Raw genomic sequence first — 57671 nt, 5'->3', positions numbered from 1 at the left:
ATGGTTTCAAAGAGCTTAGGCTTCATACTGGAAAACGAAACGATTTTCGAGAAGTTATGAATGAAAGCTGTAATAACTATCGTGTTAAACGAACGATAGGAGATATTAAATTTGCAAATGTGTTTGTTCTGGGAGAACTATTATTCATTTTTGTTATTGGTATTGTAGTTTTCGTATTTCCAGAAATTTTTGTTAATATGCCGAAAGAGACGATAAGTAACTATGTAATCGTTTTTCTGTATATGACAGGTCCAGTTAATGAAATACTGGGCGGTATCCCTCAGCTCGTAAATGTACGTATTTCTTGGCAACGTATTCAACAAATGGTGAAGAGTGTAGATCATATAAAGGCAAATGAGCAAATCGCGACAACAAAAGAGTACTTAGATGTGCCAATTTGTTTGCAGCTACAAAATGTAAGTTATAAGTATAAGAATAAAGATGGAGATTTTACTGGTTTTGGTATTGGTCCAATAGACATGGAGTTTAATTCTGGAGAAATAGTCTTTATTGCTGGTGGTAATGGGAGTGGAAAATCTACTTTATCAAAACTGATTACTGGGTTATATGAACCTAATGAAGGTAACATTTTATTAAATGGAAAAGAAATAGCTCCAGAGGAATTGAATCAATACTATTCAGCTATCCTGAGTGATTTTCATGTTTTTGATAGGCTATATGGAATTAATACAGAAGGAATGAAAGCAGAAATCGATCATTATTTAGAACTTCTCCAACTGAGTGACAAGGTTGGCATTGAGAATGGGCGCTTTACTACTACGCAACTATCAACTGGACAAAAGAAAAGGTTGGCATTGCTGGTTACGTATTTGGAAGATCGACCTATACTTTTATTTGATGAATGGGCAGCAGATCAAGATCCTGGTTATAGACGCTTCTTTTATGAAGAATTGTTACCTCAAATGCGAGCGAAGGGTAAATGTATTATTGCTATTACTCACGACGATCAATATTTTCATTTGGCAGATAAGCTTATAGTGATGGAGATGGGAACTGTGAAAATGAAGAAAACAAAGGAGGCATTATCATGAGTAAGGAAATTAAATGTGTTGTTTGGGACTTAGATTGTACAATTTGGGATGGTGTTTTATTAGAGAGTGGTACAGTTACTTTAAAACCTGGAATTTATGAAATTATATGTGAATTAGATCGACGTGGAATACTGCAATCAGTTGCTAGTAAAAATAACTACGAAGATGCAATAGCTAAATTACGGGAATTTGGAATAGAAGAGTATTTTTTATATCCGGAGATTCATTGGAACTCTAAATCTAGTTCCATTGAGAAAATTAGAAAAAATTTAAACATAGGTATTGATACTTTTGCGTTCATTGATGACCAACCGTTTGAATTAGAAGAAGTACAGAGTGTTCATAATGATATTCTGTGTATACATGTAAATGAATATAAGTCGTTATTAGACTTGCCACGACTACAACCAAAAAGAATTACAGAAGATTCACGTCGTCGAAGACTGATGTATTTAGAAAATCTTAAGAGAACGAAGGATGAAGAAGAATATGAAGGCCCAAAAGAAGAATTTTTAGCTTCACTTGGGATGAATTTTGTGATTAGTGAGGCTCGTGAGGAAGATTTGCAGCGTGCAGAGGAGTTAACAGTACGTACGAATCAATTAAATTCGACTGGTATTACCTATGATTATGATGAATTAAACTATTATCGTAATCATCCAGATTATTTATTATTAGTTTGTGAGTTATCAGACAAATATGGCTCCTATGGGAAGATTGGTTTAACACTTGTAAAAAAGACGGAGGAAGCCGACTGTCTAAAACTTCTTCTCATGTCTTGTCGTGTAATGTCCCGTGGCGTTGGTACTATACTCCTCACATATCTAATGGAAAGGACAAAACAGGCAGGTAAACGCTTTTTGGCTGAGTTTCGACAGACTGACCGTAACCGTATGATGTTTGTTACGTACCGATTAGCTGGATTTAAGGAAACTAGCAACGAAAATGGAATATTAATTTTAGAACATAATCTTGAGAATATAAATCCTTATCCTCACTATATTAATATACAATTTCCGGAAACACCAACGGATGTGGATAGAGGGGAAGTGGAAATATGCAACAAACAATTGTAAAGCATTCTCTTACGCATCCACAAAAAAGAGTTTGGTATAATGAACAAATTTATCCAAACACATCTATGTATAACATCGGAGGGATGGTTCTTATTAATGGGGAAATTAATTTTACAATTTTAGAAAAAGCAATTCAATTATTCATTAAGAAAAATGATGGTTTACGTCTACGGATTTTTCAACAACATAGAGAACCCCACCAATATATATCACCATTTGAACCTACATCAATACGTTTAATTGATTTTTCTAATCATCATAATCCAAGTTTAGAAGCTAGAAAATGGGCCCAGGATGAATTTCAAAAACAAATTCCACTTGAAGGAGGCCCTCTGTTTGAATTTGTGCTCTTGAAAATAAGTGATGTAGAAAGCTCCTATTTTGTTAAGTTTCATCATATTATAGCTGATGGTTGGACAATCCAACTTATGACGAGTCAAATTATCGATTTTTACTCTAAGTTAAAGAATGATGAGCATATAAATGATACGGTTGAATCTACTTATCTGTCTTATTTACAAGCAGAGGAGAAATATCTGGAATCCCCTCGATACGTAAAAAATAAGAATTATTGGAATGAGAAATTTATGAATCTGCCAGATTTCTTTTTATCAAAAACATCTCATTCTCTAGAAGGGAAACGAAAGATATTTTTAATTGAAAAAGAAAAATCGGTTGCTCTACAGTCTTTTATACAAAAACATAGAATATCTATGAATACATTATTTTCAACCTTTATGCTTATTTATATTCATAAAATGTATGATCAATCAGACATAATCATTGGATCTCCTGTACTAAATCGTTCCGGTGTACTAGAAAAGAAAATAGTAGGTATGTTTACTAGCACAATGCCGTTACGGTTAAATGTTGATGGAGATGAGAGTGTTCTATCTTTCATTAAAAGAGTAAATCATGAAATAAAACAATGTCTATTTCACCAGCGTTATCCTTATAACTTATTGGTAAAAGACTTGCAATTGACTAGTAAAGGATACGATGGTTTATTTCAATATAGTGTGAATTACTATAATACAAAACTTAAAAATACTATTGATGGATTTTCTTTAGAAAACGTGGAGTTTTACAGTGGTTACCAAGCCTATTCATTGCAGTTAGTTATTAAGGAATGGGCAGATGAAGGTTTAGAAATTCAATATGATTATAAAGTCGCGGATTTTGAAGAAGATCAAATCAATTGTATGCATGAGAGGTTTTTAGCTTTAATAGAACAAGTTTTACGTAATGAAGATCAATCGATAAAAGAATTATCTTTGTTATCGGATGATGAGCAAAAGTTTATGTTAGAGAAATTTAACAATACAGCTGTTGTGTATCCGAAAGAAAAAACTATTCAAGAATTATTTGAAGAACAAGTAAAACAGACACCAGAAAAAATAGCAATTCAACATGCTGATAGATCAATGACTTATCTTGAATTAAATAAGAAATCTAATCAGTTAGCAAGAAAGTTACGAGAAAAAGGAGTCAAAAATGGTCAAGTCGTGGGTATACTAGCTAAACATTCACTTGAGATAGTAATTGCAATTTGGGGAGTTATTAAGGCTGGAGGTACATATTTGCCTATAGATCCTTCCTACCCAGAGGACCGAATTCGTTATATTTTGAATGATAGCGGCACAACATTACTTTTAACTGACTATACAAATGAGGGTAATTTAGAATATTTAGGTGAGAAAATTAATATATGTGATCAGAAACTTTATGAAGGAGATAATGCCAATCTAACCCTAGTAACTGCACCAAATGATCCAATATATATAATTTATACCTCTGGAACCACGGGGAATCCTAAAGGAACTGTAATCACTCAACGTGGATTGGTTAACTATATTTCCTGGGCTAAAAAGAACTATATTAGTAGTGAGAATGATGTTTTTGCATTATATTCATCCGTTTCTTTTGATTTAACAGTAACTTCAATATTCACTCCTTTAATAAGTGGTTTATTGTTAGTAATATATCATGATAATGAAGATGAGTTTATTTTGTCAAAAATACTCAAGGAAAATGTAGTAACAGTGTTGAAAGTTACGCCTTCACATTTAGCATTGTTAAATAACTATTCACCCCCAAGAGTTTCATCTCTTCGCAGATTGATTGTGGGTGGAGAGGATTTGAAAACCTCAGTAGCCGAAAAGATATATGATCTTTTTAGCGGTAAAGTTGAAATAATTAATGAATATGGACCAACTGAAACTGTGGTTGGATGTATGATTCATCGTTATGATCCAGATCTAGATCGAAGAGCATCCGTACCAATTGGTACACCAGCTGATAATGTTCAAATATATTTATTAGATAAGAATCTTCAGCCGGTTCCTATTGGTGTAAAAGGAGAAATTTATATATCGGGTGATGGGGTAGCTAAAGGTTATTTAAATCGTCCGGATTTAACAGCGCAACGTTTTTTATCCAATCCATTTATTTCGAGTGAGAAGATGTATCGAAGTGGTGACTTAGCTGTCATGTTGCCAAATGGATTAATTGAGTATCAAGGACGGATGGATTCTCAAGTGAAAGTTAAAGGATATCGTATTGAAATAGGGGAAGTTGAGAATGCACTGTTACAACACAAGTCTGTTAAAGATGTAGTAGTGGTGAATTGGCAAGGTGAGGATAATTCAAATCATCTAGTTGCTTACATTGTTTTGAAAGACAGTGTTCAAAATATAGAAATACGCAGTTTTATTTCGCATATGCTACCAAGTTATATGATTCCTTCATTTTTTATCTATATGGATCAGCTACCGCTTACTATCAATGGAAAGGTAGATCGTCAAGCGTTGCCAGATCCGATGTTAAATAACGGTTCTAATCATACTCATTTAGAAGAAGTAGATGAAGATGTTACTGGAATGGTTAGTGAAGTTCTCATGGAAATATTACAGACTGATAGAATCGAATTGCATAGTAATTTTTATCATTTAGGTGGAGATTCTATTAAAGCGATCCAAGTGAGCGCTAGATTACAAGAACTGGGATGGAAAGTTAGAGTTAAAGATGTACTAAATTATCCAGTTATAAGTGAATTGGCAGCAATGTTAGTTAAACAAAAAGATGTTACAGTCTCACAAACATTGGTAACAGGAAAGGTAGAGCCTACTCCTATTATGCGTTGGTTCCTTGATCAACAGTTCAAGAACCCGCATCATTGGAATCAATCGGTATTACTGTCTTTGAAGAAGCCGGTTAAAGAAGAATATGTTAATAAGATGTTAAATACGATCATGCATCATCATGATTTGTTACGGTTAAGGTATGAGGATAAGCAGGATTACTTCTATTATGACGAAGATATGTCCATTGTTGATTCTAAGGTTACCATGTTTGATTTGTCTGAAATTCCAATTGAAATGGCTTTGAATCAGGTTCATATAAAAGGTGAAGAGTTAAAAGGAAGTTTAAATTTGAATGTAGGACCATTATTTAAAGGGGCCTTATTCCAGCTTTCAAATGATCAACAGTTGTTATTATTAACTGCACACCACCTTATTGTTGATGCTGTGTCCTGGCGTATTTTAATTGAAGATGCAAACCGATGTTTGAATAGCTTGTATTTAGGAGAAGTTCCATCGCTACCATTAAAAACTAACTCTTTCCAAGATTGGTCTGAAGCTTTAAATAGTCGAGGAGTTAATTTAGTACATGCTGAATTAGATTATTGGGAATCCATAGATAACACGCTAGATAATAATTTTCAAATTAATAGAGAAAAAGAAAATAGTACTGTTGAAAGTTGTACGACTCTTACCTTTACATTGAATGCAGATGATACAAGAAAACTATTAACTACTGCAAATGTGCCTTACAATACACAACCAATGGAGTTGTTACTTGCTGTGTTGACAGAAAATTTAGGTAAATATACAAACCAAGATCAAATTAAATTTGAGTTAGAAGGTCATGGTCGAGAGGAATTATTTGAGCATCTTGATATTTCACGTACAGTAGGGTGGTTTACAACGATGTATCCTATTGTATTACAAGTTTCGCATAATATTGCTAATCAAATAAAGAGTGTTAAAGAAGAGGTTCGTAAAAGACCTAATAAGGGAATTGGATATGGAATTCTTAAAGAGAAGTTTCCTTCTTGCAAAGATTTAACTCAAAATATAATTCGTTTTAACTATTTAGGAGAGATAGATAATTCTCTCGGGGATGGATGGTTTACTATTGTTGATTATCAAAGTGGCAGTGAACAATCAAAAGATAATCATATTACTGCATTATTGGATATTGTGGCCATGGTTAAGAATAAAAGCTTAGAAATTCATGTGACATTTAGTACAAGTCATTTTCAAAAGAATTTTGTAGAAAATTTATTTTCAGATTATCTAGAACGACTACAGACATATATCCAATCCTGTTGTCAAATGCAAACAAAAGAATTTACTTCATCAGATTTTGAAACCTTAAACCTTAGTGATGAAGAAATTGATAATTTGTTTGATTAAACAACTATTTGATGAAAATTTTATTTAATAAAGGAGAAGTCACTTGAGAAAATTAATGAAAGATTTATCGCCAGGATTGAATAGTAACAAATATTTGGTTTGTGTTCCTTATGCTGGGGGCTATTCGAATTCTTTTTTACCTTTAAAGAATTATTTACCGAAAGATATAAAACTTATTTCATTTGATCCTCCAGGCCATGGTCCTAATCTTTCTCCACTAGTTGATAACATAGATGATCTTGTTAATTTATATTTAATGGAGATGCAACCAATTTTAGAGGGAGAGGTTACATTATTTGGCCATAGCATGGGAGGAATTATAGTTCACCGTATGGCTCAAATTTTAGAAAGTAAGGGCATAAATCCTAAAAATGTTATTATCTCTGCTATGAATCCACCGGAAATAAGAAGAAAAACAAATCATTTAGATGATAAAGACTTTATAGATTATATAAAGTCTTTGGGAGGATTACCAGATGAAGTATTACAACATCAGGAGCTTTTAAACTATATCCTTCCAGTTATTCGATCAGACTTTCGTGCCATTGAGAATTATATAAATGATGACACAACATTGTTGAAAGCGCCCCTATATATTATTAGTGGAACAACAGACTCTAATTATACAGTAAAAGGGGCTAAGAAGTGGGTAGAATGGGGCAATGAGGTTCATTTTCTAATAGTTAATGGTGGTCATATGTTTTTACTACATCAAGCTGACATCGTGGGCGAGTTAATTATGAAAATACTAGATAGGGTAAAATCTGTGAAGTAAAAAAATTAAGAGATGTATCTGAGTAAGAGAAAAGTGCATTTCTATGCTTTATGTGAAACTTCTATCGTTAAAGTAGCAATCTAATTGGTCGTCATTGGGAGTTTTATTACTGAGGAAGAAAACTCCCAATGACGAGTATGATTGTGCCCCCTCATGATAAAACGGATAGGTCTATGGGGAACATAACCACTAAATATGTAGTATTTAGTATCAATATCATAGAGAATGGTGGGAAGAAAAAATGCTTGATAAATTTACCCAGCAGGTTTTATTATCTAGTGAAAAATTTAAAAAAGAAAAAGAATATTGGTTAGACAAGTTATCAGGTGATGTTGAGTTAAGTAGATTTCCTTGTGATTGTCTGTCTTTAAATAATATTCAGGCTTCTAAAGAAAGTTATTATTGTCAATTCCCATCGGATATTGCGAAGAGAGCTGTAGCAATTAGCAATAATTCTGATATGTTACTGTACACTATTTTATTATCATGCGTGAAATATCTCTTAAGTAGATATACCGATAAGGATGATGTAGTAATTGGAATGCCAGTTTTTAAACAAGGTCAAGAAGAGACGGTTTTTCAAAACAACTTTTTATTATTACGTACTCAAATAAATCAAGAAGATAATTTTAAAGAAATAATATATAAAATTAAAGAAACAATTTTAGAGTCAAATGAACATTGTCATTTTCCTTTTAATAAACTTACTCAATTATTAAGTCTAGATGGAGAGAGTAATAATCTTCCCTCATTAAATACAATAGTAATGTTAGATGATATTCATTGTTATGAGAGTACAGATAAAATAAACTCTGATATGGTTATTAGGTTTATGAAAAATGAAGAACAGTTAAAGGTTCAAGTGGATTACAATTCTACTTTATATAGTGAAGGATTAGTTAGTAGAATAGTTAATCATTTATATAATATTTTAGATATATTAATGAAAGATCCAAATAAATCTGCAATGGATCTAGATGTAATGCCTAAAACAGAAAAGAATCAAATATTATTTGATTTCAATCATACGACTAGAGTTCATAAAACATTACTTTGTGAGACTGTAACAGCTCCTCAATTATTTGAAGAGCAGGTAAAACAGAATCCTAATCAAATAGCGATTGTATGTAATGGAAAAGAAATTACATATAAACAATTGAATATAAAAGCTAATCAGTTGGCGAGAAGGTTATTAGACCAGGGAGTTAAAAGAGAATCCATTGTTGGTGTGATGATGGAACGCTCTATTGAGATGATTGTAGGCATATTAGGTATCTTAAAAGCGGGTGGGGCGTATTTACCGATTGATACCGAGTTACCAAAACAAAGAGTGGAATATATGCTGACAGACAGCGGGTGTTCACATGTACTAACATATCAAAACTCTATTATAAAGGGAGTAGCATTTCAAGGTAGTGTAATAAATCTAATGGATATTCCTTTTGAAGAAGAACAATTAGAAGATTTGCAGATAACGATGGAACCTCAAAATTTGGCATATGTTATTTATACATCAGGTTCTACAGGCCAGCCCAAAGGGGTAATGATTGAACATCGTTCCTTAACTAATTTTTTGTGTGCAATGTATGAGGACTTCTCTCAAGATATAGGGATAACTGATAATGTACTATTCTCAAGTAGTATTTCTTTTGATGTTACTATATTTGAAATATTTGTCCCATTGGTATATGGAGCAAGAATGACTATTTATCAAGGTGAGAAGTTTGATGTACCAAAACTTGTACAAGTCATTCTTGAGGAACAGGTCACGTTAGCATATATTCCACCTACCTTATTAAATGAAATATATGATTATTTTGTAAGGGCGAATCAGAAGATATCGTTAAATAAACTTTTCGTGGGAGTAGAACCAATTAAAACAGAATTACTCGCAAAATACGATCATCTATTTAGGGGGAACCTCCAAATATTAAATTTATACGGACCTACAGAGGCTACAGTCTGTTGTACATCTTATGAATATGAGAGGGATAAAGAAATTACAACACAAAACGTACCAATAGGTTCGCCATTGTTAAATACTAAAATTTATATATTGGATTCATTTCACAGGCTACAACCTATAGGTGTTCCAGGAGAAATATGTATTTCTGGCATAGGGTTAGCTAGGGGATACATCAATCGAAAAGAATTAACAGCAGATAAATTTATTGATCATCCATTTGAACATGGTGAGAAATTATATAAAACAGGAGATATAGCGAGATGGCTACCTGATGGTAACATAGAATACTTGGGACGAGTTGATCATCAAGTGAAAATAAGGGGATATCGAATAGAACTAGGTGAGATAGAAGCAAGTTTGTTAAAATATGAGACAATCAAAACCGCCGTAGTAATACAGCGAGAAGATGAAAGTGGAGAAAAGTATTTATGTGCGTATGTAGTTACCGAAAAAGATATTCCTATTCCAGAGGTAAGAGCATATTTAGCAACCAAGTTACCATATTATATGATACCTCAACAAATCATATCCATTCAAAACATACCGTTAACACAAAACGGAAAAATAGATAGAAAAAAATTACCTCAACCTATTAATAATTTGAAATCTAGTCATCTAGAGCCGACAAATTCTACAGAAAGAAAATTAGTTGAGATTTGGAAAGATGTATTAGGAATACAAAGGGTAGGAATACGGGATAATTTTTTTGAGATAGGTGGTCATTCATTAAAGGCTGCTAGGCTAATTTCTATCGTTAATAAAGAATTTAATGTGCAATTATCTATTAAATCCCTATTTAAGTTTCCTGTTTTGGTTGATTTTTCAAAATGTATATTAGAAATGGAAAAAAGTAATTATATTTCCATAGAACCTGTAAAACAACAAGAATATTATTTAGCTTCTACGTCACAAAAGAGAATATTTATAGTAGATCAATTCGAAGATGGTACAAATACAACTTATAATATGCCCACAATACTTAAAGTAGAAGGGGATATTTGTAAAGATAAGTTTGAAAATATATTTCAATCTTTAATTGAGAGACATGAAATATTAAGAACTTCTTTTCAAATTTTAGATGGGGAATTAGTGCAGAAAATTGAGCCTAATGTAGATTTCAATATTGAATACGTTCATGTAAATGAAAAAGATGCGGATAATTTAATACATGAGTTTATAAGTCCATTTGATTTATCAAAACCTCCATTATTAAGGGTGTTGCTTTTAAGGATAGCAGAAGAAAGACATATCCTTGTAGTAGATATGCATCATATAATATCTGATGGTTTATCAATGGGGATATTAATAAAAGAGTTTGTAGAATTGTATAAAGGAAATGAGCTTCCAAAATTGAGAGTGCAGTACAAAGACTATGTGATGTGGCAAAATGGACCTTACTATAAGAATCTAATTAGTGAACAAAAGAATTATTGGTTAACAACTTTAAAAGGAGAACTCCCGGTTTTAAATTTTCCAACCGATTTTCAAAGACCGACTATACAAAGCTTTAAAGGTAATGTTTGTTCTTTTAATTTGGGAACAGATTTAACTTTTAAAGTAAATAAGTTAGCAACTGAAACTGGTACCACGCCATATATGATTTTATTGGCCATTTATAACATACTTTTATCTAGATACACAGGTCAAGAAGACATTATTGTAGGTTCGCCTATTGCTGGAAGGTCTCATTCTGATACTAATCATATGATTGGTATGTTTATTAATACTTTGGTAATGAGAAATTATCTAGAAAATGACGATGAGTTTATTGAGTTTTTGAGTAGATTAAAACTCAATACATTAGAAGCTTATGAAAATCAAGACTATCCTTTTGAAGAACTATTAGAAGGTTTAGACTTGCATAGGGATACAAGTAGAAATCCATTATTTGATACCATGTTTGTTTTTCAAAACATGGATATGAATCCAATATCTATTGGTGAATTAGAATTTACACCGTATCCGTTTAAGCAGTCAGTTTCAAAATTTGATTTGTCATTAGTAGCAACGGAAATAGATAATAACATTCATTTAAAAGTAGAATATAGTACTAAGTTATTTAAAGCGGAGACAATAGAAAGGTTAATGGTACATTTTACAAATATAGTTGAGGCAGTAACTAATAACCCTAGAGTACGATTGCGTAATATTAATATGTTATCTATAGAAGAAGACCATTGTATTATGAATGAATTTAACAAAAAAGAGAATTCAAATTCTAATCATTTATTAGTGCATAAAATGTTTGAAGAACAAGTAAAACGGAACCCTAATCAAATAGCCGTTGTATGTAATGAAAAAGGAATTACATATAATGAATTAAATATAAAAGCTAATCAGTTGGCGAGAAGGTTATTAGACCAAGGAGTTAAAAGAGAATCCATTGTTGGTGTGATGATGGAACGCTCCATCGAGATGGTTATAGGTATATTAGGTGTCTTAAAAGCAGGTGGGGCGTATTTACCAATTGATACCGACTTACCAAAACAAAGAGTGGAATATATGCTGACCGACAGTGGGTGTTCACATGTATTAGTACATCAAAACTCTATTATAAAGGGGATAGAATTCCAAGGTAATGTAATAGATCTAATGGATATGTCTTTTGAAGAAGAACCAGGAGAAGACATGCACATGATGATAGAACCTCACAACTTAGCGTATGTTATTTATACATCAGGTTCTACAGGACAACCTAAAGGAGTAATGATTGAACATCGATCCTTGACTAACTTTTTGTGTGCAATGTATGAAGATTTCTCTCAAGATATAGGGATAACTGATAACGTTCTATTCTCAAGTAGTATTTCTTTTGATGTTACTATTTTTGAGATATTTGTCCCATTGATATATGGCGCAAGAATGACTATTTATCAAGGTGAGAAGTTTGATGTATCAAAACTTGTACAAGTCATTCTTGAGGAACAGGTTACATTATCATATATTCCACCTACTTTATTAAATGAAATATATGATTATTTTGTTAAAGATAACCAGAAGATAGTGTTAAATAAGCTACTTGTGGGAGTAGAACCCATTAAAACAGAATTACTCGCAAAATACGATCATCTATTTAGGGGGAACCTCCAAATATTAAATGGATACGGACCTACAGAGGCTACAGTTTGTTGTACATCTTATCGATATGAGAGCAATAAAGAAATTACAACACAAAACGTACCGATAGGTTCGCCATTGTTAAATACTAAAATTTATATATTGGATTCATTTCATAGGATACAACCTATAGGTGTTCCAGGTGAAATATGTATCTCTGGCATAGGGTTAGCTAGAGGATACATCAATCGAAAAGAATTAACAGCAGATAAATTTATTGATCATCCATTTGAACGAGGTGAGAAACTATATAAAACAGGGGATATAGCAAGGTGGCTACCTGATGGTAACATTGAATACTTGGGCCGAGTCGATCATCAAGTAAAAATAAGGGGATATCGAATAGAACTAGGTGAGATAGAAGCGAGTTTGTTAAAATATGAGACAATCAAAACGGCCGTAGTAATAGATCAAGAAGATGAAGCTGGGGAAAAGTATTTATGTGCATACGTAGTTACAGAAAAAGATATTCCTATTCCAGAGGTAAGAGCATATTTGGCAACAAAGTTACCACATTATATGATACCTCAACAACTCATACCAATTCACAATATACCATTAACACAAAATGGGAAAATAGATAGAAGTAAGTTACCGAAGCTAAATACACTGGGCAATAGTAATTATGTACCACCAAGAAATGAAATAGATAGTAGTTTAATTGATATTTGGAGTAGTATATTAGGCGTAAATAGTATTGGTATAAATGATAATTTCTTTGAATTAGGTGGTCATTCTCTTAAGGGATTAAAGTTATTCGAAAATATCAAGAGAATGTTTAATGTGCAACTGCCATTAAGTTTATTATTTCAAAAGGCTACTATTGAACAATTAAGTGATGTAATAAGTAGGAATAAAAGAATAGACAGTGAGTGTTTAATTCCAATTCAAAATGGGACAAACAAGGATAGTCAATGGTTCATTATTCATGGACAAGGAGGGGGTATATTAAACTATTATGATTTGGCTAGAGAATTAGGAGAGGATAAGACTGTATATGGGTTACAATCTATAGGATATGATGATAATAGATTTCCATACTTATCTGTAGAGGAAATGGCGGTAAGATATATAGAAGAGATTAAACAAGTAAAAAAAGAAGGGCCATATACCTTATTAGGATGGTCTTTTGGAGGAATAGTTGCATTTGAAATGGCTAGAAAATTAGAAGAAATAGGTGATAAAGTTAGTTTTCTAGGTTTACTTGATGTTCATCCTATTGAACAAGGTAAGGAGATTCTTAGTTTAAATATTAACAATGCATTTGAAGAATTGGAAAAATTCAATGATCAGTTAGGGATTGAGAAAATTAGTTTTGAGCAAATGAGTGAAGAACAATTAATAGAATCTTTACTGAAAAAATTTACATTGAATGAAAATAGTTGTCAGCAAAATTTTGAAGATCCAATGATGAATAAGTTAAAAGTAATGATAGCTAATAGATATGCATACCTAAAATATAATTGTAAACAAAAAATAAAAGCAGATATCTTTCTATTTAATGCATCTATTAATGACATTCACCCACTAGTAGATTATAACAGATGGAATGAATATACATCAGGGGAAGTATATGCTTTGCAAGTGCCAGGTTCCCATCTGAGTATGTTAGAGAAACCGCATATTCATGAATTGGTAAAGAGTATAAAAATGAGTTTTAAACAAATGCTCTTATTAGCACATGTAAATAAGTGAAATGTTTTTTTAAATTGTACACTATTAATTTTGTAAAAGTCTCATAAACTCATGTGTAACATATTATGAGACTTTTTTCTTTGAGCCCATTCACTAATAAACATAAAGGGATTAGAAAATAAGTGGAAAATATGAATGTAAAATAGAATATTATCCTCTGAAAATGTTTTTTACTAATCAAAAATTAATAGGGATTATTCATTGAGAGTTTTTTATATTTATATAAGAGGTTAGGTGGGAAGGAAATAATGAATATATATAAGGTACGTGTGCCAGGAAATATAGAACATAATATTATGCAGAAACTTATGAGTTTGGTCTCAAAAGAAAAGCAGATGAAAATACAGAAATATAAAAGAAAGCCTGACCAATATAGCGCCTTAATTGGAGACATTATAATAAGATATTTAATTACTACAAATTTCTCAAAAGAAAATAAAGATATTAAATATAAATACAATGAATACGGAAAGCCTTATGTTGATGAGTTAAACAATTTTCATTTTAATATATCACATTCCGAAAATTGGGTTGTTGGAGCTATTCATGAGGAAGAAGTAGGAATAGATGTAGAAAAAGTCCGGCCCATAGATACTACAATGATTAAAAATATATTTACTGAGGAAGAATTTAATTATTTAAATTCATTAAATGTAGAACAACAATTAGATGTGTTTTATGAATTATGGACTATAAAAGAAAGCTTTGTTAAATGGATAGGGAAAGGACTAACTATACCTTTAAACTCTTTTGTTATTAAAAAAAATACAATATTTTATGGTGACATGCTATCTAATGAGGTTTATTATAAAAAGTTTACTATTGGTATAGATTATAAGCTTTCTTGTTGTGCTTCTTTAAATAGTTTTCCAGAATCAATAATTGAAATTGATTTTGTTGATTTGTGTAATTACTTTATAGAAGATAAGCATTCTTACATAGTTTAAAATGATCGGTATTTCCTTAAGGAAAGAAAATTTTCGGAAATTTAATTTTGAAAATTATAAAAGCAAAGATCTGAATAAGTAATTAAACTTGCTGGAGATGCAATCATTTTACGCTTAATAGATTACTTTGTGTATATATTAGTATGCCATTCATTGTTTGTTTACTTAGATCAATGGTTGCAATAACAATTGTTAGCGTTATAGCTGTAACAATTAAGAGGTTATCATAACTAAAAATAGCGAGCCAGTAGAAGGAGTATATCTCTTTTAAAGAGGGCTCTTTAATGACTGCAGCAGTAATTTGTATCTTAACTGACAATCCGGAAAACGATATTTTTGAATGGGTGGATTTTTTAGAAGTGGGCTATAAAAGAAACAGCCAACATTGTATGTATATTATTAGTAAAAAAGATAATTCGAGTATGAATTGACAGAAAATTGATAAAAGAATTGAGAAAGCTGAAAATTCTGTATTTTGAGTATATTTTTGGTGTTGTAGTGTGTAATATATTCAGCAGAGCTATATCATAAAAAATAGGAATATAGACTAACAATAGAATTATATGTAAGTATTTCTGAGTAAAAATAGTATTCGAGTTCATATAGGCTATATATCAACTGCTATACATTAGTTTAAAAACAAATATAGAAAAGTGTGGTAATGGATCCACATGAATTATATTTGCAATCTATTATTTTTACCTTAGCTGTTTAGTAGTTTGTATTTACATACATATGTAAATACATTTTTGTTACATGCAATTATTCAAAAGGGAGGTAATATAATAATGGCTATTCGAAAACATTTAATTACTCTTGAGGATCTTACTGATAGTGATATTAACCAAATTGTAACTCGTGGGGTAGAGTTTGCCACAGGTAAATCGCAACCTAATCAAATATTAGCGGGAAATATAATTGGGATTTACTTCCGTAAAACATCGACTAGAACTCGATCGGCATTTTCTGTTGCAGCATTAAAGATGGGTGCACAAATTGTAACGTATGGTCCAAATGATTTGCAAGAAAATACAGGGGAGTCTATAGAAGACACTACTCAAGTACTTTCGCGAATGCTGGATGCACTAGTAGCAAGAACTGCAGATAGTCAAAAGGAAATGGAAAAGCTGGCATCTCAAAGTCGTATGGCAGTCATTAATGCAATGAGTACGGAAGAACATCCAACACAAGCGCTAACAGACTTAACAACAATGAAACAAAAATTTGGTGAAATAGCTGGATTACGGGTTTTATATATGGGAGAAGGTAATAACAGTGCTGCAGCTCTAGCTCTTTCTTTATCTCGTTTTCCAGGTACGGAGTTATATCTTTTTACACCTGCTGGTTATGGAGTGTCTCCAAGTGTGCTTGAAAAATCAAAAGAATATGCACGATTATCTGGTGCTAAAGTTATTGAATGTCATGATATAAAAATGTTACCTAGTGAAGTGGATGTTGTATATACAACAAGGTGGCAAACAACAGGGACAAGCAAAATAGATCCTTTATGGAAAGATGCATTTAATCCATTTGCAGTGACAGAGAGAATTTTGACTTTATATCCGGAAGCTACTTTCATGCATGACCTCCCAGCACACCGGGGGGAAGAAGTAGCAGCAACAGTTATTGATGGACCGAAAAGTATTGTATTTACCCAGGCCGAAAACAAGCTAAATAGTGCTATGGCAGTACTTGAATGGTGCTTAGCTTATCGATACTAAAGAATCTAGCATTTATTGTCTTTCAGGTATAAGTTCTATTTGAAATACATTCTAAAGAACATTTACAACTATTTATCTTTAATTATTTTTTTAGATTTTAACCAAGAAAGGAAGCAAATTATGCTCAAGAAATTAGAGAGTTTAGAAAGGGTAATCGGCAACACACCTATGATTAAATTAGAGCATGAAAAGATTAATCTGTATGCAAAACTAGAATATCACAATTTAATGAATAGTGTTAAAGTGCGTGCTGCTCACCATATTTTAAAATCAGCAATAAGTCGCGGTGAAGTGACTGAAAATTCTACAATTATTGAATCTTCATCTGGTAACTTTGCGGTTGCTCTTGCTACTCTTTGTAGGTATATTGGTCTGAAATTCATACCAGTTATTGATCCAAATATTAATGATAGTTATGAGAATTTTTTGAGAGCAACTTCCTATCAAGTAGCTAAAGTGGGTGAACGAGATGAAACAGGTGGCTATTTATTAACGCGTTTAAATAAGGTGGAAGAACTTTTAAATACTATTCCTAATGCATACTGGACAAATCAATATAATAATGCTGATAACTTTGAAGCCCATTATCAAGGAATTGGTGGAGAAATATCTAATGATTTTAAACAGTTAGATTATGCCTTCATTGGAGTGAGTACTGGAGGAACTATCGCTGGGGTATCTACACGATTAAAAGAAAAATTCCCTAATATTAAAATTATTGCGGTAGATAGTCAAGGGTCCATTATTTTTGGTGATAAGCCTCGTAAACGGTACATACCAGGAATTGGTGCCAGTATGGTGCCTGGTATGGTTAAAAAAGCACTGATTGATGATGTAATGATTGTACCGGAGGTTCATACTGTTGCAGGTTGTTATGAGCTATTTAATAAACATGCAATATTTGCTGGTGGATCATCAGGGACTTCATATTATGCAATCCAAAAGTATTTTGAAAATAAGGATGTTCAAAATACACCTAATGTTGTTTTCTTGTGTCCTGATAATGGACAAGCTTACACATCAACTATTTACAACGTAGAATGGGTAGAATGGCTTAATACACAAAAATCAGTAGAAGACCAATTAGTTTCTTTATAAAAATGATATAGAAATGAGGAAGCAATTATGATGTATTTAAATACCAAACATATCAATGAAATGGGTGTTAATTGGGAAGAAACAATAAATGTCATTTCAAAGGCAGTAAAAAGTCTTGATTCAGAAGATTTTTCTCAGCCAATTAAGCCATACTTACGTTTCGATGATCCGGCTAATAGAATTATTGCTATGCCAGCTTATATTGGAGGAGAATTTAAGGTTTCAGGAATCAAATGGATAGCTAGTTTTCCGAAGAATATTGAGAAAGGTATTCAACGTGCCCATTCAGTTACTATATTAAATGATGCTATGACTGGAAAACCATTTGCGACGCTTAATACAGCAATGGTCAGTGTAATACGAACAGCTTCTGTTACAGGGTTAATGATTCGAGAGTTTGCCAAGTTAAGAGATTTAAATAATGCTAAAGTTGGAATTATTGGATTTGGACCTATTGGTCAGATGCATTTAAAGATGGTAACTGCCCTATTAGGCGATAAAATCGAAAGTGTTTACCTATATGATATCAATGGAATTAAAGACGAATTAATTCCTGAGGAAATTTATTCTAAAACTCAAAAGGTTAATGCTTATGAAGAAGCCTATAATGATGCTGATATTTTTATTACTTGTACTGTTTCTGCAGAAGGTTATATTGATAAGAAACCTAAAGATGGAGCGCTACTACTCAATGTTTCTCTTCGTGATTTTAACCCTGATATCTTAGAATATACAAAATCCCTAGTTGTTGATAATTGGGAAGAAGTCTGTCGTGAAAAAACTGATGTTGAAAGGATGCACCTTGAAAGAGGTTTGCAAAAAGAAGATACAGTATCAATTGCTGACGTTGTAATCCGAGGAGCACTGCAAAACTTCCCTTATGACAAAGCAATATTATTTAATCCAATGGGTATGGCCATTTTTGATGTAGCCATTGCTGCTTATTACTATCAAAGGGCTAGGGAAAAGGAAATTGGTGTTTTATTAGAAGACTAGTAAAATTATTAAAGCGCAGTTTGAAATAATTGTCTAATAGCTGCTAAATATCGGTAAACACGACTAATCATTATAGAAAATTAGTTATTTGATAAGCTTAGAATTTATGTAATTATTTGAGGAGCTGTTTTTATGAGTGAAATTATTTCGGCCTTAGATCTCTTACATCCCAAGCAAATTCGCTTTCATGAATCATATGAACACAAACGATTGGAACAAATTTGTCGTGTAATGGAAAGCGAAGGTGTTTTACGGAATCCTCCCTTAGTATCTGAGCTTAGTGATGGTAATTATCTGTTACTTGATGGTGCCCATCGTATGAAGGCTATGATGGCATTAGGTTGTAAACGCGTTGCTGTACAGGTAGTACCTGATGAAAAAATAAAAATTCGTGCTTGGAATCATTTATTACCAATGGGGGAATGGGTAAATAATTTAAAGAAAGAACCTACAATAATTTGGTCAGATAGGATTATTGCTAATAAACGTTTGCTTGCAAAAATTACAGAAGCAAATAAACAAGAACAATTTTTATATGCAAGGGATCTAAATAGCGATTTATTTAACCATTTAGAGATATGGCATCGTATTGTCGGCTTATATCAACATGAGTATACGGTACGCCGTCATTCAAATGATACTGAGGTCTGTCCTCATTCAAATGAAATATTGATGAGTTATCCAGAATACTCATTGATGGAACTGAAAAAGGTAATTGAAGCGAAGTTTTTAATGCCAGCGGGAGTTACTCGTACGACGCTTAGTGGTCGGTTATTGAATTTACGTATACCACTTCATATATTGCGTACGGAAGTATATCCTGCTGGTGAATGGGAAACGTTATGTGGAAATTGGTCAAAATGTTTACGCCTTTATGACGAGCCAATATATGTTTATGATGCATAATACATTGTTTAATGATTATAATGTATATTTTTTATTTATTTGTAAAAATTTCATTATATGACTTATATTAATTCCAAAATATTTTTATTATGTTATAAAAACGGTTTGAATTAGTATTTAAGACTAATCTAAGAGAGGTTTGTTATCGGATGGGGTAAATATTACCAAAAAGGATAAAGTGGAGATCTCTAAAAAATTAAAAACTTTCTTGGGTGATCAATATTCACTTGAATTAGGAGATTACATAAGTTTTGAGATACTTGAATTTATAATAAAAGAATTAAATCCACATTTTAATCTAGCTACAAAAAATAGGTTGGAAAATCTCTTAAAAAATATAGAGAAAGAGATATATAGTGAATTAGTTTCACATGAAAATAACAAGGTATAGGTAATAGTATATGTATTTAAATGTAGAATAGTATAAATCTATACCTACATAAGGTGTTGCTATTAATTTGGTAGAATAGTGAGGAACAAGAGAATTGGTAATATACAATTTTTAGAAGAGATGGAATTGAGAAGTGAACATACTTACAATTTCATCTTTTTATTTTTGACACGCTTTTTGCAATTAAAGTATGAAAAAGGTAGCTGTATAAAAGTACAGCTACCTTTTTAAAAAATTTCGTATACAAGAACAACTTTAGCGTAAACTTGCGCTTAATGGTACTTGAGAATAAACTGTGAAATTGTTACCATAAGTACCATGTTTAGAAAATGAGGAAGAAATTGAACTGTTCCAATTCTTGTAGATAGATCCAGATATATCTGCTCTTAGAAGTACGTTTGAAAAGCTAGCTTGGCTAAATGAATTACGTCCAGTATCTTCAACGCCCTGAACCATTTTTACTGGTTCGTATTGAGAAAATGAGCCATATACAGGCTGATTTGTATATCTAGGGATTCCATTTACATACATAGTAACCGTACCATTGCCGTTATTAATTATTTTAAGGTTTACTCGATCACCATCTTTAATTGATGTATCATATTGTGTGTTCCAATACTTATTGTTTTGACCTGATTCATTATATCCTGAATTAAGAAATACTTTATATCCACTTGGTGTTTTTGAAATATCACCTTCAACTTTAGATGCTCCAATACCTAAATACCAATTCACATATCCATCCTTAACAACAACTGATTTTGGTAGGTTTATATCAGCTGCAATTCCAGTATAATTACTATTTGTAACACTTTTTACAGCACCTTCTGTAGCTGCAAAACTTGTAGTTGAAAACATTGATAGAGAAATTAGAAGTGAACCGACTAGATACATCATTTTTTTCTTACTTTTCCTTAATACTTGATTCATTTTTAAATCCCCCTTATTTTTAATTATTAAATTGTATTAAAAGTTGACCAACTAACTAAGACTTACAAACCAAAGATACATTAGGTTTAATTAGATGTATATATTTTCCTGTCATAAGTTATTGAAATGTCAAGTAAATTAGATGTTTCACATTTATCAATATAGGGGGAGTTGACAGCATGAAGTGTTATGTCTATTTAAAATTATGAAGGTTTTGTTAAAAATAAGATTAAAGCTTATAAATTTGTTGGGTATAATATGTATTACGATTTATTTAGGAGAGATAAATATGAATGGAATACCAGGAGTTTTTCAAAAGATATATTTGAAATTCTGAGAAATAAAATAAAAACAAATGAAATAAATGAATTGCTTGTGTTAAAGAATTTATTGGAATAGTTAGTAGGTAAAGGGAAATATATGATTTAAAAGGCGTGGAATTCTCATATAAAAAGAAGAAAGGTGGGCAGTTATGGAAAAGACAAGATCAAAGTTAAATAATGCAACTATTGAAGGGGGTATAGAGACATTAAAAGATGAAAATGAATGTTTACGTATGGAAATCGAATATTTAAAAAAGTTAAAGGCCTTACTTCAAAAAGAGAAGAAATTACAGAACAAGACTAAGTAGAAGTTTTAGTCTATCATTCTACGTACAATTATAGTAACGTGAATAGTCCGAAACAAATTTGTTTCGGACTAAGGGTTCAATATTCAATCCGGTGTATTCACCATTTTTATAAAAAGTTGAATTTTCTGATTTTATAACTAAGAAAAATGTATTACATTAATTAATAGATACTTCTACAGAGACACTAGGAATTGTTGGTGCTGGTGTATCTCTACCATTAGAAGAAGATTGTTGAGGTGCATGTAAACTATTCGTGCTATATGCTAATGCACTTATTACTACCATTTTTTTCGTTAATAATAAGAATATAATGAATATTTAAAGTGTCCTTATTCTGTTGATATAGTCAATTTGTTTTAAAACAGACCGTCTGTAATAGACGGTCTGTTGTTTGTTATGGTTTGCGACTGCTATTCTTTTACTCAACTCATATTATATTTAGTTGAAGTATTGAGAATAGAAGAATAGGAGTAGAAAAATTAATGTTTTTCCAAATAATTTATTGAATAGACTTAAAGGGATAAACAGCTCTCCTATGGTAAGGCTTTTGAGTTTATTCCTGTTTGGGTTTTTTAAAAATTCTTTAAATGTTTGAAAGTTTATTTTATTAATGAAAGACCAACTTGGCATAGCTTTTATGTCTGAATCTATTTTGAAAATGATATGAATACTATGTGTATGAAAGCTGCCTATACTTAAAATAAGCATAAATCCTAAAATAATGAACCAAGTCATTTTTTAGCACCTCCTTTCAGTATTTAATATTAAGATATTAATAACGGTGAGGAAGTGTGCTATTGTCCATGAAAAATATTGAGAAATTGTTGAGGAAACGTTGAGACTGTTGCAATGCAATCGATCGTAGGATAGTTAACTATGCTTGTCCTGTTATATTTGTTAAAAAAGGAAAGAGAACAGTTGCGTAGACTGTTCTCTTAAGGAGCGGAAGTGCTGAACATAAGTGCTGAACATTTTTCAATGACAATGATTCAAGCCTTCCAATTATAGTGTGTACAAATAATTACAATTCATACAAAGAGGCAGGTGTAAATTATTCATACATTAAAATTACTTTATTATAGATTGAGTGTATTACAAAGTACAAAGAGCACTTTTCAAAAGTGCTCTTTGTAAGGCGTACCATTAAGGACTTGAAAGAGGCATCATTGTCAATTCGAAAGGAGATATCTATATACAACATATGAAGATGATTTGAAAGGGTGACGATAAAAACAAAAAGACCAGTAAGGATGTACCGATTGCTCAGATTCAAGGAATTGGAGAGGGGGATTTATATTGTTAGGGAATTTTTTGAATGCTATTCCATTATGATAAACTATGAAGATGAATAATAAGAGTGAAGTTGTAAATTTATCATCTATAGTGTAATCTTCACCATTTGAAATAGGAACTCTTAAAATGTTATCCTGAGAAACTAGATGCGATCAATCATGTTGATAATCAAGTGCTTCGTCCTTTGTAGAACCTGGGGAGGCATATGCCGCTGTAATTCTTCAGTAAACGTAAGCATTTAAAGATTCATAAAGAAATGCTATCCCTTCCTATAATTCTACAGAAAGGATAACATTTTTTTGCTTTATGGGTGCTATAAAACTTTAGCTTGATAGCGCTGTGATAATGCCCCATTTAAACAAATTTCCCTTTTCCATACTGATAATGCCCTTTTTTAGAGTCATCCTATCAGCATGTCGAAGATTAGGAGATTACTTGCAAGAGTCTTGGAATTAATGCAACCGTGCTGTGTTATAATTCTAAAGTACTGACATTTCATGTAGGACTTATAGATGTCGGTTTGACATATGAAATGTAAAATCAATCCGTCATTTTGAAGGTTCAGGCTACCATTATTTAAACTAACATTCACACTAAAAGAAGTACAAGGAGGAAGGTATATCTATTAAAATAGTGAGGTATACCAAATTAGAAATGAACATTAAATTTAATAAAAAAGTAGTAGCATTCACGGCAGGATTAACGGTATTATCTTCACCATTGGTATCGTTTGCAGAGGAACAACAATCAGTAAACAATAAGCAATCTACAAGCCTTCAAGTGCAAGAGAGCACAGACCAAATTCAAACAACAGATGAACAGGCTTTAAAAAGTATTGAAGCTAGTTTTGAAGAGGTAGACGGACGTGGTGGAGGTACTGTCGACAATAAGAAAGCAGATAGTCTTCAACGCTCAGAGGGTATTCATGAAGAAACAGGCACATTAACTGTTCCTAACAATTCAAACAGAACAAAACGTAGTCTGTCTCCCATATCACCTAGCACCTCTAGTACAATAAACGGTGTTCCATTCACTGAATGGATTGTTCCAACAGGTAACGATAATATTCGTCCTCAAAACTACATGAGTCCAAAGTATATTACAATTCATGAGACTGATAATACAAGTGTAGGAGCAGGTGCTAGAAACCATGCTCAATACCTATATAACCAAGCAGTAGGTAACACGGACCGAGCTGCATCGTGGCATTTTACAGTAGACGATAAAGAGATTTATCAACATCTACCATTAAACGAGAACGGATGGCACGCAGGAGACGGTGATGGTCCAGGTAATAGAGAATCTATTGCAATTGAAATCGCAGTTAACAGTGACGGAAACTACAGTAAAGCAGTAGATAACGCTAAGAAACTTGTAGCTTATTTAATGAAAGAAACTGGTGTACCGTTAAATAACATTGTAAAACACCAAAAATGGAGCGGTAAAATCTGCCCTGCTAACATGATTAATAATGGGCAATGGGATGTATTCGTAAATAGCGTTGAGGGATATTATAATAATCTTTATCAACCAAAAGATGACATTACAGGAGGTTGGTATGAAGAAGCTATTCGAGAGTTAAATAGAAGAGGTATTATGATAGGGGAAGGAAACGGAGTTTTCGCACCCAATAGAGCGATAACAAGAGCCGAATTTGCTCAATTAATCTCTAAATCTCTAAACCTGCCAGCTGGAGATGCTTCATTTAAAGACCTAAACGATGCAAATTCAACTTTACGAGATGGTATTAAACGTACTGCAAGTGCAGGTATCATTCAAGGTAGAGGAGATGGTTATTTTGACCCAAACACACCTATTACAAGAGAAGAATCAGCAATTATTGTAAACAAGGCTTTACAGTATAAAGGTATATGGGGACCAGTTGTAAATCTACCATTCTCAGACAAAGACCAAATTAGCTATAAAGAAGATGTACAAAGATTGTATGGCTTAGGTATTGTCAAAGGTAAGGGTGAAAATCAATACGACCCTAAAGGAACAACAACTCGTGGTGAAACAGCAACATTCATTCTAAATATGCTACAAGTAATTGAAAATGGCAGTGTTGAAAAGGTAGTTGGAACGGCTCAAATTAATGGTATTGGGGTAAATGTTCGAAGCGGGTCAGGTACAAACTATTCTATTGTTAGAAAGACAAGTAAAGGCGAAAAAGTTACAGTATATGAAGAAAAGAATGGTTGGCTAAGAATTGGAACAGGTCAGTGGATTTATTATGACTCTAGTTATATCGATTATAACAGATTATAAAAGACTAAATACTTAAAAGAACAGGTCATATTTGGATATATAACTTTCTCTCAGGTTGTGAAGAAGACTTTCTTCACAACCTGTTTTTGTGACTGGCCCCTCTATTACCTATCAATACTGATGAAAAGAGGAGAAGGAGAGATTCATTATGGTGCTGGAATTGGGAAATCATCGTAATTAGCGTGTATGCAATTAGAGGCTAAGGTTTTTCTGATAATTAAGTGGAGGTCACTATACGTACCCATCCAGCCCATATTTTGAAATATTTTAAAACGAAAAAATGAGCTGGATGGGTAAAAGTTAGCACAAAATTTCGTTCTGAGGGTACTATAAAACCTTCGCTTGATAGAAAAGAGATAACATTAACTTTGTTGCCTAGAATTGCTCGTGCTAGATGTGGGTAGATTCAAAATTTATAGGCTTTATTAATCATCATTTGATTCACCTTCATTTTGGTAGGTGTCTCCTTGGTTAAAATGATAAAAAATGCAAAAAGAACTTGTAGGCATCACTACAAGTTCTTTTTTAGATAATATAAAAAGGTGAAACAAACTATCTCATTACTCGTAACAGGGAAACTATCTTACTTAAGGCTTGGTTTCATTATATAACAAATATTAACATGCAGCGTTTTAATGTGTGAAAATTACGTGAATTAGCAAACGAAATTTCATCTCTATTCGTTAAGAATTCCACTTATTCGTTTTTTAACACCTTTAAATCAACGTTGAATAGATTAACAATATTTGCTAAAATAATATTATGATAATGCAATATACAGCAATTTATATAATAGAAAGATAAAAAAATTACATATCACTAATTGAACGCTTAGCCGTTGATTAATGGAGTAAGGTAAATAACGAAGTACATTTAATATACAATTCTTTCCGCAGCATAAGATACGTAATTAAGACATTTGATAGAAATAGAGTGCGAATAATGAGAAAGATGCTGACTTGTGGGTTACACTAATCAACTTGAAATGTTATAGGGGTGTACAAGTACTACAGCCAAAAAGTGATCTGTAATGAATATCGAAGAGGCTTACGCAAAGTTATATGTGAGTCTATGTGCGAAGGAAAAGGATAACGTTTATAGGAGGAAGCATGAGGGGGCAATTTAATATATGTAACGGGGGAATAATATTATGAAATTTAATACGAAATTATTAAAGAAATTACTTGTATTAAGTGCAACGTCTGTATCAATTTTCAGTGCCTGCTCTGCAAAGGAAGATGGGGATTACAAGCCATATAAGGAACAAGACTCTATAGAAGTCGCAAAGGTCGAAGAGGAGAAGTCTAATCCCCCTAAGATTGTAGAGAAGAAGTCCACTCTGCCTAAGGTCAAAGAGGATACAGAAGAACCTAAGAAGAAAAAAAAGCTACAACAAGTGGAGGAATCTAAGAATAAAGATGAGGAAATTAATGACAAATATCCGCATTATAAAGATGTACATGAGGACGCATCAACAGTATCACTAGAACAGTATAATCAAATCAAGGTTGGAATGCCTGCGGACAAAGTCATAGAGATAGTAGGAAAGCCTGGATCCAGCGAAACAACTAAATTGTTCTCTATCTATATATATTTAGGTCACGGTGGACACGGTTCGATGACTATAAAGTTTGATTCTAATAGAAATGTAACGAACAAAGAGCAAGATGGTCTTAGCAATACTGCAGTTAAAGATGAGAAGGCTAGCAAAGAACATGAAGATCCTAATCCTGAATCTGTTAAGAAATCTAGTGCTATAATTCCAAACGATTTTTGCGGACATGGACATGACGAAACGAAGGAGCTAGCGCACGACTGTGAAAAAATTACTGATAAGAAGGCATATAGAAGATATCAACTACAACAAAAGAGAGAAGAGCGAAAAAGACAAATTAGGGGCGAAGAACAGGAATTAATTGATTACGATCAGGGGGATGCAGCTTACAAGGAGCAGCAGCGCATTTACGAAGAAATACAACGTAGAACAGAAGAAAGGGGATCGGTTGATTACGATTACGATCAAGTTAGAGCTCTTAACAAAGAAAGACAGCGTATGTACGAAGAAATACAAGAGTGAGATGAAGAAAAAGAGTGTAAAGTGTAAACTAAAAAAGCTAAATGGTACGAGGAGTATATTTCATAGATAGGAATTTGAATTATTGAAAAATCAAAATATGGAAGAGTAAATAAAAGACGCTAGTTGGCGTCTTTTATTTATCATTATTAGTAAAACTTCACTGGTGATTACTATTAATATTATAATATTTGATCTTGGAATTAACTTATTAGATAATGCTATTGATTGTATAACATCTGACAAATGACTAAAGATAATAAAAAAATTCTTGATACAAAAATCTAAATTGTATAATATATAGGTATATTGTTATTTGTTGAATTCCGTTTATTCCCACGCCTTATGTGTTGTGGTTGAGTTGCAGAAGCAAGTTGTGTTCTTGTTTCAATTTTGAAAGGGCTTCTTTGAGCCGATTAGTGCATATATAGCTTATTTTGTTATGCACATTTTTAATCGACTTGAAGAAGTCCTTTTTATGTTGTTTTCAAGTTGCAGGTGGGATTATTTATGATTCATAACAAAATGAAATAAAATAATGTTTGAATAGTATTAGTAGATCTAAAAGAGTAATCTAAAGAGCCGGATGATATATTGATTGATATAGATAAGTTATTAGGGAGTGCAAATGAAGAACTACGATATAAATCATGTGATGGTAGTTTATACAGGGGAAAAGGAAGAACTAAGTGATATGAATACTTGGAGCTTCCTTTTTTATTGCAATTAGAAATCTGGTAGATGATTATGCATATAAAAATGATTTAGCGGAAAAATTTTATTTAATTTCAATACATAGAAGAAAAAGAAAAAAATAAATTCGTAAAGGGCTAGTTTAAGTACGATTCATTTGAATAATTGAGAGGGGAAATGTATTGGTGAAACGTCTTGTTTCTTGCTGACCAAGGGAATGCAGGATGATTAGTAAGGAGTAAGAGCGTATTACTACTCTCACAAAGGAAATTACATTAGAAAAGGGTCTGTCAGTGTTTACAATTTATTTGTTACATCGGTCTAAAAGAATTTGGATGGAGAAGTAAATGCTAAGTGAGAACATGAATGACATTTCTAGAACTTGAACAATTGTGCTTTTTGTTAATAGTGAAAATCAGAAGTAGAAGAGGCACAAGCGTTAAAGTGGACTGCAAAAGTGACAGAAAGAGAACAAGGATTAACATTATTTATAAAGATATCTAATAAGAAGTGCTATCGGATTTATACAGAAGGAGGGATAATACCAGAAAATATATGAATGTATATAAAATTTGAGGTGAATCCACCTATTTTCTATACATTAGTTGAATCAAACAATAGATGACTAGGGAGTGTATAACATCCATTTCCCAGTTAAATTTTCTTAGATAAATAGCATGAAATACAGTATGTTCTCACTCATTTGTATAAGGATAAAATAGCCTTTTATTTTATGCAAATGAGTGAAACAGAACGATTCACCATATAAGAATATTCGACTATAATGAAACACTGTACGTCATTGTAATATTAAGATGTTTTAAGATTAAAGTGATTATTAGTCATAAAATATGAGTTTCGAGACCTCAGCAAAATATTGCAATGCTTTATATACATGAGATTGTAAAAATTATTTTATTAAAATTACTGGAGGCTGATGAAATATGATAATAGATCATATAAGCAACAATGTAGTAAAAAAATTGGAACAAACGGTGCGCTATGAAAAGAAACAGGTACAGGTATTACGTGTAAGTAAAAGTAGTTCTAATATGCACGCTTACATGATTTTCCCAGAATTCTCAGAGGTTAAAATTTCAAATACTGAACTGGATGAATATATAGAAAATCTATCAACAAGTCTGAAATATGTCATTGATCGCAAGTTAAGTCTACAAGAAATTGAAAAACAAAATCATTCTTTCATTATGACATGCGCAGTCGAGGAAGATGGTGTTATAGATGATGAAACGATTCATTTTAATACGACGTATGTTAAGCCACCTACACTTGCGAGTAAGGTATTTAAGCTAGTGTGTGGTTTAGGAAATCGTTTGAATAGCTTAAAAGAGTTACATATAACAGTATTAAATAATAATATTAATCGAATTGAAATAGAGTTTTTTAATGAAAATGAAACATATGTAGCAGTAGAAAAAGAAGAAATTGCAAATGCGATTATGGGGGCATATACAAAAGCCAATATCTATTATTTCGCAGATCTCCGTTATGTTGCAGAAGGAAATGAAATCAAATTAAAGAGCATTAAGCCAAAATTAGCGGGTGATGTGTTGTGAAGCGAGAAAAAGGGATGATTGGAGTTTTATGTACATTTGTTTTTATGATCCTAGTACTCATACCTTTACATACAGCTCATGCATCTGTAAAAGTGGATTTTAATGAATTGAAAGGAAATGATGTTTCTTCATCTTTTAACGAAGGATTAAACAATCGAACAAAAACGACAGAGAAAGACGATTCATTTGGGTCATCAATTATACAAAAAGTTGAGGGTATGTATGCACCAGCTTTTAAAGTAGGGGTAAATATCTTTTCTATCTCTTTCATATTAGGTGTTATTGTCATGGTTATGGCGTTAATTACAAAGAATGGTCAATGGATGAAATGGGCAACAGGGAGTATGATTTTCTCGTTCGTTAGTATGATGGCAATGAGATTAAGTGTATATTTCTTATTTAGTTCGGATGTATTTTCGTTTATGAACATTTTTACGGATTTTTTAGACCTGTTTAAAGCAACAGCACTTTTTTTTACACCCTTTATGTTAATTGCAGGAATTCGTTTACGAAGAATTCATGAGAGTACAAAACAACCTGAGTATTATCGTTGGTCTAATCGCGTTATAACGGGATCTTGTTTACTATGTATGTTAGCCGTACTGGCTCCATGGTTATTTGCGAATATGTAAAGAAATATATATAGATGCAAAAGGTACTGAATGTTCATTCAGTACCTTTTATCTACCCATCTGATTTTTCCTTTCATATTCTGCAAATATCTCCTCTGATATAGGGGATAATTCGTTCGATTTTTAATCGTTTTTTTGTTGTAAAGGATTTCCATTTGTAGAATGAACAGAACTTGTAGTAGAGCTGGTATGCCTGCAAAACAGACGAGGAAGATAGAAACTAAAATAATATTTAAATTAGAAATTCATACCTCGTATTTAATAATAACTTAATTTATTTTGATAGGAGTGCTTGTTTTGAAAAGAAATCGAGAATATACCGCTTTACGTAATTCTATCTTGATAGGTTGGCTGCTCACAATTATTGTTATGGGCTTATCTATCTATTTTTCTTCTATTGTATATTTACTAATTGGATGTTTCATTTTGTCATTGAAATATGGATTAATGGGCACTATAAAGAATGTAGAAAAGCGTTTGCCAACCTGGGCTAATTTTGGAGTGATTGAAAAACCAGTGAATCGGAGGGTGACAAGACCGTTTCAATTTCGGGGCGGACTCATTGTTTCATTAGCATTAGGATTCATAGAGATGGTGATAAAAGGTTTATGTATCTCATATTATATTTTAGGATTAGAAACCCATGTATATCGTTTAATGCGTAGAAACACAAGAATGTGAAAAGGGGACTTAAATTATGAAAGTATTAATATTTGAATTAATTCTAATTGTGCTTCTGATACCGATAAACATTATGGTAAAAAAACATGCTCCAAAATGGAAAGGAAGAGCTGGAGAAAAGATGGTAAAACGTATATTAAGAAAATTAGATCACGAAAGGTATTGGGTGTTACATGATGTGGCGGTTCATACAGAGTATGGTGATACAACTCAAATTGACCATATTGTTATTGCAGAAACAGGTATATTTGTTATAGAGACGAAGAACTACGAGGGTTGGATTTATGGAAGTGAGAAGGCAGCAAGATGGACACAAGGTATTTTTAGAAAGAAACACTCTTTTCAGAATCCATTTAGACAAAATTATAAGCACATGAAAACAATTGAATGGGTGATGGAACAACAGCTGCCGTGTATTTCTATTGCAGCGTTTCATCCAAAATGCAGCCTAAAAAGAGTAAATGTTCATTCTAAAGATAAACATGTCCTATATTATAACGATCTAAAAAAATGTATCGAATCCTATATTGATGTGAAATTAACAAAAGACGAGGTTGAGCATATTTACCAGACTATTTTGCAAGCAAATATTACTGATAAGGATACTGAAAATAAACATGTGAAGTATTTACAGAATAAGTTCGCTAAACAATAAGAAACGGAGAAAGGAACAATGTTATATATAATAGGATTTTTGGTAATCATCGTAGTAGTTATTCGTCTTAACGTGAAGTATTACCAGTTAAAAGGTAACCCAAAAGATTTTGTGATGAAAAAGAAGGATTAAGGATTTATTTTAGAAATAGAGGTAATAGAATACATATAGTATTTTAGCCATCAACAAAGGTCATAAGAACCGTTTTACGATCGATAAATACATACATTACTATATTTTATTAATGAATTTAAGTGATAAAGTAAATAAAAATAAACAGGAGGTTTAGTTGTGAAAGAAGTGTTAGATGTAGAAACGTATTTAAAGAAAATGAAGAATCAGAAAATAAATTATGATAAAGTATTAAGAAAAATGATTAATGATTGGGAAGCAAGGAACGAAAAACCAAAGGTGTTACTTCATTCATGCTGTGCTCCTTGTAGTACTGCTTCATTGGAATTTCTTGCAGAACATGCAGATATTACGATTTTTTTCTCGAATTCGAATATCCATCCGAAAAGTGAGTACATGCGACGCTCTAATGAACAAAAGATCTTTGTAGAAAAGTTCAATGATCGTACTGGGCACACAGTAGGATTTCTTGAGGATGACTACCGTTCAAATGTATTTTTTAAAATGGTAAAAGAAGAAGGTTTGGCAGAAGAGCCAGAAGGCGGGCTTCGTTGTTCAGCTTGTTTTGATATGAGATTGGATCGTTCAGCTGAGGTAGCACAAGAAAAAGGTTTTGATTACTTTGGGAGTGCCATTACTCTTTCTAAAAATAAAAATAGTCAATTAATAAATGAACTTGGAATCGGTGTGCAAAAAAATTATGATCCGCGTTATTTACCAAGTGATTTCAAAAAAAGTAATGGATATCAACGTTCAATTGAAATGTGTAATGAATATGATGTTTTCCGTCAGTGTTATTGTGGATGTTCATTTGCAGCAGAGAAACAAGGTATAGATTTAAGATCGGTGAACAAAGATGCAATACATTATCTGAAAGAAAATAATCTTAGTTTAAAAAAATAGATTTAATGGAGAGAAATTCGATGTAAGATTAACCTATGATTTACATACGAAACGCATTATGTTTCTAAAGGAAAAACGTAAAAAGCTAAAATAGTTCGGGAATAACTCCTTACTGGTTAAAGTTCTAGAGAAGTAAAAACCAATAAGGAGTGTTTTCTTAATCTCGCATTGCCCCTGCCTCTCGGGAAGTCATTGCTCCTTGTCCTGCTCTTACATCATTTTGAATTTCTTGTTTCACTTTTTGTGCATCTGTTTCAGCAAAATCTGGTTTCATAACAGAACCAGGACTTTTTATAGCTTTTTTACGATCTTGCATACAAACCCTCCTCGATTTAACATTTAACAATCTTAGTATTTACAAAAATACACTCGTTATACTCCGAGTAGTATATTGTTTATTGAAGAAAAAATTGATTACTATAAGGTGGTAGAGGAACATAGGGAATAACAATCTTCCATTAATATCTCTCTCAAAAGTTTAGAGAAATATCTGAGGGGAAAACGCCTTTCTCTCTGTGGAAATATAAAGGAAGAATAGTGTTTTTTAATTTTGGATACAATAGTCTAATTATGCAAATAACCACTTGTTAAGGTTATTAGTAAAAGTGGGATCCAAGAATGACTAAATAGGGAATCTAATAGGTGGATATGGAAAAATTTAATTCAATATAATAAAAAACCTTTATTTAAGGCAATTAGACTTGCTTTAAATAAAGGTTCCATCAAAAAATCACTATCAATTGTTAGTTTAAAACCAAATTGAAGTGTATATATTTTATTGGGAAATCGCTTTATAGACATCAAGCAAACCATTACCAAAAAAACTTTTATTAGTAGGGGTATCATTGCTAACTCCATTTTTATAAAGATATCTCACGGCCTTATCTGGATTTTTTTTAAAATTATTTTTATCAATAATTAATGCTAAAGCACCTGACACTTTTGGAGCGGCAAGTGAAACCCCTATAGAGAGAGCATAGCCACCACCAGGGGCGGTAGTTAATATTAGTTCTTTTAACATTAACTTATTTTTTACCCACTGTTCTAAACCATATTGCTGAAATAATCTATTATCTCCTCCAGGTGCAGCAATATCTATAAAACTTTCACCATAATTTGAAAATAAGGAGAGTAATTTAGATGGACCAACAGATGAAACTGTTACTATATTTGGCAACTCAGCAGGAACATCTAATACTTCTCCAGTAAATGTTATCCCAGTATTTTCATTTTTTTTTCTAAAAAAATCATTCATTTCCTGCTTGTTAGTAACATCAAGAGCATCATTACCAGCCGCAGCAACTATAATACTTCCCTTTGATTTAGCATATTTAATGGCTTTTCTATAAGCTTTAATTTCGGATAATTCCTCACTAGATTCACCGTCTGAAGAAGATACTATACCATTGATGAGGTATTCGCCTAAACTTAAATTGATAACATCAACATTATCTTTCGCAGCTTCAACTATGGCTTTAATAACCCAAATAGCCTCACTTGCTCCATTACCAAACACTCTATACATTTTAATTCCAATACCAGGAGCAACCCCTTTCATAAAACCATTAGCTGCAACCTGTCCAGCAGTAAAAGTTCCATGTCCTCTTAGATCTATTAGGCGATTTAATTCACCTGTTTCTTGAGATTCTTGCTCTCTAAATCCACCTTTAGGTACTAAATTTTTAGATCCAGGTGAAATGTTATCTTTTAAATCAGGATGATTTATATCAATGCCTGAATCAATGATACCAACAGTTACATTTTTAGTTCCTGGATATAGTCTATAGCTATCACCATTATGGGTTACTTGTTGCATATCCCATTGATTCTCCCATATTTCATTTAAGGGTAGGGGGGAAGAGACATTGGTTGCTACTTCTCTTGAATTAAACGATTGTAATGACTTATTATATGAATCTATATTAGGATCCGAATGAACAATATTCATTGCTTTTTCGGTAGCTTTCACTTGTATAACACCAATCTCTGGGACACTATAGACTACTTGCATATCATATTTTTGAAACTTACTAGCTAGTTTTTGGTTATTTTCATAATTCTTCAACATTATAGTATAATATTGTGATTTATTTTCAGCATGAACTGTAGTAATAGGTATGAAAGTTCCGGAAATCAAGTTAATTAACAAAAGGAATTTAATTATTTTTTTCATAAAATCACCTCTTGATATTTTATGTATAATCCTTAGTTTACTAAATCGTTAATGAAAAGAGATGTTAAGGGAATTAGTGATTTGAAAAATTTATTCACTTTGATATCGATAAAATGTATTTTAGGAATAAGTTCATTAGAGAAGAGAATTAAATAAAAGGGAATGAGTAATTAAATATATAAAGTATTTAATTACTCATTACTATGATTTCAAATTTAAATTATAAATCTTTTTTTGCATATACTTTCAGAGATATTATCATTGATATAAAACCAATAATAATTGAGATGAAACAAGGCATCCATGTTAGGACAGTTGGTGAGAATGGAAAAATACTTTTGAAATCAATATCACTTGATTGTAGTCCCCTTATAAGAGTAGGAGCAACAAAAGGTATTAAAAAAGCAGTTAAAAGTGATATGATTTTGGTTTTGTCATAACCAAATTTAAACTGAACAGGAAGTAGTACACCAAATAAAATACTTAGAGTTAAAAAAGTTATTCCAAGAGCGCTAGCGCTCAGGCTTTCTATACCCGATGGTGCGACAACTGAAATGATTATACGGATAATAGCTGCACAAATAAAAATTACAAAAAGAAAAAGGTACTTCGCTTTTACAAATGCGCTTCGTGTGTATGGGGTAGCACAAAGTAAAGCCGCTCCCTTGTACTGATCCTCAAATTTGGATACCGTTCCGAACAAAATATATTCCATCAAAATAACGGTTAAAAGAAAGCTAACAAGACCGCCATCGTTTAATTGTAATTGTGAAGAAAGATAAATAGGAGCTATAGCAGCAAAAACGAGTAAGATTAGAAAATATTTTTTGACTAACAAAAAGTCTTTCATCACTAGGTTAATTAACATGGATGTTCCCCCCAATATATGAAAGCATAATCTCCTCAATAGTTGGTCTTTCTATTAATACATCAGGCATGAGTCGACGTACATCATCTTTTTTATTAGTAATCCCTTCAAATCCATAGTGAGTTTGATGTAAATTTAAAAAAAGAGGTCTTGTTTGTTTATTAATTAAGCGGTTGTCGCCCTTTACCAATGCATGTGTATCTATTAAAACATCTTTTTCATCATTTACTAAAACTTTTCCATCATCAATTAAAATAATCATATCAGCAATTTTATCTAAATCAGATGTAATATGAGTGGAAAAAAACACGCTTTTCCCCGGCTCTTTCATGAAATCAAGGAGAATATCCATTAATTCACTCCGTACTAATGGATCCAAGCCACTTGTTGGTTCATCCATTATTAATAGATCTGCATGATGGGATAGGGCTAATGCAACTGCAAATTTCATTCGCATTCCTTTGGATAGAGTAGAGATTTTTTGTTCTAGATTTAAGTTAAACTTTTTAATATAATTTTGGAAAACTGTTTCATCCCATTCAGTGTAGGATGGAGCAATAACATTTTTCATTTCCTTTACTGTTAATTCATCATAAAAATAGCCCTCGTCTAGCACAATACCAATTTTGTTTTTAGACTTTCTTTCATGCTTATCCATATCTTTTCCTAGAAAATTAATTTTCCCAGAATCTTTTAAAATAAGACCCAAAATCGCTTTAATTGTAGTGGTCTTTCCAGAACCATTTGTACCGATAAATCCTGTTATACAGTCTGTATTAAGTGAAAAGGTAACATCTTTTAACGAAAAATTTCCGTAAGATTTATTTAAATTATTTACTTCTAACACAACATTCATTTTTCATTCTCCTCCTCTAAAATTAAATCTAAAATTGAATGGAGATCATCTGCATGAATACCTATACTACGAGCCATTTGACAAACTTCAGTAAGTTTAACTTCTACCATCCGGCGTTTGGACTCCATTAACAACTCTAAATTTGTAGGAGCTACATAGGTCCCTTTTCCAACCTTTGTAATAATAAAGCCTTCTGTTTCTAATTCTGCATAAACTCTTTTTGTAGTAAGTACACTTACATGTAAGTCGTTAGCAAGTGAGCGGATTGATGGTAATTGTTCACCCTCTTTTAATTCATTGTTAAATATGGATTCCTTAATTTGCTCCTTTATCTGTTGATATAAAGGCAGACTTGATACATTACTTAAGACTATTTTCATTAAACAACCTCTCTATCGATGAGTGTTATGTTATGTAATGCACACCATACACACCATACACAGTTAACATTATAAATTATAAAAAGCAGTTTAACAAGATATACTGCGATTAAATAACTTTTCATAAATAAAATTTTTAGTATCAGTTAATAAAGATATTTGTTATTTTAAATAAACCAAAAAGAAAGTTTTGTAAATATATGTCACAAAATATTAAAGAAACACACACAAAATGTTTGAAATTTTTTGATTGTTTTTAGAAAACATAGGGAGTTATACTTTAGTCGCACCACACAATACAGAAAAGGGGGTAGGTCAAATGGAAACACCAGTAGTACAACCAAGGGACTGGACTTGTTGGAGTTGTTTAGTATGTGCAGCATGTTCTGTGGAATTATTAAATTTAGTTACTGCGGCAACAGGGGCTAGTACTGCAAGCTAATATCCTTTAAGAAGTTTTTTGGTTAAAAGCACTAAGAGAATGAGCACTTTTGGTCAAATTAGACTTTCTAGGAGAAAAATAAATAATCAAAAAGGAGATGTTCTAAATGGAAACACCAGTAGTACAACCAAGGGATTGGACTTGTTGGAGTTGCTTAGTATGTGCAGCATGTTCTGTGGAATTATTAAATTTAGTTACTGCGGCAACAGGGGCTAGTACTGCAAGCTAATATCCTTTTAGAAGTTTTTTGGTTAAAGGCACTAAGAGAATGAGCACTTTTGGTCAAATGAATTTTCTAGAAGAAAAATAAATAACCAAAAAGGAGATGTTCTAAATGGAAACACCAGTAGTACAACCAAGGGATTGGACTTGTTGGAGTTGCTTAGTATGTGCAGCATGTTCTGTAGAGTTATTAAATCTAGTTACTGCGGCAACTGGAGCTAGTACTGCAAGTTAAAATTTAAAAATGTGAGAGTGTTTATGGTGAAATTAAATTAGGACTTATTCTAATGACAAACAGTTATGTTAAGAATAAGTCCTATAAATTTATCGAAAACGAGTATGGGATTTTTGTAATACATAAACTAAAAACAAATTTAAATTTTATAGGAGATGATTAAAGTGAATGGCTATTTATTTTGGAAAGAAAAGCTAGAAATAAGAAAATTCACATCAAATTATGAATCTATGTTGGTAGTTCATAAAAACCCAAACGAGAGCGCTCCCACACTCAAAAACGAAAATACATTTACGATAAATAAAACCGCCACTGAAATTATTGAGTTAATTGATGGTACTAAAACATATGGACAAGTTGTATCTTTCTTGTCTTTAAAATACAGTGAAGATCCAATAAGTATTGAAAAGAAATTAAATGCATTTTTAAATAATGTATCCAAAGTTTACAATATGAACATTGGTACGCAAGAAGAACCTATAAATGTACCAGTTAATTTAATTGAAGAACAGACTATATATCCAAAAGTGGCTTCAATTGAAATCACAAACAGATGTAATGTAAGATGTCGTCATTGCTATGGAGATTTTGGAGCAGTAAAGCCAAAAGTAATGAGCTTAGATCAAATAAAATCCTTATTAGATGACTTAAATAATATAGGAGTGAAATTAATTGAACTTACGGGCGGTGATATAACAGTACATCCAAATCTAAAAGAGATATTGTTATATGCACTTAACTTGGATTTTTCTCAAATAACACTGTTGACCAATGGTATAGCTCTTTCTGATAAAGTTATGGACATAATAATAAAAAATAAGTCGAAAACATTTGTGCAAATTGATATGCATAGCTTAGATGATAATTATTTGACTTGGTTCTTTAAAGTTCCTAATACACTTCATAAAATTAAAAATAACATAATGAAATTAGCCGAAAATGATGTTCGTTTACGGATCGCCACAATAGTTACACATTTGAATGTGCACGAGGTAGAAGATATAGCTGAATGGGTACATAATTTAGGGATTGATAGTATTGGGGTATCTCCAGTAATACCCATGGGAAGAGCCTTAGGATGTAGTGATCTTTATTTAAATGAAGAGGATGTTAAAACATATGGTGAAGCATTGTTGAAAATAAATAAAAAATATCCTAAATTTGTTTCATTATATGAAGGTGCGCGCGCTGAGATTAGGAATTGTGGTGCAATAACATCACATATTGTGATTGCGCCTGATGGTGAAATTAAAATGTGTACTATGCATAGTTTAGATGATTTGAAAAACAGTATAGGTAATGTTTTTGAACAGAATATTAAAGATATTTATGATGAAAAATTCAAATACATTAATGCATTTTTTAACTTACAAGCACCTCAAATGGACTCTGAGGAATGTAAAGAGTGTGAAAATAAACGTTTTTGTAGTACATGCTTCTTAAGAAGCTTTATAAAAGCACAAGAAATTGGTGATAAATGTAAATGGTTTAAAAATCATGTCCCTGAAATAATTAAGGAGCCATTAATGGTAGGGCAAAATTAGTATGATTGGATGAGATGAATATTGTTAAGTTTCTGAGGATAAACCAATATAATTCCATAGATAATGCGTCGGGATAAGGTCTCAAGATATCTATGGAATTATATAAACCTCATTATATTGATTCGTAAATTAATATAATAAATAGACAAAGGAGGAGAAAGAGGGTGAATAAGAAGATAAATAAACAAGATGAAATTCAAATTTCTTATAAAGAGTTATTATTTTTATATCCGTATTTGAAAAATACAAAAACTTTGTTAGCTTTTGGTTTAATTGGGATGGTTATAGCTTCTTTGATTATCGCACCGATACCATATATTATTGGCTATATTATTGATAAAGTTATACTATTAAACAAAAGCTACGATCAATTATTAAAAACAACTCTTATACTCTTATTAATTTATTGTATTAACTATTTAATATCGATAGGTTATGAGTATTTATTTACTCGTGTACAACAAAATGTAGTTAATGAAATTCGATTATCTATGATAAGTAATATTATAGATGCGCCTCTTTCTTATATTAATCAGAAGGAGAAAGGTTACATTCTTAGCAGAATTGCTGAATCTGGTAATGTAAGTGCATTATTTTCTCCCAATTTATTAAGGGTTTTTTCAGGTATATTCGATTTTTTCTTTGCTTTATTTATAATGTTTAATTTAAGTGTTAAACTTACAGGTATCATAGTAATTATTATCCCAATATATTTTGTAATATCCAAACATTCATCTAAAATGATATCAAAAAGTACCACAAACGTATACGAGTCATCGGCAGTATTAAACGCAGAAATGTATGAAACCTTAAATGGAATAGAGGATATAAAATTATTAAACGGTAAAAATATACAAACCAATAAGATTAAGAGTAAATTAAATAATGTAATTAAAAGTACGCTAAAACAAAGTTTACATTTTATTTTCTTTATGCAAAATTTAATAGTAACAAATAACTTTGTTACAGTAATAGTATTACTGGTATCAGGTATTTTAATTTTACAAAACCAGCTTACTATAGGGGTGTATACTTCATTTTCAATTTATATGGCTAAACTTCTTGCGACTACCCAAGCTTTAGGCAGCTTAGATATAACTCTAAAACCCGTGTGTATTAGTATTAAGAGAATTAAGGAGTTCTTCAATTTAGATGTTGAAAATACACTAGGTACAAATATAATGAAAGAACCAATTAATTCAATAGAATTTAAAGATGTTTGTTTTAAATATAATGGAAATAGTGATTTGATATTTGATCATTTAAACGTGCAAATTGAAAAGGGTGACAAGTTATTAATTGATGGTATAAATGGATCAGGAAAATCTACCTTTATAAAATTATTAACAGGTTTATATCAACCTGAAAGTGGAAAGATATTGATAAATAATATTGACTATAACTTAATACATAAAGAAAGTGTTAGAGATAGAATAGGTATAGTTTCACAAAATATATTTTTGTTTAAAGGAACTATATTAGATAACATATTATATGGACAAACAAATAAAACGAAAGAAGATGTAGTTAAGTTAATGAAAAGGTATCATTTAACATCACATCTCAACAGATTTGAGAATGGATTAGATACTATAATTGTACAAGATGGTTCCAGTGTTTCAGGAGGTCAAGCACAATTTATAGCCTTTTTAAGGGCTATCCTCACAAAAAGGGATATAATAATATTAGATGAAGCAGCATCTAATTTACATATTGATACAAGAAATCTTATGTATGAGATACTTCAAAATTATAATCTTTGTAATATATTAATTATGATTTCACATCAGCAAGATGGCTTGTATTTTCTCAATAAAACATTAGAACTTACACATGGTAATAAAAGAGTTGCTTTAAATGGTAGTATGCTTTAATCATCATGCTTTCATAGAAGGGAGCATCCTAATTATGTCAAAAATGAAACTTATTAATTTTGATACATATAGAAATTCAATAGTTTTATTTGAGAACACTGGCGAGATTATATCAGTGTCAGCTCATTTTCAATTTTTTGAAGGAAGTGAAAGCTATATTCAAGGTTTTATTGATAATGAAGAAGTTATTCACTTTAAATCTAATAATCCTGGTCCAACTATTTCTATATATCGATTTACGCCTAAGAATATTACCAAATTAATTATATCAAGTGAAAATAGAACACATGGAATGGTCACATTGTATACTTCAGAAATATAGCTAACATCTAAATTTTTTAATAGTTAATACGATGAAGTCTTGGATTAAGATCGTTTGTATAACATTATTTGTTTTTAAATAGCAGCTATATAATCAAAAAAAGGAATCCTTTATTATAAGGTATTCCTTTTTTTGATTATAATATTAAATTTATTATAGGGCTTCTTTACCCATCGGCATTTAACTAAAGCGAAATTGTAAACCTAAAATAACATTATCCATTCCTATAATTCTACAGAAAGAAAAGTGTATTTTTTACAAAATGTATGTGATGTCACGAATAATTAAAAAGTTATTCAATAAAAAAGCTAACTGCCGCATTTAAACATATTGAAAGTAACTAATTTAGTTATATATCAATCAACCACGTCCAGCTTGGAAAGATGGATATAGCGACATACCACCATCAGCAAACAGTGTAATACCTGTTACATAGCTCGCTTGTGAAGAAGCAAGCCATGCTGCTACCGCTGCAATTTCTTTCGGTTCTCCGATATATCCCATAGGAACCATACTTTCAACATCGGCACGTTTTTCTGGATCCGCAAATTTTTCAGCATTAATCGGCGTATTCATAGCACCAGGCCCAATATTATTTACACGGATTCCTTTTGGTGCATATTCTAGTGCTAATGTTTCTGTCATTAGCTTAACGCCACCTTTACTTGCTGCATAGTGTACAAATAATGGCCATGGAATTTGCTCGTGAACGCTTGACATATTAATAACACTACCTTTAATATCATGCTCAACAAAATATTTAATTGCTTCCCGGCTCCCTAAGAAAGCCCCTGTTAAATTCGTAGCAATTACCTTATTCCAATCACTTAATGGCATTTCATATGAAGGTACTGCATTTTCAATACCCGCATTATTAATCATGACATCCAGTGTACCAAATTCTTTCACAGCAGATTTAACGAGATTGATAACATCTGATTCAACTGTTACATCTCCTTTTACCGCAATCGCTTCTCCACCTGCTTGTTTAACTACTTGTACTACCTCATTTGCTTCTGATTCGTTTGAATAATAATTAATTACAACTTTGGCTTGTTCTTCTCCAAAACGAATTGCCATCGCTCTTCCTAATCCTGTGGATGCACCCGTAATAACAACAACTTTCCCTTTTAAATCTGTATACATAATTTTTTCCTCCTTTTTATCCTTTAGCAATTCCTAACATAATGCCAGCTGCAATAATGAAGATAATTCCAATGACAATCGCAATAAATTGTCGTTTTGTTTTCTTTTCACCTAATATAAAAATTCCACCTAAAGTTGAGATCACGATCCCCATTTGGGAAAGGGAAAAGCTTGTTGCCACCCCTACACGCGGTTGGGAAATAAATAAAAACATATTTCCTGCTGCCCAAATTAAACCAGGAATAATATTGCGAATCGCATATTTATTAAATGGTTGATGCTTAAAGGTTAGTAGAATTCCACCTAACACCATACCAATGGCTTGTGGTAATAACGCTGACCATCCGTCTATACCGAATAGGCGGATAATTACCACATATACTAAGTAACCAAGAGTTGAAATTAATAACATCACAATCCCTTTTTTGAAATTTCCTGTTTGTTCATCGTTTTTCTCCTCTTTGCTTTGGAGAGATGTGAGAACGATTCCAATTATGATACAAAGTAGTGCCAGAACACCTAATACAACAGATGTTGTTGTTGACCATTCATGAAATACAATGACCCCAAATAAAGTAGTCGAAACTAATTGCATCCCTGTTGAAATAGGCATTGTTTTAGAAACCCCAATTAAATCAATACTTTTCAATTGATTGGCTTGTCCTAATGCCCAAAATAGGCCAGATATAATCCCGACAATTATCATCACGGGCGTCAAAACGGGTTTTATAAAAATATAAACACCAATAGAAAAAACTAGAGCGCCAAGGGTAGTTCCAAGTATTTGACTGTAAGGACCGCCTCCTAGTTTAACGTTGAAGAGTACAATACTTCCCCAAAATAATGCTGGTAAAATCGCTAATAAAATATCCATTTTTTCTAACCTTCCTAAAACATATTTATTAAGTTGAATGCTTGTACGAGATAGTATCTTTGTGTCGAGGGAATTATTTTAGAATAAGAGAAATTTTTCGTTTTTCTACCCGTAATATTTGTTTACCCAAAATAAAAGTAAAATAACATCATGTTGAAAAAGAAAATAACTAGCACGAAATAAAAAAAGTTATTAGAAAGAATATGCCCAATACAATTTCAAGTTTTGAAAATAGGAATAATGGAGAAAAACTTGATGCAAAATTAAGCTATGTTATACAAAAACAAAGCATTATGTTTATACATGAGAAAAAGAAATAATATCGTAAAATCTTTAATTTCGTATATAAAATTAATAAGAATTATGATATGATGAAAGTAACAAAATACTTCTAAAACTATCTTGCAAAAGGACACACCTACGCATACATATGCGATAGGTGTGTCCTTTTTTATTTGTTTTTAAGATTTCAAGACTGAAAAGGGGGATGTATATTGTGTACCAGTAATATAGCATCTACTAATGTTTCTTTTGAAAAATTGAAAAGTCAGGAAGAGAATGAAAAAAACATAGTGTCAATATGCCCGAATTGTAAGAAACGCTCATTTAGAGCACTTTATAATGATTATCCAAAATGGATACAGTATTGCCTATGTTGTAATTATCGAGAAGTAAATACAATAGAGAGTCCGTTTGTTTATTAGATGTAGCTATTTACGTATTTTGATTAGGAGGAAGAATTTCCGATATGAAAATATGAATTAAGGCTATTTGTATAACATCATTTGTATTTCAAATGACAGCATATAGCAATTCGACGCAAACAAAAAATGATTCGAGACCTGTCCAAGCAGTACAAAACGGAATACAACAGCACGTAGAAGGGAAAGGTATTGTTGATATTCCAGGGGATTATAAGGGGAAATTAAAAGACTTAGAGACCGTTAAAGGGAAGGTATTACATATAAAAGACAGAGATACAATAGACGTAAACGTAAAGGGGCAGAAACAGACGGTAAGGTTACTGTTATTAGATACCCCTGAGTCTGTATCTCAAAAAATTCCACCACAAAAGATGGGAAAAGAACCATCTTCCTTTTTAAAGAAACAACTAGAAGGGAAAAGTGTAACATTTGTTTATGATCGGGGACCAAAAGAAGACAAATACGGTAGAAAATTGGCTTATGTATTTTGCGATGGAATACACATCAACGAATTAATGGTCAAGTCGGGTTATGGGATTATAGCATATATTTCTAGACCTAATACTACAATTCTATCTGAAATGAAAGAAGCAGAAAATGAAGCAAAAGAATCAAAGGTTGGCGTATGGAGCATTAAAGGCTTTGTAGATGAAAAGAACCAGCATTATAACCGTAAAGATGCAGCTTAACACCCTAACTCATTGCAATACAAATATTTGTGCAAAATGGAGGTTTTTTGAATGAATGAAAACAAAAGAAATATGCTCTTATCCTTTATCATTTCAATTTTATTTATTTTCGCGAGTCTATTGCCATTTAGTAATAATGAATATGTGTATGTTATCTCCAAAATTGGTGCTGCAGCAGGTGTAATAAATATTGTGATGATGAGCGTTTTCTTGTATTTTCAAAGCAAAAAAACGGGATATTTATTAAATTGGTAATTAAAGCTAAATAGTTTTCCTTACTCATATCCTTTTAAGTTTGGTAAGGAAAGCCGAAAAGGAGTGTGAAAGGTGAGTCAAGTACCTGGATTTTTAAAGTTTGTTTTAGCGAAAGAAAGACGGTATGTATATTTAGTTGTAGGAGAAAAGAAAAACAAAAAAGTACATACACACATGGTATATAGATTTGGTTCGCTAGAAAAAGCATTAGAAACCATGTACGAAATGCGTGGTGATTTTGAAAATCTTTTCCCTCTAGAATTAAAAGAGAGGGGATACGACTGAGAAGATATCAATGATTGGATACTTTCTATTGAAACAGGGTACTCGAAACACGGAAATAAACTAGTCATATACTAGCAAATGTTTTGTATTTTAAAAAATAGGTGAGGCGAAAATAAGATGTTGATCATTCAAAAGTATCACATTGTAATTGCTTGGACGATAGCTACTAGTGCAATGTTAATTAGTTTGTTTTTTAGTGAATGGATGAAGCTGCCGCCATGTGATTTGTGCTGGTACCAAAGAATGGCCATGTATCCATTAGTATTAATATTGGGGGTAGGGATATATAGAAAAGATTCGCACGTAAGCACGTATGCATTTCCATTTGCGTGTATCGGTTTAATGTTATCTGTATATCAAATTACAATTCAAGCGTTTCCTAATAGTGAGATGCAGATTTGTTCAGTAGGAGTTTCTTGCACAAAAGATTACTTAAATTTATTCGGTTTCATCTCGATACCTATGCTATCTTTTGTTGGATTTTTAGCTATCATAATACTTCTATATATTAAATCTGAGAGAGACAAAAGAATAAACAATACAGCGATTATGAACAATATGCTCGAATAAACAAAAAATACCTATAAATAGATAAAAAATATAAAGAAATTAAAAAAGGAGAAATAAAAAATGACAACAATGCAAGTAAGTAATGAAATGTACAAAATTCCAGAGGCGGATATAGAACTATTAAAAATTATGGCCCATCCAGTTAGATTACAAATTGTGAAGGAGCTAGAACGCCACAAAATTTGTAATGTAACACAGTTAACAGAGCTATTAGATGTTCCTCAATCTACCGTATCTCAGCATTTATCTAAAATGCGTGGAAAAATTCTTCGCTCAGAAAGAAGAGGATTAGAGATGTATTATCATATTGTGAATTCCAAGGCATGTCAGATTGTCGGAGTATTAGGTATTTAATTCTACATTGAAATAGGATGATAGAAAGAGTGTTGTTAAATATAGCTGCAAAAGATGATGTACTGCAGAATGATAAATTCACAAGCTTAAAGTTTAGTCCTTCTAATAATGGAGGAGCTGACTGTGGTGAAAAATTGATATAGGAGTTACTAAAAAAGAGTGCAGTACATGTGCATTCTTTTTCTTTGTGCCATAGCTACAATAGATAAAGTATTTTGTTTTGCTATGCGAAAACGATATTTTTGACTTTTTAAGCAAAGAAAATATTTAGTTTACTGATTTGTATAGTTAGAATTAAAGTTTAGAATATTCTGTGTCAACATTATCAATTTACTATAGTTTCCAATTATGTAAAGATAGAATTGATTATAATTTTCCGTAAATATTAGATTGAAAACTATTATAAGGGGAATTTGAGTATTTATAGCTTGTTTATAAACGATGATTGGGGGATACAGACAATAGGGTGATCAAGTACTGGTAGAATTTATTAAACGAAATGAGGTGACTTTAACTTGAGAGAAATTGCGAAAAAAGTACAAATGTTACGTTTACAGGAGGAGCATTCCGGGCGTAAGGCAGACGCAGAACAGTATTCTTCCAAGCGATGTAAAATAGAAAGAGAGGGTATTAATTTAGAAAAAAATAGAGTTAAAAAACGAACTCAAAAATTTCAAACGTCAGAAGAAAAATGGGACATAAAATGTAAAAAAGCAGTACAATTATTTAATCAAGGAGAGGAATATCCAACTATTGCAAAAAATCTGAAGTGCAATGTGAGTGGTTTGTATAGAGAACTTAAGAAACGGGGCACATTACAAACACCAAAGCAGGTAGCAGTATCTAAATCATTAAAATCACCCATAACATCAACACGAACAAAAAAAACAAATTTTGAGAGATATAAAGAATATTATATGTACAAATAGAAGAATTCATGGCTATAAATCTATACTTAATTCTTTAGTGTTAAAAAGCTCAGATTATAAAAGGTACAATGAAAAAATGCATGTTTAGCAGCAAATCTTCTTACAGTATTGATAGAGCATCTTTTTATTTTTTAGGATATTTTTGCATCTAACAAATATTGAAGGCTATTACCTGTTGCTTAGATCATAAAAATATTCATAAAACTAAATCCTTACTTATATTTGTTGAGTAGTTGGTTAAGAAGAGTTTTTTTGCAAATGTTAAAATAAGAATACTTTGTCCAAAGCAAAAGAATCCCCATGTCATAAAGGATTCTTTTAGGAGAGTTAGAGAGATGTTGTCACTTGACTCATATTGATTTTACGATAAAAAGAAAGAATATTCAATTTTATTATATATTTCTCAATATATTTCTTTTATTTTTATATTATAATTAATTCTTTTTATTGATGTATATCTTTCTGTGGTGAATCCTTTTAATAAGGATTCCTTTTTTAGTGCCTCATATATTAATAATGAGCCACTAGAGTTTAAGATAGTTTATACAACAACTATTGAAATTGCTTGATTATAAGGGAATTGTTGATTTCTATTGCTGGGGATCAGCCCTGAAAATTTATCTACAGTAATAATGATTACAGGTATTCTAACTCCGTTAATTAGAAAATTTGTTATTACTTTTGTGTCTCTATTAATTTTTTATAAAAAGTTTTCTTGTGTATACATTTATATTCTCTTACTCTTTTTAAACATTTTAATCTTTTTAAGTTTCTCTTATAGATGTAAAAGGTTTGGTGTAATTATAATCTTTTTAAATATAGTAGATTTTAAAGATGTTATAAGTGGGGTTCTTATAAAAAAAAGCCCTCACAATGAAGTGAAGACCTTTATTCATTTAATATCCGTCAGTATGGCTATGAGTGTATTGTGCGATTTTATGCTCGTTCAATTAAGATCTTAACCACCATGATTTCCGTGAGCATATTGAATAACATCAATAGCTTTATGTGTTTCTGTAGGGGATTGGGCACCAAACATTAAAGTAAAAATAGTAATTACACCAACTAAACCGAGAATTGTCTTTTTCATTTTAATGCCTCCTTCTCAATAACTTTTTTTCCTGCTTGAGAACATGAATAGAAATAATGACTTGCTTTAATATGGTTATTCTCTTTATAAAATGCAGTAGCAAGATATTCTTCGTATTCCTTAATGAATTCGAAAAGTTCTTGCTCTTTAAAATATGATACGCCTTTTAACACTGTCATTTCAAGTGCTTCGGCAGGAAAACCTCCATTCATTGCATCTAATATTTTAAAATGGTGTAGATACTCTATATTTTCAATCTCTTGACAAACGGAATATCCCTTTGCTATGAGATCTTTGGCAACGGAGTGATTTCCTTCCTTCATGTGTTCCCTTGCCTCAATAAAAAGAGCCTTATAATTGTTAGGCATTTTTTGATTTACTTCTGAAAGATATCTAATGGCTAATGGCGAAAGATTTTGAGTAGCATACATTAACCCTAAATTTTGACGCACCATTAAAATAAATTGTTCTTCGTCTATTTTTTGGAACATATCCATTGCTTTCGTGAAATATTCTTCAGCGAGTTCCCATTCTCTCAAATGAGTACAAGCTAAGCCTATAAGATTATCACAGAATGCTACATTGATCTCATACCCAGCATGTTGAGCAAAGATTTCTCTTGCCTCTGATACTTTTTTATAAGATAATAGCCCTTGATATATGTCATAATGGAAAGCTCCAACTTTATAATAAAATTCCGCTTTTTCCAATTCATCAGGAATGCAGTCTAAAAGTTTTTCTGCTTTTTCATAACTCTCCTTTGCGATTTGGTATTTGCCAATAGTAGAGGCATGAATCCCTTTGAAAAAGTGATAATAATAAGCTAAGAAATTATCTGTAGGCATATCAAAAGCCTCAACTTTGTCAAAACTGCTTTTTGAAACGCTTAAATTATCAATTACAAATTGGTATCTAAAATCTAGTAGTGAGTAGTAGAGTAATAAATCTTGATCCACTTCAATATTATGCATCTTAGAATCAATTATTTCTTTTAATTGATGTGCATTACCTATACGCCTTGAGCGGATTTCAAGATACCAATCGTTTAATAGCTTTGTAATTTCATTAATCCCCTTAGCTGAAACCATCATTATATATTCCCCCATCCTATAAAAGTCTACTAATGTTATATATTACCATTATAGCAAAGTATCCAGTTCGTTTAATTGTATTATATTTATTTTTCAATAAAATTCAGAAAAATAGGTTAATTATGATAACCAAATTATATTTGATTTATAGTTCTCTCATTAACAATTCAAGCAAACGTGATGTGATTGAAGTGAGTCGGAAAATAGCATGTTTGCATGAAAGGGGAATGAATAAATATGAAAGCCTCTCTCTGCTATAATGGCAGCTTATTGAAGTTTTAGGCTAATAATTAATAGACAGTTTTAGTTAAGGAAATTTAAAATCCCTGTCTTTAAAGACAGGGATTAAAAAAAGGGATGACAGTTAACAACTGAAGGTACCATTATATTACCATTATTGGAATTTTAATTCCATGTTTTTATGTTGAGAAATAAATAATATATGATGTAAAAGGTGAGATGAGTAGAGGGTTCTTATAGGTTTAGCAATATGAGAAAGTAAATATTTCAATTAAATTTTTCTTGAAACGAGGAGTGGAAGTATTGTTTTTGCTTAGAAAACATTATTCAAAGTTATGTAGAGATTATGATATGAATAAAAAGAGTCTGGTAAAAAATTATAAGACACCAATTCATTGGAACGGTAAAAAACTGTTTTCGGAATAGGTGTCTTTTTGTATTGAGTAGAATGTATTTTCTCAACAGGAAAAATTGTAATTATCTATAAGTATTACTTATAAGGATAATAGGAAAGTAGAAATTAATAATAAAGGAGAATGCGAAATGTTAACAGTAATATCTAATAATGATCTAGCTAAAATCCGTGAAGAAGATGTAGATGTATTGAAGGTAATGGCGCATCCGGTTCGATTAAAAATCATAAGTGAATTAATACATCATAAAATGTGCAATGTTACACAGTTAACAGAAATATTAAAACTTCCACAATCCACTGTTTCACAACACTTAGCAAAGTTAAGAGGAATCGTACTCCGTGCAGAAAGAAAAGGACTAGAGATGCATTATTATATTGATAATACTAAAGCTCGTCAGATTGTAGAAATTTTAGGACTATAGGTAAATTATACGTAAAAGTTTCCTAGGTCTAAGATAAATCATGTACCATCTAATCGAATTATCGCAGAGGAGTTTGGAATTAACCGTACTGTTCCAGGTGCTACCCAATACATACAAGATCTTATTTCTATCTTTAACCAAAAAGGATGGCATAAATCATTCTATGCATTCCGTGAAGACACATGGACAGGGATGAATTATGAATTGGGAACAGGAAAATTAAAATGGGATGAAGAGGGTAAACCGATGCGTCAAGATAATTCACTCTGGGATGTAATAAAAAAAGATCTACAAACGCATAAATAGTTTAGATTGTTAGGTTTAAGGACTAAATGTAAGCATCTAATTCAAATAGAATTAGATGCTTTTTATTTCAAAAAAATGTGGTCGTAATTGTTTAAACCTTTAAAGTGAAAAAAGTTTTATGAATTTTTTGTGAGATCCCAACCCTTAAATGTTGAAATTTATTTACTTATTTCTCCATTTGGATATATTTCTCCAATTGGAGGGAAGTTTAGAATACAGAATCAAAACATAATAGGCTGTTATCGATGAGTTTATCGTAAAGTTGTTATTTAATGTGTCATCAAATAACATTTATATACAATAATACATAAAGAAAAGGAGATATATATATAAAAATATAGAGTAATAGACACAACTTAAATAGTATGAATAGTTTAGATTGTAAAAACATGAAGAAGAAAACAAAAAATCCTTAAGAGTACTAAGGAAAAATGAGGGAGATAATATGGGGAATAATTCAAAACATAAAACTAGAAAAATACTTGCAGCTACTGCTACAGTAACTATGCTTGCGACTGGAATGATTTCTTCATCAGATGTCTTTGCAGAGGAAACGCAGCAGCAAAAAAATTTATCGACATCACTGCAAAGTGAAAAATCAGTTAAATCAGAAAATAGAACATTTACAGTCCCAGGAAAAGGGGATGTTGAGGTACTGAAACAACAGGAAAGAAAAAGTATGGCATTTAGTCCATATGAACCAACTGGTTTATATGCAAAGCCAAATGAACAAATAACGATTAATGTAGAAGGTAATCAAGATATTCAGGTGTATATTGGAACGTATTCGTATGATGCTTCTTGGAGAGAAGATTCTAAGATAAAATCATTTACATTAAAACCTGGTATAAACACAATCCAATCTCCAAATGGGGGGATGATTTATTTTTATAATAAACAACAAGGTGGTAGCATTCGAACAACAATTACAACAGGTGGAACGACTACGCCTTTCTTTGAACTAGGAAAGCATACGAAACAAGATTTAATAAACATGCTGGACCAGTATCCTAATGCACATGCAGTAGAGTTAAAAGGAGAACGTGTATTAATTACGGCTAGCCCTGCACGTGTTAAGAAATATTTGTTGGGTTCTAATACAGATCCTGTACAACTCTTAAAAAAGATGGATGAAGCTACTCGAATTCAAGACAAAGTAGCTGGATTATCTGAAGAACAAGTAGATAAACATTATGTTCATTACGTAGAAGAAAATCATTCTCCTGATTATTATATGTATGCAACTTCTTATCGAACAGCATATGTAGGAGATGCAATCCAATACGTGTTAGATATTAATAAATTTATAACAGATGGCTGGGGCCCTTGGCATGAGGCAGGACATTTGAGACAACAATCGCCCTGGAAGTTTTATAATATGACAGAAGTACAAAATAATATATACAGCCTTTCTGTAGAAAAAGCATTTAATCAACCATCCAACTTAGAGAAAAGTGGAATTTATCCAAAAGCATTTCAATATCTAGAACAAGTGAATAAAAATTATGATGAAATTAGCGATGTTTTTGTAAAGCTTGTTATGCTTTGGCAACTACAGTTAGCGTATGGAGAGGATTTCTATCCTAAATTACATCAATTGTATAGAGACATGCCTTCAAGTGAACTTCCACAAACTGATGAAAATAAAAAACAACTATTTATGATTTCAGCATCAAAAGTAGCCAAACAAAATTTAATTCCTTTCTTTGAGAATTGGGGATTACGTCCAAATAACGATACAATTCAAAAAGTAGCTGCATTAGGATATCCGATTTTAACAGCAGAGATTTGGAAGGGTACGGATTCTAATCCAATTAAACCAGATATGCCTAATGTAAATAATATTTTAGAAGGAAACCAGTTTGCATGGTCACTAAAAGGAATTAGTGATTTCGAGTTTGCAAAAATCAATTTCAATAAATCAACAGAAGAAATGCAAATTGATTTAAAAGCAGGCGTACCACATCATTATTTTAATGAAACATATGCGAGTATTAAAGTACAAAATGCATCAGGTAAAGTAATGTACAATAAAGACATTTATGGGAACAAACAACAAAATGCTGAATCACAAAAAGTTTCAGTCAAAGTAGGAGATTATATTGAGCTGACACATTTAGAAGGTGTGCATAGAGCTACTCTCACAAATGTAGATAATAGTAAACAAGAGAGTTTTGGAAAAAAAGCCATGTACGAAGTTACAAAGGAAGGTCTGAAGAAAGTAAATCAAATTGTTAATCCGAAACCGGACACAGAATCTCCAACACAGCCACAAGGATTATATGCAAGCAACCTTACTTCTAACAGTGTAGAGCTAAAATGGAATCCTTCTACAGATAATGTAGGTGTAAAAGAATATCAGGTATTACGCGATGGACAATTGATTCAAACGGTACAAGGAACGACGTTTACTGATCAAAACTTAACAGTTAATAAGGAATACAAATATGCAGTGAAGGCTGTAGATGCAGCTGGAAATACATCAATTCAAAGTGAAATTCTTCTGGTAAAAACAAAAGATCAAAATGTATCTTATGAGAAATGGGATCCAAAGAAGGCATATACAAAGGGCGATAAAGTTGAACATCAAGGGACAGTGTATGAAGCGGTTCAAAGTCATCAAGGAAATGGGGACCCGAATTGGATATTTGCGTTATCTTTATGGAAACCAATTACAATCAAATAACATGAAAGAATCAGATGTAAAGATAGAACAACATAAAATTGGGGCAGTATTTTAAAGATTTACTGGATGTTGCTTGAATTTTGATAGATTTCTCTACTAAGTTATTATTCAATATTGAACTACTCACCACTTAACGCCCTTACGGACTTTTTGAAGTGGGAGATTCCTGCGAAAACCGGTGTATCCACCGGTTTTCTTAGCAGGCTCTACCCGTAGTCCCTACGGTGAGAACATAAGTATCTTGTACGTTAACGCACCACACTCCCTACTTTAGCTTGGTTTTCGCAACTTCGGTAAGCATGGGGCGATAGAACGTTGAAGATTTTACGGTTGCAACGTTTTTCTGCAACCAACCCCATATCTTCAGTTTTCAAAGAGCAATCTGTATAAGTAAATGATAACAAACATGTTGGCTTATGCCAACCGACATTCATCTCCCACCTAAAATTGGTGTTTTACACCTTCACATTTTTGAAGAAGGAGTCTTCTGTCGGGAAACAATAAAAATTAGAAAAGGATGTAGATTAGTGATTAGTCAGAAAACGAAGAAAAGATTTAATAAAGTTATTATAATGACCGCAGCATGTAGCATGTTTTCTATGTTTGGAACGTCTATTTTGCACACTAAATCTGCAACACATTCAGCTGCTCCAGCAGTTTATGTGAGTCCCAAAAATATACCTGCCTCAGATATTATTAGTATAGACTGGTCACCAGTTCAGACACCACCTTATACGTACTGGGCTGTACACAACTGGAATGCAGGTGGTGAAGCTGGAGGATATGCTGGTTTTCAACAACAAAGTGGGTTCGATGAAAATGGAAAACGTACTTTACATTTTGCCTTATGGGATCCAATTTCCTCTAAAGAAGCAATAAAGGCCGAATACTTATCTCCGAATTCGCAAGCTGGACCCTTTGGAGGAGAAGGAACAGGAATGAAGGTTCAAACAACTTATGGTTGGAAAGACTACAATTGGTACACAATGACAATGCGTTCATGGCAAGAAAATGGTCATACTAAATTTGGACAATGGATGAAAGATGTAACAAAGAATAAATGGCATCAAATTGCAATTATGGACTTTCCGGTTGCTAATGTTGCATTTAATCATGGGTTAGGAATGTTTCAAGAAGACTGGGCTGATAGTGGACAGAATGTTCGAGAAGCGCGCCTGAAAAATGGTTATAGCCGAAAATTAGTTGATAAACAATGGAGTTCTTGGAATAATCAAAGTATTTCTGGAACGCATGATAATACTTATCAATATGATGGAGGAGCTACTTCAGAATATGTATGGGTCAAAGCAGGAGGTAATACGCAGTCTACTATTGGGGCAGGAAAAATATTCACGCTAAATCAACCTACTCAACCTGAAATAGGAAAACTAGATTATGATATCCAATCTATATATTATGAAAATGAAAAATTAAATGTATCTTGGAAACTAAAAGAAAATAGTACACCGCAATTTAAGGGGAAAATTGAGATTTATAACAATGAAAATATGACGGGCCAACCTATTAGCGTAATTGATGATATTAAATCTTATCAAAATGGAATCAGTCAATCTATATCATTACCAACAAGTGCTTATGCAAAAATTGTATTAACGGATATATTTGATCAAACTGTTGAGAAAAAGGTACAAATCAAAAATGAATCTCCAAACATTTTTGAAGGTAATGAATTTGCATGGTCGTTGAAAGGGATTGGAGATTTTGAATTTGCGAAAGTAAATTTAAATAAATCAACAGAAGAAATGCAAATAGATCTAAAAGCAGGTGTACCACATAACTACTTTGATAGTACATATGCAAGTATTAAAGTGCAAAACACATCAGGTAAAGTGGTCTATAACAAAGAGATTTATGGAAACAAACAGCAAAATGCTGAATCGCAAAAAGTTCCAGTCAAAGTAGGCGATTATATAGAGTTAAGACATCTAGAAGGTGTACATAGAGCTACTCTTACAAATGTAGATAATAGTAAGCAAGAGAGCTTTGGAAAAAAAGCTATATACGAAGTTACAAAGGAAGGCCTGAAGAAAGTAGAAAAAATGCCAGAAGCAACAATTTTAGAAGGAAACAAGTTTGCGTGGTCATTAAAAGGATATAGTGATAGAGAAATTGCAAAAGTAGATTATGATAAAACAGTAGAAGAGATGAAGGTAAAACTAGAATCAGGTGTACCACATTCCTATTTTGCTATTACATATGCGAGTATTAAGGTTCAAAATTCTTCTGGCAACGTTCTGTACAATAAGGAAATCGTGGGAAATAAACAACAAAATGCTGAAAGCCAAACTGTGCCCGTCAAGGTAGGGGATTACATTGAATTTACCCATATAGAAGGAGAAGCAACAAAGGAAAAAACGCGAGCAACTTTAACTAACCTTGAAAATAACAAAAATGAAACCATTGGAAAGACAGCGAGGTATCAAGTGACAAAAGAAGGCTTGAAGAAAGTAGAGAAAATGCCAGAAACAACGGTTTTAGATGGAAATCAATTCGCTTGGTCATTAAAGGGATATAATGATCGAGAAATCGCGAAAATAGAATATAACAAAGCAACAGAAAAAATGCAGATTAAATTAGAAGCGGGTATCCCCCATTCTTATTTTACTAATACGTATGCAAGCATTAAAGTCCAGAATTCATCCGGTAATATTTTGTACAATAAAGAAATTATAGGAAATAGACAACAATCTGCTGAGAGCCAAACTGTTTCAGTCAAAGTAGGAGATTGTATTGAGTTTACTCATATAGAGGGAGAAGCACAAAAGGAAAAGACACGCGCCACACTTACTAATCTTGAGAATAGTAAACAGGAGTATATGGGAAAGAAAAGAATATATCAGGTTACCTCTATGGGATTATTAATAAAGCCATAGATTTCAATACAAAAGTTAAATTATAGATTTATATATTATATAAAAATCTTAACCATTATACGCATTAAAAAATGCTTAAGAGAATATAGATTGGCGGGTATAGTATGAACATATTTAAAGGGTTTCTAATTTCATCAATTGCAATGACCACATTTGTAGGAACAGATCTAATCCTACAAAATGATAGTATTCATAATAAAGTTTACGCTGAATCTAATAATGTCACATACAAAGAAAGAGATTCACAGGAAGAAAGATTAATTGTAAAGTTTAAAAATCAAATTGACTTACCTTATGAAGATGGTATTGAGAAACGAATAAAAAATGGGGATTATGATAACAATTTAAAGCAGTTATTTTCCGAAAATACAGAACTTACTTTGAATCGTCTGTTCTCATCTGTAAATCCGATAGAGATTGAAAAGTTATCAGTACAATCTAAATCAGTTGCTAATGAATCAGCTAATAATTTATTAAATTATTATATTGTACAAGCTCCTAATAACATAGAAATAGAATTATTACTGAAAAAATTTGAAACATCTTCTCTCGTAGAGGAGGCTTATATACAAGAAAAACAAATTTTGACACCCCCTGAAATACAGTTACCAAATTTATCTGTTAATCCGTACGATGATCCTAGATTTAAAAATCAAGGATATCTTGAAGCGGCACCAAAGGGAATTAATGCCTCGCATGCTTGGAGCATTAAAGGTGGTGATGGGAAGGGTACAACTTTTGTGGATATGGAATATGGATGGTTATTGAACCATGAGGATTTAGTCAATAAAAATATTAAGCTTATGTCGGGACAAAATATAAGCCAGCATAGAGCTCATGGTACTTCTGTATTAGGAATTGTTTCATCTGAAGATAATCAAATTGGAAATATTGGAATTGCACCAAAAGCAAATGTAAAAGTAATATCCCAGATTAGGGATAATGGAATTTATAATACGGCGGATGCTATTTTAAGTGCTGTACATAATTTACAAGCGGGAGATATTCTTTTATTAGAGGCACAAGCTTCGTATGATGGGTATGGGGATAAATATTTACCTGTAGAAGTACATCCAGATATTTTTGATGCAATTCGTGTTGGTGCAGATAAAGGGATT

At 31.9% G+C, this 57671-nt stretch carries 48 protein-coding genes and 2 pseudogenes (2 of these 50 running past the window's edge); 38 read left to right on the top strand and 12 right to left on the bottom strand.

The genetic code is table 11. The features are described 5' to 3' along the window. The 12 genes from NST27_RS27650 to NST27_RS27595 form a co-directional block, all read left to right on the top strand. Positions 1-1052, top strand: partial view of a cyclic peptide export ABC transporter gene (locus tag NST27_RS27650; protein WP_061661910.1) — the final stretch only. It extends 2032 nt beyond the left edge of the window; the window shows 1052 of its 3084 coding nt (coding positions 2033-3084); its start codon lies beyond the left edge, outside the window; its stop codon occupies positions 1050-1052. Then, positions 1049-2128 carry an HAD-IIIC family phosphatase gene (locus NST27_RS27645; protein WP_000031544.1) on the top strand — a complete coding sequence of 360 codons (1080 nt, stop codon included), beginning with the start codon at positions 1049-1051 and terminating at the stop codon, positions 2126-2128. The genes NST27_RS27650 and NST27_RS27645 overlap by 4 nt, the downstream gene beginning before the upstream one ends. Continuing rightward, positions 2110-6606, top strand: coding sequence for a non-ribosomal peptide synthetase (locus NST27_RS27640; RefSeq protein ID WP_001187894.1), 4497 nt, complete (start codon positions 2110-2112; stop codon positions 6604-6606). Before NST27_RS27645 ends, NST27_RS27640 begins: the two co-directional genes overlap by 19 nt. 43 nt (positions 6607-6649) lie before the next feature. Further along, positions 6650-7381 (top strand): thioesterase II family protein, encoded by a 732-nt coding sequence (locus NST27_RS27635; protein WP_001228848.1) that lies wholly within the window; start codon positions 6650-6652, stop codon positions 7379-7381. A gap of 241 nt (positions 7382-7622) precedes the next feature. After that, a complete protein-coding gene (locus NST27_RS27630; RefSeq protein ID WP_098289504.1) occupies positions 7623-14159 on the top strand; it encodes an amino acid adenylation domain-containing protein in 6537 nt (2178 codons plus the stop codon). Between the two features lie 248 nt (positions 14160-14407). Next, positions 14408-15106 carry a 4'-phosphopantetheinyl transferase family protein gene (locus NST27_RS27625; RefSeq protein ID WP_001028934.1) on the top strand — a complete coding sequence of 233 codons (699 nt, stop codon included), beginning with the start codon at positions 14408-14410 and terminating at the stop codon, positions 15104-15106. Between the two features lie 284 nt (positions 15107-15390). Next, a complete protein-coding gene (locus NST27_RS27620; RefSeq protein WP_000123020.1) occupies positions 15391-15537 on the top strand; it encodes a hypothetical protein in 147 nt (48 codons plus the stop codon). Between the two features lie 357 nt (positions 15538-15894). Beyond that, positions 15895-16827 carry an ornithine carbamoyltransferase gene (locus NST27_RS27615; protein WP_001007708.1) on the top strand — a complete coding sequence of 311 codons (933 nt, stop codon included), beginning with the start codon at positions 15895-15897 and terminating at the stop codon, positions 16825-16827. 120 nt (positions 16828-16947) lie between these two features. Next, positions 16948-17925 (top strand): 2,3-diaminopropionate biosynthesis protein SbnA, encoded by a 978-nt coding sequence (sbnA, locus tag NST27_RS27610; protein ID WP_000914211.1) that lies wholly within the window; start codon positions 16948-16950, stop codon positions 17923-17925. A gap of 27 nt (positions 17926-17952) precedes the next feature. Continuing rightward, positions 17953-18921 carry a 2,3-diaminopropionate biosynthesis protein SbnB gene (sbnB, locus tag NST27_RS27605; protein ID WP_001988112.1) on the top strand — a complete coding sequence of 323 codons (969 nt, stop codon included), beginning with the start codon at positions 17953-17955 and terminating at the stop codon, positions 18919-18921. A 132-nt stretch (positions 18922-19053) separates the two neighbouring features. Then, entirely contained in the window at positions 19054-19827 is a 774-nt protein-coding gene (locus NST27_RS27600) for a ParB N-terminal domain-containing protein (protein WP_001289603.1), read from the top strand. A 139-nt stretch (positions 19828-19966) separates the two neighbouring features. Then, entirely contained in the window at positions 19967-20218 is a 252-nt protein-coding gene (locus tag NST27_RS27595) for a DUF2164 family protein (protein ID WP_000947507.1), read from the top strand. A 255-nt stretch (positions 20219-20473) separates the two neighbouring features. On the opposite strand, the gene NST27_RS27590 is transcribed toward NST27_RS27595, so the two are convergent. Next, a complete protein-coding gene (locus NST27_RS27590; RefSeq protein WP_061662068.1) occupies positions 20474-21148 on the bottom strand; it encodes a hypothetical protein in 675 nt (224 codons plus the stop codon). A 472-nt stretch (positions 21149-21620) separates the two neighbouring features. Here NST27_RS27590 and NST27_RS27585 point away from each other — a divergent pair, with 472 nt between their 5' ends. Next, complete coding sequence (locus NST27_RS27585) at positions 21621-21779, top strand: hypothetical protein (protein WP_172793812.1); 159 nt, start codon at positions 21621-21623, stop codon at positions 21777-21779. Between the two features lie 156 nt (positions 21780-21935). On the opposite strand, the gene NST27_RS27580 is transcribed toward NST27_RS27585, so the two are convergent. Continuing rightward, a complete protein-coding gene (locus NST27_RS27580) occupies positions 21936-22064 on the bottom strand; it encodes a hypothetical protein (RefSeq protein ID WP_001988227.1) in 129 nt (42 codons plus the stop codon). A 153-nt stretch (positions 22065-22217) separates the two neighbouring features. Further along, positions 22218-22514: a hypothetical protein gene (locus NST27_RS27575; protein ID WP_000219741.1), complete on the bottom strand. Its 297-nt coding sequence runs from the start codon at positions 22512-22514 to the stop codon at positions 22218-22220. A gap of 1212 nt (positions 22515-23726) precedes the next feature. Here NST27_RS27575 and NST27_RS27570 point away from each other — a divergent pair. The 7 genes from NST27_RS27570 to NST27_RS27535 all read left to right on the top strand — a co-directional run bounded on the left by NST27_RS27570 (position 23727) and on the right by NST27_RS27535 (position 32687). Continuing rightward, complete coding sequence (locus NST27_RS27570; RefSeq protein ID WP_001988051.1) at positions 23727-25340, top strand: S-layer homology domain-containing protein; 1614 nt, start codon at positions 23727-23729, stop codon at positions 25338-25340. A 1150-nt stretch (positions 25341-26490) separates the two neighbouring features. Beyond that, a complete protein-coding gene (locus NST27_RS27565) occupies positions 26491-27417 on the top strand; it encodes a hypothetical protein (RefSeq protein WP_000671512.1) in 927 nt (308 codons plus the stop codon). 1634 nt (positions 27418-29051) lie between these two features. Next, the gene (locus NST27_RS27560; protein ID WP_000582600.1) at positions 29052-29684 is read left to right on the top strand and encodes a hypothetical protein; all 633 of its coding nucleotides are present in this window, start codon (positions 29052-29054) and stop codon (positions 29682-29684) included. Further along, a complete protein-coding gene (locus tag NST27_RS27555) occupies positions 29681-30316 on the top strand; it encodes a hypothetical protein (protein WP_061661714.1) in 636 nt (211 codons plus the stop codon). Before NST27_RS27560 ends, NST27_RS27555 begins: the two co-directional genes overlap by 4 nt. Positions 30317-30613: 297 nt before the next feature. After that, a complete protein-coding gene (locus NST27_RS27545) occupies positions 30614-30997 on the top strand; it encodes a hypothetical protein (protein WP_000828169.1) in 384 nt (127 codons plus the stop codon). A 16-nt stretch (positions 30998-31013) separates the two neighbouring features. Next, a complete protein-coding gene (locus NST27_RS27540; protein WP_000866027.1) occupies positions 31014-31652 on the top strand; it encodes a nuclease-related domain-containing protein in 639 nt (212 codons plus the stop codon). A gap of 300 nt (positions 31653-31952) precedes the next feature. Beyond that, on the top strand, positions 31953-32687 hold the full coding sequence (locus tag NST27_RS27535) for an epoxyqueuosine reductase QueH (protein WP_033689796.1): 735 nt from the start codon (positions 31953-31955) through the stop codon (positions 32685-32687). Between the two features lie 157 nt (positions 32688-32844). Here NST27_RS27535 and NST27_RS27530 read toward each other — a convergent pair whose 3' ends face one another. The 5 genes from NST27_RS27530 to NST27_RS27510 all read right to left on the bottom strand — a co-directional run bounded on the left by NST27_RS27530 (position 32845) and on the right by NST27_RS27510 (position 36964). Continuing rightward, positions 32845-33003, bottom strand: coding sequence for a hypothetical protein (locus tag NST27_RS27530; RefSeq protein WP_001153998.1), 159 nt, complete (start codon positions 33001-33003; stop codon positions 32845-32847). Positions 33004-33462: 459 nt separating this feature from the next. Further along, positions 33463-34860: a S8 family peptidase gene (locus NST27_RS27525; RefSeq protein ID WP_000720286.1), complete on the bottom strand. Its 1398-nt coding sequence runs from the start codon at positions 34858-34860 to the stop codon at positions 33463-33465. 220 nt (positions 34861-35080) lie between these two features. Next, a complete protein-coding gene (locus NST27_RS27520) occupies positions 35081-35728 on the bottom strand; it encodes an ABC-2 transporter permease (protein ID WP_000906771.1) in 648 nt (215 codons plus the stop codon). Further along, the gene (locus tag NST27_RS27515; RefSeq protein ID WP_001103609.1) at positions 35718-36584 is read right to left on the bottom strand and encodes an ABC transporter ATP-binding protein; all 867 of its coding nucleotides are present in this window, start codon (positions 36582-36584) and stop codon (positions 35718-35720) included. Before NST27_RS27515 ends, NST27_RS27520 begins: the two co-directional genes overlap by 11 nt. Then, positions 36581-36964 carry a GntR family transcriptional regulator gene (locus tag NST27_RS27510; RefSeq protein ID WP_000706800.1) on the bottom strand — a complete coding sequence of 128 codons (384 nt, stop codon included), beginning with the start codon at positions 36962-36964 and terminating at the stop codon, positions 36581-36583. Before NST27_RS27510 ends, NST27_RS27515 begins: the two co-directional genes overlap by 4 nt. Before the next feature lie 319 nt (positions 36965-37283). Between NST27_RS27510 and tucA (NST27_RS27505) the strand changes: the two genes are divergently transcribed. The 6 genes from tucA (NST27_RS27505) (at position 37284) to NST27_RS27480 (ending at position 41603) form a co-directional block, all read left to right on the top strand. After that, a complete protein-coding gene (tucA, locus tag NST27_RS27505; RefSeq protein ID WP_000449799.1) occupies positions 37284-37406 on the top strand; it encodes a subclass IId bacteriocin thuricin17 in 123 nt (40 codons plus the stop codon). 106 nt (positions 37407-37512) lie between these two features. Continuing rightward, positions 37513-37635, top strand: a complete 123-nt coding sequence (gene tucA, locus NST27_RS27500) for a subclass IId bacteriocin thuricin17 (protein ID WP_000449799.1) — start codon at positions 37513-37515, stop codon at positions 37633-37635. Positions 37636-37740: 105 nt separating this feature from the next. After that, positions 37741-37863, top strand: coding sequence for a subclass IId bacteriocin thuricin17 (gene tucA, locus NST27_RS27495; RefSeq protein WP_000449799.1), 123 nt, complete (start codon positions 37741-37743; stop codon positions 37861-37863). Between the two features lie 155 nt (positions 37864-38018). Continuing rightward, the gene (locus tag NST27_RS27490) at positions 38019-39407 is read left to right on the top strand and encodes a radical SAM/SPASM domain-containing protein (protein WP_002197114.1); all 1389 of its coding nucleotides are present in this window, start codon (positions 38019-38021) and stop codon (positions 39405-39407) included. Positions 39408-39571: 164 nt separating this feature from the next. Beyond that, on the top strand, positions 39572-41281 hold the full coding sequence (locus tag NST27_RS27485; RefSeq protein WP_001035121.1) for an ABC transporter ATP-binding protein: 1710 nt from the start codon (positions 39572-39574) through the stop codon (positions 41279-41281). Positions 41282-41315: 34 nt separating this feature from the next. Then, entirely contained in the window at positions 41316-41603 is a 288-nt protein-coding gene (locus NST27_RS27480) for a hypothetical protein (protein WP_001988054.1), read from the top strand. Between the two features lie 360 nt (positions 41604-41963). Here NST27_RS27480 and gdh read toward each other — a convergent pair whose 3' ends face one another. Together gdh and NST27_RS27470 are read right to left on the bottom strand one after the other, a co-directional pair. Next, positions 41964-42749, bottom strand: coding sequence for a glucose 1-dehydrogenase (gdh, locus tag NST27_RS27475; RefSeq protein WP_000287798.1), 786 nt, complete (start codon positions 42747-42749; stop codon positions 41964-41966). Between the two features lie 16 nt (positions 42750-42765). Next, complete coding sequence (locus tag NST27_RS27470; protein ID WP_000353533.1) at positions 42766-43623, bottom strand: RhaT/GlcU family sugar-proton symporter; 858 nt, start codon at positions 43621-43623, stop codon at positions 42766-42768. A gap of 494 nt (positions 43624-44117) precedes the next feature. Here NST27_RS27470 and NST27_RS27465 point away from each other — a divergent pair, with 494 nt between their 5' ends. From NST27_RS27465 to NST27_RS27435, 7 genes and pseudogenes are all read left to right on the top strand, one after another. Continuing rightward, positions 44118-44327, top strand: coding sequence for a hypothetical protein (locus NST27_RS27465; RefSeq protein WP_000337626.1), 210 nt, complete (start codon positions 44118-44120; stop codon positions 44325-44327). A 92-nt stretch (positions 44328-44419) separates the two neighbouring features. Continuing rightward, entirely contained in the window at positions 44420-45016 is a 597-nt protein-coding gene (locus NST27_RS27460; RefSeq protein WP_000128121.1) for a thermonuclease family protein, read from the top strand. A gap of 51 nt (positions 45017-45067) precedes the next feature. After that, positions 45068-45271 (top strand): hypothetical protein, encoded by a 204-nt coding sequence (locus NST27_RS27455; RefSeq protein WP_061661865.1) that lies wholly within the window; start codon positions 45068-45070, stop codon positions 45269-45271. A 72-nt stretch (positions 45272-45343) separates the two neighbouring features. Further along, a pseudogene (locus NST27_RS27450) lies at positions 45344-45631 on the top strand (hypothetical protein). A gap of 42 nt (positions 45632-45673) precedes the next feature. Then, the gene (locus NST27_RS27445; protein ID WP_000905546.1) at positions 45674-46126 is read left to right on the top strand and encodes a disulfide oxidoreductase; all 453 of its coding nucleotides are present in this window, start codon (positions 45674-45676) and stop codon (positions 46124-46126) included. A 60-nt stretch (positions 46127-46186) separates the two neighbouring features. Further along, the gene (locus NST27_RS27440; RefSeq protein WP_000210393.1) at positions 46187-46480 is read left to right on the top strand and encodes an ArsR/SmtB family transcription factor; all 294 of its coding nucleotides are present in this window, start codon (positions 46187-46189) and stop codon (positions 46478-46480) included. Positions 46481-46995: 515 nt separating this feature from the next. Next, positions 46996-47409, top strand: a complete 414-nt coding sequence (locus NST27_RS27435) for a hypothetical protein (RefSeq protein ID WP_061661866.1) — start codon at positions 46996-46998, stop codon at positions 47407-47409. Positions 47410-48367: 958 nt separating this feature from the next. Here NST27_RS27435 and NST27_RS27425 read toward each other — a convergent pair. Together NST27_RS27425 and NST27_RS27420 are read right to left on the bottom strand one after the other, a co-directional pair. After that, positions 48368-48499: a hypothetical protein gene (locus tag NST27_RS27425; RefSeq protein ID WP_000751016.1), complete on the bottom strand. Its 132-nt coding sequence runs from the start codon at positions 48497-48499 to the stop codon at positions 48368-48370. Continuing rightward, complete coding sequence (locus tag NST27_RS27420) at positions 48496-49590, bottom strand: response regulator aspartate phosphatase (RefSeq protein WP_000989765.1); 1095 nt, start codon at positions 49588-49590, stop codon at positions 48496-48498. Before NST27_RS27420 ends, NST27_RS27425 begins: the two co-directional genes overlap by 4 nt. Positions 49591-50373: 783 nt before the next feature. Between NST27_RS27420 and NST27_RS27415 the strand changes: the two genes are divergently transcribed. The 5 genes and pseudogenes from NST27_RS27415 to NST27_RS27395 all read left to right on the top strand — a co-directional run. After that, the gene (locus NST27_RS27415; RefSeq protein WP_000958631.1) at positions 50374-50667 is read left to right on the top strand and encodes an ArsR/SmtB family transcription factor; all 294 of its coding nucleotides are present in this window, start codon (positions 50374-50376) and stop codon (positions 50665-50667) included. A 27-nt stretch (positions 50668-50694) separates the two neighbouring features. After that, positions 50695-50973, top strand: a pseudogene (locus NST27_RS27410) (glycoside hydrolase family 5 protein); the annotation flags it as partial. A 445-nt stretch (positions 50974-51418) separates the two neighbouring features. Then, positions 51419-53659 carry a M60 family metallopeptidase gene (locus NST27_RS27405; RefSeq protein ID WP_000527906.1) on the top strand — a complete coding sequence of 747 codons (2241 nt, stop codon included), beginning with the start codon at positions 51419-51421 and terminating at the stop codon, positions 53657-53659. A gap of 527 nt (positions 53660-54186) precedes the next feature. After that, positions 54187-56553 (top strand): putative mucin/carbohydrate-binding domain-containing protein, encoded by a 2367-nt coding sequence (locus NST27_RS27400; protein WP_047387449.1) that lies wholly within the window; start codon positions 54187-54189, stop codon positions 56551-56553. 104 nt (positions 56554-56657) lie between these two features. Continuing rightward, positions 56658-57671: the 5' end (the start) of a putative mucin/carbohydrate-binding domain-containing protein gene (locus tag NST27_RS27395; protein ID WP_047387447.1), read on the top strand. 1710 nt of this gene lie beyond the right edge of the window; only the first 1014 of its 2724 coding nucleotides appear in the window; it begins with the start codon at positions 56658-56660; the stop codon falls past the right edge of the window.

The organism is Bacillus sp. FSL W8-0770 (assembly GCF_038008705.1).
Taxonomy (GTDB): domain Bacteria; phylum Bacillota; class Bacilli; order Bacillales; family Bacillaceae_G; genus Bacillus_A; species Bacillus_A cereus.
This window is presented reverse-complemented; position numbering and strand designations above follow the sequence as displayed.

Excerpts from the sequence above, each read along its gene's own strand:
- NST27_RS27645 (WP_000031544.1), top strand. The coding sequence starts at position 1,049 with ATGAGTAAGGAAATTAAATGTGTTGTTTGGGACTTAGATTGTACAATT.
- NST27_RS27640 (WP_001187894.1), top strand. The coding sequence starts at position 2,110 with ATGCAACAAACAATTGTAAAGCATTCTCTTACGCATCCACAAAAAAGA.
- NST27_RS27630 (WP_098289504.1), top strand. The coding sequence starts at position 7,623 with ATGCTTGATAAATTTACCCAGCAGGTTTTATTATCTAGTGAAAAATTT.
- NST27_RS27625 (WP_001028934.1), top strand. The coding sequence starts at position 14,408 with ATGAATATATATAAGGTACGTGTGCCAGGAAATATAGAACATAATATT.
- NST27_RS27620 (WP_000123020.1), top strand. The coding sequence starts at position 15,391 with ATGACTGCAGCAGTAATTTGTATCTTAACTGACAATCCGGAAAACGAT.
- NST27_RS27615 (WP_001007708.1), top strand. The coding sequence starts at position 15,895 with ATGGCTATTCGAAAACATTTAATTACTCTTGAGGATCTTACTGATAGT.
- sbnA (WP_000914211.1), top strand. The coding sequence starts at position 16,948 with ATGCTCAAGAAATTAGAGAGTTTAGAAAGGGTAATCGGCAACACACCT.
- sbnB (WP_001988112.1), top strand. The coding sequence starts at position 17,953 with ATGATGTATTTAAATACCAAACATATCAATGAAATGGGTGTTAATTGG.
- NST27_RS27600 (WP_001289603.1), top strand. The coding sequence starts at position 19,054 with ATGAGTGAAATTATTTCGGCCTTAGATCTCTTACATCCCAAGCAAATT.
- NST27_RS27590 (WP_061662068.1), bottom strand. The coding sequence starts at position 21,148 with ATGAATCAAGTATTAAGGAAAAGTAAGAAAAAAATGATGTATCTAGTC.
- NST27_RS27585 (WP_172793812.1), top strand. The coding sequence starts at position 21,621 with ATGGAAAAGACAAGATCAAAGTTAAATAATGCAACTATTGAAGGGGGT.
- NST27_RS27580 (WP_001988227.1), bottom strand. The coding sequence starts at position 22,064 with ATGGTAGTAATAAGTGCATTAGCATATAGCACGAATAGTTTACATGCA.
- NST27_RS27575 (WP_000219741.1), bottom strand. The coding sequence starts at position 22,514 with ATGACTTGGTTCATTATTTTAGGATTTATGCTTATTTTAAGTATAGGC.
- NST27_RS27570 (WP_001988051.1), top strand. The coding sequence starts at position 23,727 with ATGAACATTAAATTTAATAAAAAAGTAGTAGCATTCACGGCAGGATTA.
- NST27_RS27565 (WP_000671512.1), top strand. The coding sequence starts at position 26,491 with ATGAAATTTAATACGAAATTATTAAAGAAATTACTTGTATTAAGTGCA.
- NST27_RS27560 (WP_000582600.1), top strand. The coding sequence starts at position 29,052 with ATGATAATAGATCATATAAGCAACAATGTAGTAAAAAAATTGGAACAA.
- NST27_RS27540 (WP_000866027.1), top strand. The coding sequence starts at position 31,014 with ATGAAAGTATTAATATTTGAATTAATTCTAATTGTGCTTCTGATACCG.
- NST27_RS27530 (WP_001153998.1), bottom strand. The coding sequence starts at position 33,003 with ATGCAAGATCGTAAAAAAGCTATAAAAAGTCCTGGTTCTGTTATGAAA.
- NST27_RS27525 (WP_000720286.1), bottom strand. The coding sequence starts at position 34,860 with ATGAAAAAAATAATTAAATTCCTTTTGTTAATTAACTTGATTTCCGGA.
- NST27_RS27520 (WP_000906771.1), bottom strand. The coding sequence starts at position 35,728 with ATGTTAATTAACCTAGTGATGAAAGACTTTTTGTTAGTCAAAAAATAT.
- NST27_RS27515 (WP_001103609.1), bottom strand. The coding sequence starts at position 36,584 with ATGAATGTTGTGTTAGAAGTAAATAATTTAAATAAATCTTACGGAAAT.
- NST27_RS27510 (WP_000706800.1), bottom strand. The coding sequence starts at position 36,964 with ATGAAAATAGTCTTAAGTAATGTATCAAGTCTGCCTTTATATCAACAG.
- tucA (WP_000449799.1), top strand. The coding sequence starts at position 37,284 with ATGGAAACACCAGTAGTACAACCAAGGGACTGGACTTGTTGGAGTTGT.
- tucA (WP_000449799.1), top strand. The coding sequence starts at position 37,513 with ATGGAAACACCAGTAGTACAACCAAGGGATTGGACTTGTTGGAGTTGC.
- tucA (WP_000449799.1), top strand. The coding sequence starts at position 37,741 with ATGGAAACACCAGTAGTACAACCAAGGGATTGGACTTGTTGGAGTTGC.
- NST27_RS27490 (WP_002197114.1), top strand. The coding sequence starts at position 38,019 with ATGATTAAAGTGAATGGCTATTTATTTTGGAAAGAAAAGCTAGAAATA.
- NST27_RS27480 (WP_001988054.1), top strand. The coding sequence starts at position 41,316 with ATGTCAAAAATGAAACTTATTAATTTTGATACATATAGAAATTCAATA.
- gdh (WP_000287798.1), bottom strand. The coding sequence starts at position 42,749 with ATGTATACAGATTTAAAAGGGAAAGTTGTTGTTATTACGGGTGCATCC.
- NST27_RS27470 (WP_000353533.1), bottom strand. The coding sequence starts at position 43,623 with ATGGATATTTTATTAGCGATTTTACCAGCATTATTTTGGGGAAGTATT.
- NST27_RS27460 (WP_000128121.1), top strand. The coding sequence starts at position 44,420 with ATGACAGCATATAGCAATTCGACGCAAACAAAAAATGATTCGAGACCT.
- NST27_RS27455 (WP_061661865.1), top strand. The coding sequence starts at position 45,068 with ATGAATGAAAACAAAAGAAATATGCTCTTATCCTTTATCATTTCAATT.
- NST27_RS27445 (WP_000905546.1), top strand. The coding sequence starts at position 45,674 with ATGTTGATCATTCAAAAGTATCACATTGTAATTGCTTGGACGATAGCT.
- NST27_RS27440 (WP_000210393.1), top strand. The coding sequence starts at position 46,187 with ATGACAACAATGCAAGTAAGTAATGAAATGTACAAAATTCCAGAGGCG.
- NST27_RS27425 (WP_000751016.1), bottom strand. The coding sequence starts at position 48,499 with ATGAAAAAGACAATTCTCGGTTTAGTTGGTGTAATTACTATTTTTACT.
- NST27_RS27420 (WP_000989765.1), bottom strand. The coding sequence starts at position 49,590 with ATGATGGTTTCAGCTAAGGGGATTAATGAAATTACAAAGCTATTAAAC.
- NST27_RS27415 (WP_000958631.1), top strand. The coding sequence starts at position 50,374 with ATGTTAACAGTAATATCTAATAATGATCTAGCTAAAATCCGTGAAGAA.
- NST27_RS27405 (WP_000527906.1), top strand. The coding sequence starts at position 51,419 with ATGGGGAATAATTCAAAACATAAAACTAGAAAAATACTTGCAGCTACT.